Consider the following 57,078-nt stretch of genomic DNA (forward strand, 5'->3'; position numbering starts at 1 on the left):
TGCTTTAAGTTTTTAGATGTCGACTGAGATCAATCATTATTAATACCATTTTATATTTGAAATTTCCTCTAAATTACTCAACCCCTGCAGGGCTATAACATCACTAAATACTTGTTCATAGGGGTTCACACGACCCTATTGACATTTAACTCCTTCGGGGTTTATGAAGGTAAATTCAAAAAGAAAACAGTATAATCAGCACTCATATAATTTATGAATTTTTATTATCTATATTTATTCTAAATTAATATATTTGCAACATGAATATGATTGTCCCTTTCAAAGTTCCGGCTTTGACGCCTGCTTTTTCTGTGAATACTGAAGAAATGTATTGTGGTGATAAAAAATCCTGCTGCAAAAAATTCAAAAAAGGAAAAAGATGTAAAAAATGTCCGGGAGCAAAAAAAATATCCTAACTGTTATAGCTTTTTACCAGAAAATAAATCGCCAACATCAACAATAAAATACCAACTATAATTCTTGTAATTTTTGGCTGACCCTTCGGATTACCGACTGTTCTCGGTTGTGATTTGAATAATTCTTCCGCTTTATCTCGGAATTTTTCGCCTTCAGATTCAAAAACTTCTGTTATGGTAATTCCCTGAACGACTGTTTTGTGCAACAAAGAGTTGGTTGCATGAAGTAAAATCTGAAATTTTCCGTCTCTGAATTCTGTTATTTTAAAAGTCCTTTCACCATAAGGTTTTTCCAATCCGAAAGGCAATACTTTTACCACATCAGCATTTTGCGTTTGCCAGCTGATGATGATCTCCTCCCCTTTTTTTGCATGAATTTTATTGGCTGTAAAAGTCTTTATCGAAGGCGGAATATTATACCTGAAACTTTTCTGATGACTTTCTAGATTCTGATCATAAGAATGTCTTCTGCTTTTGTCACTCAATGTTTCATACGCTTCCTGAATTTCCCTGAAACGATCGGCAAAGAAATCGTCGTTTTCATTTTTATCAGGATGATATTTTAAAGATAATTTTCTATAGGCTTTTTTGATGTCTTCATCTGAAGCATCGTGAGAAATCCCGAGAAAATAGTAGTAATCTTTCATTAAGCTATGCAAAAATAAGGATTTTATTTTCTTTTTTAAACGCAAATGACACGAATAATATCACAAATAACATCAATAAAATGGTTTATAAATATTCGTGAAAATACTTGTGCAATTGGTCTTTTATTTTTCACACAAAGCTTATTTAAATGGTTGAGGATATTTTTTGTTCGCAAAGGCGTTTGACTGCGTCGAAATATCATTCATCGACTGAAAGGAGATAATCTTCGATTTCACCTAGCAAGGGGTGCAAGCTTTAGGCCTATATTTGATAATAAAGTTATAAACCCTATAAAAGTTGTGAAAATTCCCATTCCATGAAGGGGTGGATTTTTGTGAAACAAAAAGACGGGGTAGTTGAATTTGACAGTGGCAACGCATAAAATTCCTAAAAAGTTAAACCACCCCGTAAAAAAAATCTTTGAATTTTCGCCATCCCTCCATTGGAGGGAAATTTGTGAATGTTGATGATGATGTCTAAAAAAGATTCAGGTCGGGAAGCTTCGCTTCCCCACCTGAATCAAACAATTTCAATTTAGTTACTTTCTATTTATGCTTCGCAAGATGAGTTTTTACCGCAACATCTTGATGCAAATTCTTTTTTAAACTTTCCTTTAAGCTCCTGATATTGCTCTTCATTCATTTCTCTGATTTTATCTGCCAATCCGAAAGGAGATTTTTCTTTGATATCGTATTCTTCGAAAATACCTTTTACAAATCTTTTTCTTTCGATAGCTTTTTTAGCGATCATTGCAACTCCGGCAACGGCTAATGCTCCCAGAGCTCCTTTTAATACTGAATTTTTCATTTTTTCAAAATTTTAAATTTTACTACTTTACTTTTTTATATAGACGAATGAATCTTAATTTTACTTTACTACTTCTAAAATTTAATTATTCGTTTGTTCTTTTATTTCTGTTGAAAAATCCGCTTTCGCATCGGTTTCTCCAGACTTCCTTGAATTTTTCTCTTTCTTCAGGAGATAGATTCATCATTTTTTCTCTCATTTTTCTCTCCTTGAAATCCTTCATCCCTTTCCCGAAATGGAAGCCTCCGAAAAGAATTTTACAAAGGATCAAAATTCCCATCGCCTGCCAGTAGGTTACCGATTTTACTCCTAAAATTTCAGGAAGAAGACAGTTCCAAAGCGACATGACGATCCATGTAACGCCCAGAAAGATCAGTGGCGGACAAAGAAATAAGAAAATCCAGCCTTTTTTATGTTTATAATCCATGATATATTTTTAACTATTTAAATCTTCGTATAATTTTCTCAATCGGTTTCTCAAATGCTTGACCGCATAGTTTTTTCGACTGATAATCGTTTTAATGTTTTCGCCCTGCTCATCAGCGATTTCCTGGAGGGTTTTATCGTTGAGCTCATTTTCCACATAAACCAGCCTTTGCTTTTCAGGCAGCTCGTCTAATGCTTCAAAAAGTTTTTTCCAGATTTCATCCTGAAACATTTTCACTTCAGGTCCTGCACTTTCATCCAACAGCAGAATATCTTTGATGGAAAAGCTTCCGTCTTCATCTTCATACACGAAATCTTCCAGGTTTTCGGTTTTCTTTTTCCGGTATTTGTCGGTGATCTTGTTCGCCGTCACCCTATAGAGCCAGCCCCCCACATTCACAATCTCAGAAAGATTGGTAAGACTACTGAACTGATACCACACCTCCTGCAGAATATCTTCCGCATCTTCCGTATTTTTCACTTTCGGGCGAATGTACGACATCAGCTTTCCTCCGTACTTTGAAACGGTTTGTGAGATGATATTTTCTTTCTCCTTCTGTGGCATTGTTATTTTTTCGACAACCTCCATATTGCTATGACGATTGAAATTTTTGTTTTACTTTAATAAATTTAAAATATTTTTTCGAAATTTTGAGTTTTCTTTTATTCATCGCATTTGTAACCTATTGAAAATTTATTTTCAGGAGCTTTTTCCTGCTATCCACTTTATCTTTTTTATTGCGGTCTCCGCTCTGCTTCGTCCGCAACAAAAAAGGATGCCGTTTCTATCAGGGCTATGATTGTGGCCTTTCATTTCAAAGATAGTCAGCCCTATTTAAAACCTCGAAAAATTCCCCTCCAATGGAGGAGTGGCGAAAATTCGAAAGAATTTTTGACGGGGTAGTTTTATAAAATTAGTATCATAATTTCTGTTTATATTATAAATAAACTACCCCGTCTTTTTGCTTAGCAAAAATCCACCCCCTTCACAGAAGAGGAATTATGATGTTATTATCATTCTGAACAAAAAAACGGAAAACAATTCTGCTTTCCGTTGGTTAATTATAAAAATTATCGATTTATTTATTAAAGTTTTCTGCGAAAAACCCTAACATCGATTTATAAAATTCGATACGGTTCGGTTCTTTACCAAATCCGTGTCCCTCATCATACTTTACCATATAAGGAACCTCGAAGCCTTTTGCTCTCAGTCCTTTTACAATCTGATCAGATTCATTGATGTTTACTCTCGGGTCATTCGCCCCCTGAACGACAAATAATGGTTTTTTTATTTTATCGATCTGAAAAACCGGAGAAACTTCCTTCGCAATTTTAGCTTCTTCAGGATTATCCAAGTCATACCAGATCTGTTTCACCATTTCTTTATACGGCTTCCAGTATTCAGGAAATGAGTCAAAAAAGGTGAAAATATTGGAAACGCCAACATAATCGACTCCACATGAATAAAGATCCGGAGTCTTTATTAATCCCATCAATGTTGCATAACCACCATGACTTCCGCCATAGATCGCTACTTTATCTTTATCAATCCAGCCTTGGGCAATCGCATATTTTACGCCATCTTCTACATCATCCATCGCTTTTCTGCCGATCTGTTTATAGCCGGAGGTCTGGAATTCTTTACCGTAACCTCCTGAAATTCTGAAATTCACCTGCAATGTCGCATATCCTCTGCTTGCAAACAATTGAGTTTCCGGATTAAAGCCCCAATCATCACGAATTCCCTGAGGCCCCCCGTGAGGATTCACAACTAAAGGAACTTTTTGTCCTTCCAAAGCCGCTTTGGGCAACGTAATATAGCCATGAATCGTTATCCCGTCTCTGCTTTTAAATTCAATAGGGCGCATCTCTGCCATATCCTCTTCTTTCAGCTGAGGCATTAAATCAAAAAGAAGTTTAGCCGTTTTGGTTTTTGTATCGTATTCATAATATTTTCCGTACAGCTTATCACTGTCAACCACCACCAGTAGTTTGGTTTCGTTATCATCTGAGGAAACTACATAAAACTGCTTATCCCCAAACTCCGTAGCCAGTTGATCATGAATTTCCTTATAAAACGGACTTACAGGAATCGTTTCATTCTTAATTCCGGTATAACTGATATAATCCAGATCATAATTCCTCTTTTTCCCTGATACACTAATTGAACTTACATCAAAAGTCGGATTGGAATATACCTCTCTGATAACAGCATTTTTCTTGAGGTCATAGAGTACAATCCTCGCTTTATCACTATCGAGATTGGTCACAACATACGCCTCATCTTTATTTTTAGAATTATCATTAAAACGGATCACATTGAAATTGTCTTTCCAGTCTGTGGATTTTATCAGATTGAATTTTCCCGTAGCCAGATCTTTGTAATAAAGCTTGGTCGTCAATCCGTTTTCAAGAATACTGTAGCCTCTCAAATTACCATCTTTATCAAACAGGTAATCATCAATAGGGCTTTTAGTATCCTTATTTTCAAACAGCTGGGTCATCTCTCCGGTAATGAAATTGATTTTATACGGTTCGAATATCTGTTTATTATTTTTGTTCAGCGTAACTACGGCAAAATCGGTATCTTTTATAATCGATACAAATCCTATTTTCACCCCTTCAAAAGGAGTAAGATCTTTCAGATTTTTACCGTCTATATCTGCTGCATATAAATGAAGGTTTTCATTTCCCCCTTTATCCTGAGTATAAAACAATCGTTTTTTATTCAGCCAGCCATAACTTCTGATTAAATCATCTTTTTCAACCAAAGCTCTGGTAATTTTTCCTGATTTAAGGTCTTTCACATACACATGATTTTTGCTGTCCTTATCTTTTTCTTTATAGGAAAGATACTGTCCGTCAGGAGAAAGCTTAAACTGAGAAGCTTTGGGACGCGCAAAATAATCTTCAACTTTATATTTAAAATTACCTTTGTCGTAATTAATAAGTTTTTCAATGGTTGCCTTGTCCGAAACCAGAGTGGGATCGCCGGGCAATTTAGTCGTCGTAGTTTGTGCGTTCATCATAATGGCGGATATTACCACCTGTGTAATTCCGAAAATTTTAGAAGGTGTATTCATATTTCATGGTTTGGTTAAACGAACTGATTCTTTTAATAAGACATTTTTTCCAACGAAAATGTTACATCATTCTTATAGTTTGTGATTTTTTTAACATAAAAAAAGGAAAGCGTTTGCTTTCCAATATATTTTAATTCAAATAAATTCCAAAAAACCAGGTCCATGCAATTAAGATCATCTGCATCGGAAGTCTTTCTTTATAAAGATACTTCATTCCCGGCCCCGAATCATCTGCTTTGAAAATATTTACTTTTTTCTTTGATGAATTAATATTCGCTACAAAAACTAAAACATAGAAAATAATTAACAAAACCGCTGTAATTTCTCTTATTGAGGGAAACATCAAGCCAATTCCTGCTCCAATTTCAATGATTCCTGTAAAATATACCCAAAACATTTTAGCAGGAATAAAATCAGGCATCATCATCGCCATACCTTTTTGAAATTTGAAATGCGCAAGCCCAGTGAAGATAATGAAAACCGTCATTCCCAAGTTTCCGGAAAACAGAAAATTCCAGGTTCCCTGAAAAATTTTCGTTCCTAATAAAGCGAGAATAAAGGTTACAAAAAGAATGGTTAATAATTTCATACTTGATTTTTGTCTTTAATGATTACATCTGATTTTCAGCAAGATCTTTTACAATTTCCAAACCTTTTGTAAAACCTGTATTCATATGATCCTGCCACTCTTTTTCCACCTGAACCTCAGCGTGAAGCTTTGTTTTTCCATCAAAATCAATCAAGATATATTTTTCAAAACAACCACTCCATTGTTTGACTTCCATGCTTTCCGTATCTTCATTTCCTTCCTTATCAATCATTCCTAAATGTTTAAAAATGATTTGATTGGGTTCTTCAAGACTGTCAATTGTAGAAACCATCCCTTCACCATCTGCATTGGTAAAGTATGTTTTACCGCCAACTTTCCAATCGGTCTTCATAAAAGAATGAGAAGCTGGATTGAAAAATTTCGTCCATTGAACATAGGTTTTCTCATTCCAAAGCACATCCCAGACTTTCTGCTGAGAGGCATTGATTACTATTTCGTAAGATAGAGTTTCCATACTTTTACTTTTATTGGATTGATGTTTTTGACTAATAAAATTAATTAGAGTTGATTTTCAGAAAGATGCTTTACATTCGATAATGCGAGTGGAAGTTTATCGTTAAAAACTTCTTTAAATTCATCAGAAGTATTAATAATAATTTTTAATAAAACGCCTTCTTCCTTCTCTTCCAAGATGTAAGTTTCTGTCGCATCTCCCCATTCCTGAGCCGTTTCTACACCTTCGTAAATTTCACCCAAGTGTAAGAATTTCATTTCTTCATTAGGAATATTTTTCACGACCCTGCTATACATTCCGTTATTATGAGGATCAAGGAATTTTACGATACTTCCTTCCTCTAGCGTTCCTTCATAGAAGGAACCTTTCGTAAAAGCCGAAGTCCATTGTCTGAAAGAAATATCTGCCCAGAGCACACTCCAAACTTTTTCGGGTGATGCATTGATTTCGATTTCAAAATTTAAAATTTCCATTATTAATATTTAAAATTAGCTGTGATTAAAAATTGTATTATTTTGATTTATAAACTGTAATTATCCTCCGACAAAATCACCTCCGTTAATATGAATGATCTCGCCGGTGATAAAACTGGAATCTTCCGAAGCCAGAAAAACATAGGCCGGGGCTACTTCCGATGGCTGACCTGCACGTTTTAACGGATTATCTTTTCCAAATGTTGAAAGATCGTCAAACGTTTCTTTTACAAGAGGCGTCCAAACCGGACCAGGCGCAACTCCATTTACCAAAATCCCTTTATCTGCAATATTTACAGCTAAAGATCTTATGAAAGTAGCGATGGATCCTTTGGTAGCCGAATAATCGATCAGGTGATCACTTCCGCGGTAGGCTGTGACAGAAGTCGTGCATATTATCCTTGAGCCCTTGTTCATTAAATTCAGAAAATCTCTGGTTAAGGCAATCATTGAAATAATATTGGTTTCAAATGTTTGTCGGATCTGATCATCCGAAATATTTTCTATATCGTTTTTAGGAAATTGAATTCCAGCATTATTAACTAAAATATCAAGATTTTTCCAATCTTTTTTAATCTTTTCTAAGCATCTTGTTCTGAAAGCTTTTTTGGTTAAATCACCTTTGATTAAAGTGCATTTCCTACCTTCTTTCTCAATCAATTTCTTGGTTTCCTTAGCATCTTTGTCGCTTTCTTTATAAATAATCGCAACATCGGCTCCTTCTCTCGCAAAATGAACAGCTACCGCTTGTCCGATTCCGCTGTCACCGCCTGTAATAACAGCTTTTTTGTTAAATAATTTTTTGCTTCCCAGATAATTTTTACGAATAATTTCGGGATATAACCCTTCTTTCGGAACTTTCGATCTAGATTTTGACTTGTTCTGTGTTTTCATATGCAAATCTTTTTCTAAAACATATCAAACAGCAAGCCGAAGAAGAAAGTTGGGAGGCTAGATGATGGAAGCTGGAAGTTTTTAACGTCAAAAGACAAACATCCAACATCCTGCTTCCATCTTCTAGCCTATATCTTAAGAATGATAAGCATTTTCTAAATCCTGTATAATAATTTTCTGCATCTTCATCATTGCCTGAACTACTTTCTGAGCTTTCTCCTGATCCTGATCGCTCATCAGTTGAATCAATCTTTTCGGGACAATTTGCCAGCTAAAACCATACTTATCTTTCAACCAACCGCACATGCTTTCTCTTCCGCCATCAGAAGTCAGAGTATTCCAATATTTATCGGTTTCTTCCTGATCATTGGTCATTATCACCATTGAAATCCCTTCATTAAAATCAAATTGGTGGTCATAAGAATTATCCATGCAGAAGAAACTATAACTATCAATTTCAAAATGCGCATGTTGAATATTTTCGGCTGGTTCCGGATTTGAATGACCTTCGCTTCCGTCTCCATATCTTAAAATATTTCCGATTTTAGAATTTGGGAAAGTGTTTGTATACAATTCCATGGCTTCCATTGCTTTTCCATTATTTTCATGGATAAACATTAAAGTCGGAATTATCTTTTGTTCAATCTGTTTTTCCCCTAAGAAAATCTGCCAGCTTACGCCATATTTATCGCGAACCCAACCATATTTTTTGCTCCAGGAATAAGAATCCAGATCCATTAAAACCATTCCTTCATCAGAAAGCTGATCCCAGTAATTCTGAACCTCATCTTCCGTTTCACAAATGACCATAAACGAAACAGAAGCGTTTTTCTTAAAATGAGGACCACCGTTCAACAGCATTAATTTCTGACCGAAAATATCAATATTCATGACTACAGGCGTATCTGCTGTAATTTTCCCGTCAAACACTTTGCAGTAAAACGCTGCAGATTCTTTTGCATCCCCGTCGTACCAAAGACATGGGAAAATATCGTTATTCATAATTTTAAATTTTATTTTTTTGTTGGTTTAAACAATAATAGACACAAATATTTTCACAAATTTCCACGAATATTTCATTGTGTTATTTGTGAAAAACATTAGTGTTATTTGTGTTTAAATATCAATTTTTAAAATAAAAATGATTTTCTTTCATGTGATTTTTCAGTTTTAACATCGCATTTTTACCAAAACCATGCAACTGCATAATTTCTTTCTCGGAATAATCTGACAATTTTTCCAAAGAATCTATCTTTTCTCTTTCCAAAGCTTTTCTTGCAGGCATTGCAATAATTCCCTGCAAAAACAAGCTCCCTCCAACAACATGATTCACAGCGCAAATGGAGCTTAAACACTTTGCCATTATTACTAAATTGATCATGATCCTGAAAAAGATTTTTATTAATGAGTTTCTACATATTTATGGAAATTATTCAGAATAGCGTACCAGCCGTCTCTCTGCATCTCCACTGAATTTTGCTTTTCAGGATCAAAACTGATTTTCACATTCGTTGTATTTTCATCAACTTTATCAAAAACGATGTCAACATTTCTGCCATCTTCAATATGGTATTTTATTCTTTCATTTGGAAGAACTTCATCATAAATTCCTTCAAAATCAAATCCAAAACTTCCGTCTTTCGCTTCCATTCTGTTTTTAAATTTTCCGCCAACTTTTAAGTCGTTTTCAGAACTTGGACACTGCCATGACTCGTGAGCGAAGTTCCATTTTGTGATATGTTTCGGATCGTTATAATAATCCCAAACCTTTTGTACAGGGGCTAAAATCGTAATATCAATTTTAATAGGTTCCATAATTGTATTTTTTAAATGATATGAAAAGGGCAACTAAAAATCAGTTACCCTTTGTATAATTTAGTTTAAAGATAAGATTATTTTGCGTATTCTTCATTATAGTTCACCATCCAATGAACACCATATTTATCCTGAAAACTTCCAAAATAATCGCCCCAAAACTGGTCTTCAATCGGCATTTCAACATTTCCACCTTCAGAAAGTCCTTTGAAAAGTCTGTCGGCTTCTTCTTTAGACTCTGGGAAAATAGAAACGTAATTGTTATTTCCAACATTCAGATTTTGTCCGAAACTTGGAACAATGTCTGATGCCATCAACAAATCTCCACCAATCGGAAGCGCAATGTGCATCACCCTGTTTTTCTCTTCGTCAGATAAGTTTTCAGTTCCGGGAGCATTTCCCATTTTGTGAATTTCACCTAAAAACTCACCGCCAAAAACGGATTTATAGAAATTAAAAGCTTCTTCTGCTTTGCCATCAAAATTTAGGTACGGATTTAATTTAGCCATGATCTTTGATTTAAAAATTGTTTTTCTTTGATTAAAAATTTCACTCTTATTTCACAATTTCTGCATTATGTAGCCGGAATTTGGGAAGAATCTGCAAAAATGACATTCCAACCGTGCCCGTTGATGTCCCAGAAAGAATTCTGATACATCCAGCCATGATCCTGTGCTTCTTCATGCTGGTAGGCTCCGTTGTCAAGAGCTGCATTCACGATCTAGTCAACTTCTTCACGGCTGTCTAAGCCAATAGCCACCAAAACCTGTGTGGTATCCCCTTTGGGAACCGGTCTTTCAGAGAAGGTCTGAAAAAACTCTTCCTCCAGAAACATGACCTGAATATTATCACTCATCATAACGCAGACGGCTTTTTCATCCGTGATCTGTTCGTTGATCGAAAATCCAATATTTGTCCAGAATTCTTTCGTTTTCTGAATATCTTTTACCGGAAGATTGACATAGATTTGATTGATTTTCATTTTGTTATTTTTAGTGTTGAACTTTTAATCAAAATTACCGAACCCTATTGAAAACCAGCTTGCCATAAGACAAGATTTCCTATTTCCTTGGATGTGAAACCAGTTCTTTTCTGATTCTGCTCAGCGAAGTATCTGTAACGCCTAAATAGGAAGCGATCTGCTTTAACGGAGCGAATTGAATGACATGAGGCTGTTGTTCAAGCAAATTCAGATAGCGTTTTGTAGCGGAAAGGGTAAACATCTCCACAGAACGCTGTTTATAGATAAAAAGTTGCTGCGACATCCAAGCTCTGCCCCATTCCCGGAGATTAGGAATCTTATGAAATAATTCCTGAAACGTTTCGAAATCCAGTTTCCAGCATTCGCAATCGGTTATACAGACTATATTTTCCTGAGTCGGAATTCTTTGAAAAATAGAGGAAACTTCAATAACAATCTCATTTTCCACAAAAAAATGGGTAGTGACTTCATTTCCGTTAAAATCATGGACATAGGAGCGTACCAAACCTTTCTCCAAAATATAGTATTCATTAGCCGTTTTTCCCTCTTCAAGGATAAAATCTCCCTTCCTGAAAACTTTTTTTTCATGAGCCTGAAATATTTCATCAAGCTCTTCTCTAAGGAAAAACGGGAAATCATAGCAGACTTCTAAAGATGTATTACTCATCAAGTCAATGTTTTTAGAATTTTAAAATTAAAATTTTTATTGTAATTGATGAAGAAATTATTAAACAAAAACCGTATTTATTGAAATCATTTTTTGTGTAATCCTTTACATAGCATTACCAGAAGCTCTCTTTTAAGGATCAGTATCAAAACTTGGGGAGAAATTGTTTAGATGTATTTTTTGCCACAAATGCACGACTATTTTTTATTTGCCGTAGAAAATGCTTTTTTATTGGTTTTTCGCAAAGCCGCAAAGGTATATTTTTCAACACTTTATGTTTTCAAGGCGCAAGGATTTTATCAAAGAGAAAATTGAGGGCTGCATATTATAGCTGCGGATACACAATTTTTTATTTCCCGCAGATTTCGCAGATTGAGAACCCATCAGTAAAAAATCAAAGATTTTCAAAAAACTTAAGTGTGCTTCTATGCAGTTTAATTTTAAGCTTTACTAGCTAAAGTGTTAAAAAAATTTTGTGGTTAAATTTTTGCCACGAATGCACGAATATTTTATGTCCCAAAGATGGTGCAGATTACAGATGTTATCGTTGATTTTCTTTGCTTAACCTTCCCGGTCTTTTATGTGTAGAACGGCCTGGTGAAACTTAAAACGGGAGTTGTCAAAAAACCTGGGGTGACTTCATGCTCAATATATAAAGTGTAAGGAAAAGAATCTGCATCATTTGCAAAATCTGCGAGAGAAAAAAACTTCACCTTACATGATCTAAACTTTTTGCCTAGTCCCCAACTTTTGTACCTGATCCTCTTTTAATCTGCACAAATTATTAAACGCAAATCTTTGTATAGATTACTCAGGATGAAAGACTCAATGGTTACGGCGTAGAAAATTTAAAACAGAGAAAGCTGAATTGCTTTTGGAGGAGAGGGTTTCTGAGCATCTCCAAAAACGGTTTTACCGCCGAAACGCCAGGAATTTTGCCTTTCCTCTTCAATCACCTGCTGAATATCAAAATCAGGCGTAAAATCTTTTTCGGTGGCTTCTATAATTTGATGAAGTTTATTTATTGTTCTTAATTTATCCGAATTTCCAAGCTTTGATTTTTCGATTCCCGTTTTGAGAATCTGAATACTTTCATCATAAATTTTGGTCGGAACCGGAAAAGGATGACCGTCCTTTCCGCCATGAGCAAAGGAAAATCTGGCAGGATCTTTAAATCTTGAAGGTGCACCGTGAATCACCTCGCTCACCAAAGCTAAAGACTGCATTGTTCGAGGACCGACACCTTCCAGCATCAATAAATCTTCGAAATTCTGCGGTTGCTGTTCGCGAGTGACATATAAAAGGGCTCCCAATCGTTTCAAATCTACATCAGAAGCCTGCACATCGTGATGATTGGGAAGAATTAATCTTGCAAAATCACTCATAATTTCTGCAGAATCGGTGTGAGAAATATCTAAAATTCCTTTCCTGTTTTCAGAAGCTTCGGAATCGGTAAGGTTTAAAATCTGACCTCTCGAAATTCCATTAATTCCCGTATGAGGCTCTTCAATAAAGGATTTTATATTTTCGGAATGCCAATGGTAGCGTCTTGCTGTGCCATCAGATTCGTGCATTCCCTGTTGGACAACGCTCCAGTTTCCATTATCCGATACAATAAAATTATGCAGGTATAATTGATATCCATCCTGAATTGCCGTATTATCAACCTTCGCAGAAAGCTTGCTGGCTTTCACCAATTCTGTTCCGTTTAAACCGGTTTTGTCGGCGATCTGAAGTAATTCAGAAGGAGTTTCTCGGGAAAACTTTCCTTTTCCACCACAAATATACAAGCCTAAAGCCTGAGAATTGGGATTGATGGAACGTTTCAAGGCACCCATGACAGACGTTGTTATTCCTGAAGAATGCCAATCCATTCCCATTACCGCTCCAAAGCTCTGGAACCAAAACGGATTTGCCAATCGGCGAAGAACTTCGTCTTTCCCGTAATCCATCAGGATCACCTCAACAATAGAAAGCCCGAGAATTGACATACGCTCATAGAGCCAAGGTGGTACTTTGCCATAGTGAAGGGGTAAATCTGCGGTTCCGGAACGTTTCATTTTTATTGTTTTTTTGTAAAGACACTAAGTTTTCTATGCGAATGTTTTAAGACACAATGGTTTTATCGAAGATAAAATTTTGAAGTGTAAAGTTAGGAGTATTGTTTTTATTTTTTAGTGAGTTGAGTCAGTTTTTGTTTTAAACACGAATGGCACTAATACTTACACGAATTTCACGAATGGTTTCAGATTTTTTCTTTGTATTGAAAAGATAATTTTCATACAAACTCTCATTCTCTGATTTCACTTACTTTCACCTATTTTGGTGATTATTTGTGGAAACATTTGTGTTATTAATGTTTAAAAAAATTCAATTAAAAAAGCCATGCGAACATCTTCACAAGGCTTTTTATAGAAAATTATTATTTCTAAATTATTTTAAAGCATTCAAAGCTGCTTCGTAGTTCGGTTCGTCTGCAATTTCAGAAACCTGCTCCGTGTAAACCACTTTGTTATCCGCATCTGTTACGATAACCGCACGGCTCAACAAACCTTTCAAAGGAGAATCTGTAATCGTTACCTCGTTATCATCACCAAAGCTGCTTCTGAAATCTGAAAGCGTTTCCACATTTGATAATCCCTCAGCCGCACAGAATCTTCCCAATGCGAAAGGCAAATCTTTAGAAACATTTATTACCACAGTGTTTTCTAATGCAGAAGCTTCTTCGTTAAATTTTCTTGCAGAAGATGCGCAAGTTGGCGTATCGATACTTGGGAAAATGTTGAATACTTTTTTCTTTCCTTCGAAAGTTTCCAATGTTTTTACGTTTAATCCTGAATCTACCAAAGCAAAATCTCTAATTGTTGTTCCCACTGATGGTAAAGTTCCTATTGTATTTACTTCGTTTCCTTTTAAAGTGATCGTTGACATAATTTATTTTTTAAGTTTTTCAAATTTAATCAAAAAAGAAAATTTTTTCCGTCAAATTATGGTTAAATTAATCTTAAAGTGAAAATAAAAATTCTTTAATCTAAGAATCAATTTTTTAACTGAAAATTTATCTATATTGGCAATCCTTAAAAATCATAACAATGCGAAAAAAAATTACTCTTTTATTATTCGGAGTGCCCGTTTTTGGTTTTGCCCAATCTGCGATTGGAAATATCAATTCAGGAGCAGTTTCCGGAGAAAATTTCACACATTCTGTTGGAGAAATCTATGTAATCCCAACCGATCCTGAACAGGCAAATTCTGGAACAATGGGAATGCTTTATCAAACTGTTTTACAGGTTTTAGGTGTTACTGAACTTCAAAAAGACAATGTTAAAATCTACCCGAATCCTACCACAGATTTTGTATATGTAAAGCTTGATTCTAAAACAAAAATTGAAGAAGCGGAAGTGTACGATACTGCCGGAAGACTTGTTTTTAAAGCAAAACTTGAATCTGGCAAGCTTGATCTTCGCACTTTACAATCGGGAATTTATATGTTATCATTTAAAAACCCGGAAATCAAACCTATTAAAATTATCAAAAAACCTTAAAAAAACTCTTTAAACATGAAAAAAATTTACGCTACCATAGGATTATTTCTTGCAACATTATTAAGCGCGCAGGTTCCGCAGGCTTTCAGCTATCAGACGATTGCTTTCAATGCTTCCGGAGCGCCTATTTCAAACGGAAATGTATCTTTAAAAATAAGCATCTTAGACAATACAGCAACTGGAAACGTTCTTTATACGGAAACTCATGCAAAAACTACCAATTCTAAAGGTTTGGTGAATCTAAATATTGGTCAGGGAACACCCACAACAGGAAATTTCGGAGGAATTAACTGGGGAACAAATCCTAAATTTATAAAAGTGGAACTTGATCCTCAAGGTGGTTCTAATTACACTAACGTTGGGGTGAATCAATTGATGAGTGTTCCTTATGCTCAGGTAAGTAAAACGGTTGTGACAGGTGCCGGGCAGGGAATTACATTTACTTCTCCGAATGGAACAGCTTATACTTTGAATGTGAATGATAGCGGAGCTTTGAGCTTGCCAACAACTTCAGGATCTAATTCTTCTATTCCTGCCAATTTGTATTTATATGGCTCATATAATGGTTTTAATCCTGCTGATGCTGAATTATTAAGAAATGTTGACGGTGTAAATAAAAGGATAGGATACAAATACTTTTCTTCAAATACACAGCTGAAATTTATTGCATCTCCAGGTAACGGTTCACAAGTTTACGGTGTTGATTCTCAAGGTAACCTAGCTCCTGGTGGGAGTTTTGTAAACATTTCATCAAATGGCTTCTATCGAGTTTTCACTACATTATACACTGTAAATAATACCTATTTAATATTTACAGAAAATATTAGTCCGGAAATAGAACTTTATAACTCTTCTCTTTCCGCTTCTCCAGTAACCTATAATTCTTCTACAAATAAATTTTCTTTTACGATAAATGGTGTCACATCCTCAAACTTCTCAGGATTCAAAATTTATTTACCTTCTACAACTACAACTTTTTTAAATCCTGAATATTTAGGCGATAATTTAAACGATGGAAATTTTGATGTAGGAGGAAGCCAGATTATAATTCCTAACTTAACAACTTCACCAAAAAACTTTAAAATAGAATTCAATATCAATTTTAACGGAACGGGATCTTATACCATTACCCAAATATAAATTTAAAGAGGCAACAGCCTCTTTTTTTATGCAAAATAAGTTGAAAAAAGAATCATAATCACTAAATTTGTGAGTCTTAAAAAATCAAATAATAAATTACACTATAATGTCAGACAAATCAAAAATCTATTACACACTTACGGATGAGGCTCCAATGTTGGCAACACACTCGTTTTTACCGATTGTAAAAGCTTTTACACAATCAGCAAATATCGAGATTGCAGTTCCGGATATTTCTTTGGCAGGAAGAATTTTAGCAAACTTCCCTGAATTTTTGAAAGATGACCAAAAAATCGGTGATGCATTGGCAGAATTAGGTCAATTGGCTACTCAACCTGATGCAAACATTATTAAATTACCAAATATTTCGGCTTCGGCGCCGCAATTAGATGCTGCTATCGCTGAATTACAAGCTAAAGGATTTGCAGTTCCAAATTATCCTGCAGAACCTAAAAATGACGAAGAAAAAGCTATTAAAGCTAAATATGCTAAAGTTTTAGGAAGTGCAGTAAACCCTGTGTTAAGAGAAGGAAATTCTGACAGACGTGCTCCAAAAGCGGTTAAAAATTACGCAAAAGCAAACCCTCACAGAATGGGTAATTGGGCTTCTGACAGTAAAACTGACGTTGCTCACATGAACAGCGGAGATTTCTACGGTACAGAAACTTCTACCACTCTTGAGAATGCTACAAAATATAAAATCGTTTTCAAAGGAAATGACGGTTCTGAAACTCAATTAAAAGATTTCGCAGCTCTTCAGGCTGGAGAAGTAATTGATTCTTCTGTAATGAATTTAAATTCATTGAAAGCTTTCGTTCAGCAGGCAATTGATGAGGCTAAAAACAGAAATGTACTTCTTTCTGCTCACCTTAAAGCTACGATGATGAAAATCTCTGATCCAATCATTTTCGGGGCTATCGTAGAAACTTTCTTCAAAGAGGTTTTCACAAAGTATGCTGGAACGTTCAGGTCCTTAGATATTAATCCAAACAACGGCCTTGCTGATCTTTTCGATAAAATCAAAGGAAACGCTCAGGAAGCTGAAATTAAAGCTGATATTGAAACTGCTTTGGCAAACGGACCGAGAGTGGCAATGGTAAATTCTGATAAAGGAATTACGAATTTCCACGTTCCTTCAGACATCATCGTTGATGCTTCTATGGCTGCTTTAGTAAGAGGCGGAGGAAAAATGTGGAACAAAGACGGAAACGAAGAAGATACCGTTTGTATTATTCCAGACCGTTCTTATGCAGGTTTCTATCAATCAGTTATCGATGATATGAAAGCGCATGGAAAATTAGATCCTACAACAATGGGTTCTGTTCCAAACGTTGGTTTGATGGCTCAAAAAGCTGAAGAATACGGTTCTCACGATAAAACTTTCCAGGCTTCTGCGGAAGGAACAGTTGAAGTTCAGGACGAAAACGGAAATGTTCTTCTTTCTCAGAAAGTTGAAGCTGGAGATATTTTCAGAATGTGTCAGACTAAAGACGCTCCAATTCAGGACTGGGTAAAACTAGCGGTAAACAGAGCGAGATTATCTGATACACCTGCGATTTTCTGGTTAGACAAAGGAAGAGCACACGACAGAGAAATGATCAAAAAAGTTGAAAAATATTTAGCTGATCACGATACAAACGGTCTTGACATTAAGATTCTTGATGTAAAAGATGCCATGACTGAAACGTTGCAGAGAGCTAGAGAAGGAAAAGATACAATTTCTGTTTCAGGAAATGTATTGAGAGATTATCTTACTGACCTTTTCCCAATCCTTGAACTTGGAACTTCTGCTAAAATGCTTTCTATCGTTCCATTGATGAATGGTGGTGGTTTATTCGAAACTGGTGCTGGAGGTTCTGCTCCAAAACACGTTGAGCAGTTCATCGAAGAAGGTTATTTGAGATGGGATTCTCTAGGTGAATTCTTAGCTCTTCAGGCTTCTTTAGAACATTTAGCACAAACTCAAGGGAACACAAAATCTCAGGTTTTAGCTGATGCACTGGATGAAGCTAATGCTAAATTCTTGGCTACAGACAAGTCTCCTGCTAGAAAAGTTGGACAAATCGATAACAGAGGTTCTCACTTCTATTTGGCAATGTATTGGGCTGAAGCGTTAGCAAACCAAACTACTGATGCTGATTTGGCTAAACAATTCGCTCCTGTTGCGGAAGCAATGCAGGAAAACGAAGAAGTTATCAATGCTGAATTAATTGGTGCTCAAGGAAAACCTCAACAAATTGACGGTTACTTCAAAACGGATACTTACAAAACGTATGCAGCTATGAGACCAAGTACAGTTTTAAACGAAATCATCGACGGAATTTAATTTTCGATCTTGATATAAATTGAAAGCTCCTTTTTTAAGGGGCTTTTTTGTTTTTCTTAAACACTACTTGCACAAATACTTTTCACGAATACCACAAACAAAATACTCCTATTTTTTAAACAGTCACAAATTCCCCTCCACCGGAGGGGTGGCGAAAATTCAAAGAATTTTTGACGGGGTGGTTTATTTTATTGTTAAACTACCCCGTCTTTTTGCTTTGCAAAAATCCACCCCTTCATGGAAGGGGAATTCTCGCATGTCTAATAAATTGTGATATTCGTGAAAAATATTTGTGCTATTAGTGTTTAAAACCATCCTCTACAATCACTTTTCGATGTTCCCTACCCCAACTGATCATTTCACTGATAATATTTCCAAATGTTCTGCAGTATTCGGTAGGCTCATATTCAATTAAAACCGGAGTTTCTGGATAAACATTTCGTTTCACCAGCTTATTCAGTTCCATATCTTTCAATTCTTTAGAGAGCATTCTAGTGGTAATCCCCGGAATACTTCTTTCAATTTCTCGGAAACGTCTGTTGCCGTTGCAAAGGGAGTTAATGACAGGAATTCTCCACTTTCCGCCAATGAAATAAAGCGTGTCCTGTAACGCTCTAAGTTCCTCGTTTTGATCTCTTTCCATGATTGCAAAGTTAAATGATATAATTGATGATACTGATATACTCTGTGATACTGGTTACAAAAGTATATCAATTTGAAATAACTTTGTCAAAAATTTTAAAACAATGAATAAATTTAATAACAAATTAGCCATCGTAACAGGCGGAAACAGCGGAATCGGATATGCAACCGCAAAAGAATTAATTGCAAATGGAGCAAAAGTAATCATCACAGGAAGACGAATAGAAGCTATTGAAAAAGCTGGGGAAGAATTGGGAGCCATTCCTTTTGTGGCAGATCAGGGAAAACTGGAAGATATTGAAACGTTAAAAACTGATGTTGAAAAACAATTTGGGAAAGTAGATATTCTGTTTATTAATGCGGGAATTACCGGAACTTTAGGCTCTATCGAAAATATGAGTTCGGAAAATTTCGACAATGTGATGGATATCAATTTCAGAGGATCTTATTTTACTTTGAGTAAATTTATTCCTCTATTGAACGATGGTGCTTCAGTAGTGTTCCTTTCATCCAACGTTGCAACGACATCCAAACCGAACAGTTCGATTTATCAGGCAAGTAAAGCAGCCTTAAATTCTATTGCAAAAACGGCTGCCGCTGAATTGGCTCCAAGAAAAATAAGAGTCAATATGGTAAGTCCGGGACCTACAAAAACAGAAATCATGACAAAAGCCGGATTGGACGAAAAAACTATGGAAGGTCTTGATGAATGGTTAATCAGCGGAATTCCTTTACAAAAAATGGGAACTGCAGAGGATGTCGCCAAAGCTGTTGTTTACTTATCAGACAATTCTGTGGCGAGCTTTATGACAGGGACTGAAATCCTGATCGATGGCGGAATGATTCTATAGGTTTGAAGAAAAGGAGCTGGAGGCTTGAAGTTAAAACGTACGCATAAAACTTCCAGCTTCCTTCTTCCCCAACTTCCATCAAAAATATTCACCGCTATAAATTCTAATTTCACGTTTCTATTTGTCCGGTTTACCTTTCTTTTCATTTTAAAACGTTCTTTCTAAAACTACTTTTGATCCATAAAAATTAAAAAAACAAATTATTATGGATACCGTTAAAAAGAAAAAAAATCCCATTGCCATTGCTTTTCTGGCAGTTTTGGGAATGTTTGGAGGATTGCAATTTTTCAATCAGCCTTTGGAAGGAAAAACAGTGACAAAACACATTGAAGCGCCGCGAGAAGTCATTTCCATTTTGGAAAATTCTTGTTTTAATTGTCATTCTAATCAACAAAATTTAAGTTGGTACGACAAGATTGCTCCAATTTCATGGGCGGTGAACAAAGATGTGAAAAGAGCGAGAGAAGTCCTCAATTTTTCAGAATATAATTTTTCTAAAGGTGAACATCTTGGTAATATGTACGCCATTCTCAACATGATGCAAAGTGGAAAAATGCCCCTACACAACTACACGCTTCTTCATCCTTCTGCAAAAATTTCACAAAAAGATATTGATGTCATTAAAAAATATACGCTTTCTTTAGCAGACGTTAATTCAGCTAAAAAGGAAAAGAAAAACATTCATCAAAATATCGAATCACTAAAAAATACCACACCTTCAAAATTTCCTGTTTCGCCAAACGGAGTAAAATACAGCGATGATTATAAAAACTGGAAAGTGATCAGTATGAGTACTCTTTTTGATAATTCAGTGAGAGTAATTTACGGAAATGACATTGCAGTAAAAGCCCTTGAAACAGAAAATCTAAAACCTTGGCCAGATGGAAGTATCGTCGTAAAGTCAGTTTGGAAACAGGAAAAACTTGCCGATGGAGAAGTAAGAGCCGGAGAATTTGTGAATGCACAATTTATGGTTAAAGATTCTAAAAAATATACAGATACTGAAGGTTGGGGATTTGCCAAGTTTTCAGGAAAAGATCTTCATCCCAGCGGAAAAACAGCATCGTTTGCGAAAGAATCCTGCATAGCCTGTCACCGACAATTAGCCGAAAAAACGGGATACCTTTTTGATGTTCCCATGAAAGTAAAAACAGAAAGATTAATTAAAAACCTTCAGAAATAATGAAAAAAATAGTATTCATCACCATGTCCGTTTGCGCTTTATTTACAGCATGCAAAATCGACGAACCGGATAAAGATTTACATCGCGTAGTTTTCGATCCCGGAAATTTGAAATTCATTTCAACCTCTTTAAATACAATAAAAGAAACCTCATCCGCATTGTATGGAAATCAGGAAGCACTGCAATCTTTATCAAATGAAAATCATCAACCAATAAAAGGTTCTGTATTGAAATTAGTCACCTGGAAATATCATGAAAATCCACAATACACCGGAGGAACGATCACAGGAGAATTAGTAAGTGTAGAAGCACTCCAAACCGATAGAAACGGAAATACTTCTTATCAGTTTAAAAACAATTCTAAAACAGAAAAAAATCCTAAAAATAAAGAAGAAAGGATAAAATACATCATGAGTTACCAACCCGTAACCAGACCATAATAATAGTAAAAGTGAAATGTGATGAATCTGGAGTTGAGAAATCGGCTCCGGATTATCTTTTAGTGAATTGTGAATTTTGCTTCGCAAGTCAATTGTCAATTTAATAAGCTTTATTAAAATTCATAAGCAAAGTGAATTCACTATTGACTATTCACAAAATTTTCATTGAAAAATACTACCTTAACACCTTTAAAATTCGCAGTTCGCATGCAACAGCAAAAAATAAAAATCTCGTCAGCCGTCATTTGGATAAGTTCTCTATTCTTAGGGATTTTATCTTCTGTTCCTCAGTTGGCCTCTCATGCCTTCAATTGGCAGGAAGCCGTGGTAAATTCAGCAATTACAGCCGCTTTTTCGGTCATCATGTGGTACCTCAACATCTATATGCTGAATCAAAATTCAGGAAAAAGACGACAGAATATTTCCTATTCGCGATTAATGGTTATCCTCGCGTTCGGAATGGTTGTCATGTTTGGTCTAGCGTGGATTCAACAACTTATTCTATCACACATTAATTTTGGACCCACGATGTTAATGATCGAAGTTCGCGGAATTTTAATCAATCTCGTTTGCTATATGTTTTTGACTTTACTTCAAAATAATTATGCAGGTCAGCAGGTTCAGCTCGAACTGGAAAAAGTAAAGAGTGATAACCTTGGTGCTCAGTATGAATTGTTGAAACAGCAGGTAAATCCGCATTTTTTATTTAACAGTTTAAATACATTAAAATCAATGGTGGAAACTCATGATGCAGAATCTGTTGATTTCATTATGAAACTATCTGATTTTTATCGATTTACATTAGAAAGCAGAAAATTAGACTTAATTACTGTTCAGGAAGAAATGAAAATTATTGATTCGTATATTTTTCTACAAAAAGCACGTTTCGGAGAAGGAATTACATTAACGAATGAATTAAGTAATGAAGTTTCAAAAACATTAATTCCACCTTTTACCTTACAATTATTAGTTGAGAACTGTATTAAACATAATATTGTTTCACAAAGCAAACCTTTACATATCAAGATTTATAATTTTGAAAATAAATTAATCATTGAAAATCCAATCCAGAAAAAAATGACTGTGGAAGACTCTTTAGGAATTGGACTTGATAACGTAAAAATGCGCTACAAACACCTTGTAGAACAGGAAATAGAAATTAATTCAGACGAAAAAATCTTTCAAATAAAACTACCATTTATTCATGAATATCATCATTATTGAAGACGAATTCCGTGCAGCCAAATCTCTGCAAAATTTAATTTTAGACTTAAAACCAGAAGCCAAAATCATTGATGTTTTCGACAGTATTGAAACCAGCGTAGAAGCTTTATCAAAAGGAATCAAACCCGATTTGATATTCATGGATATCCATCTTTCTGACGGACTTTCTTTTGAAATTTTTAAGCAAACGGAAATTACTTGTCCGGTTGTTTTTTGCACAGCTTTCGATCAATATATGCTGGATGCTTTTAAAAGCAAAGGTGTCGATTATGTGCTGAAACCATTTTCACGTGAAGACATTGCCGAAGCTTTCAGAAAAGTAGAAGAATTAAAGAAATTTTTTCAGAAAACTGAACTTCCCGATCTTGAAGCACTTTTACAAAAAATTGCACAACCTCAAACAGCTGCAAAAAGTAGTTTTTTAGTCTTTAAAAATCAAAAATATACAACGATTGCAACAGAAAACATTGCGTATTTTTTCATTCATAATGAGATCACCCATTTAATGACTTTTGACAAACAACAATTTCAACTGACTCAAACGTTGGGACAAATAGCGGAACAGGTTTCCCAAAAACAGTTTTTCAGAGTAAACCGTCAATATATCGTCAATTTTAGCGCTATTAAAGAAATGGAACATTATTTTCAGCGTAAGATTTTAGTAAAACTTACGGTTGAAACTCCCGAGCAACTTCTGATTAATAAAGAAAAATCGCATAGTTTTTTCACCTGGCTGGAAGACCGCTAATCATGCGTATTAAGCATCAGCCGCTTACCTCAAAAATTTTAACGTTTATATAATACAGGTTCACCTTTCATTTTGTCCGGTTGAACCTTTTTTGTATTCTTTTGCGAAGGCAAGGTATCTACTTTTGAATAAAATTAAAAGAAATGATACTTAAAAATCTAATAGGAACCGCCGCTTTCGTAGCCATTATGTTCACCGTTTCAGCTTTTTCCTGCACGGATAAAACTGAAGAAATTTATCAAAATCATACTTCAAATGATCGTGGCTTTGCCGTTCTGGAACTGTTTACCTCAGAAGGCTGCTCGAGCTGTCCGCCTGCAGATCAGCTGATGGGTGAAATTGAAAAACAATATAAAGATCAACCCGTCTACATCCTCGCCTATCACGTTGATTACTGGAATAATCTGGGTTGGAAAGATAAGTTTAGCAGCATTGAAAATTCGAAACGTCAGCAACAATATGCCCAGACTTTACGATCACAGGTTTACACACCGCAATTGGTTGTAAACGGAAAAAAAGAATTCGTTGGTTCTGATCGAGATGCTGTAGAAAACGGAATTCAAACAGCTTTATTAAATTCTAACAATACTAAAATTGATTTGTCCACTAAAGTCTCTGAGAAAGAAATTACTATAAATTTTAAAACTGCGGAAAATAATTCTCAAAACAAATTATTAATCACTTTAGTTGAAAAAAAGTCTTCAACAAATGTACAAAGAGGTGAAAATGAAGGTCGTCATTTGGTGCATTGGCAGATTGTTCATCAACAAAATCAAATTTCTTTAAAAAATTCAACAGAAGGAACAACGAGTTTTAAACTTCCGGAAAACTTCAACACCAATGATTGGGAAATTATCGGAATGATTCAAAATGTAAAAACCGGAGAAATCGTGGGTTCTACAAAATCTTCTTTCTAAACACAATTATAATATTCATGGAAATTAATGAAAAACATTCGTGGAATTTGTGTTAAAATATTTCAATCAAAAAAATCAAAATAAAAATATTAACAACTTAAAACAATAAAAAAATGAAAACAAAAACAACAAAAATCATCTTTTGGTCAGGAGCAATTTTTATGTCATTATGGTTCGGGGCAAGCGGTTTTTTTGAACTCACAAAAAATCCTGTAGTATGGGATATCACAAGGCAATTAGGCTATCCACCGCATTTTATCTACATTTTAGGAGTATTCAAATTATCCGGAATTTTAGTTTTATTAGTTCCTAATCGATTACTACGACTGAAAGAATGGGTTTTCGCAGGAATGTTCTTTGATATTATCTTCGCCTTCTTTTCAAAAATTGCAGTATTGGGCTTTCCGGCAACCATTGATGCTATTGTAGCCTTCACCGTACTTTCAGTTACTTATCTTATGTTCAGAAAATTATATACTTCGGAATTAGTTTTTGGAGAAATTTAAAGTAAAAATAAAATTGGTTCGTCCATAACAAAGCACACAACTTTTCAGGCATTCCTGATATTAAAAAGATAAATCCTCTCGATAATGAGAGGATTTATTGTTTAAATAGCTTCTAGAAAATTTAACTATTAGAGCGTGTATCTTTACGCGTGAGCCTTTCTTAATTTGATCATACTTAGAATAAATAATCCTAAAACTCCCAGCACAAAATAACCTTCTGCCACTTCCAACTGAATCTGAGGTTTGATGATTGCTACAATTCCGTAGCTGATGGCTGATGTAATGATAAAGGCAATTCCGCCCGTTAAACCACCGGCAATTCCAGCAGAATTCGGGAACCTTCCGATACAATAAGAAAAGTAATTATTAAAAATAAATCCGGCCGTTACGTGAATTACAAATGCAAATGCGACCAAGCTGTAAATATTATTTGAAAAATATGATGCAATAAACATCAAAATGATTAAAAATAATTGGATAAAGTTAGCATAACGAATTTTAGGCAAAAATGCTTTATTGATTAATGCTTTTCCTAAAAATCCACCCGTCATCCAGGCAAATCCGAGAATCAAAGAAACATAGCCTGCAACCACTTCAGAATAGCCCATCTTGTGTTCAATAATGAAAGAACCGCATAGGTTAAAGAACATAATCATCGAATAACTCAATCCGCACATCACCATTCCGTAAAAGAAGTCTTTTGCCTTAAACATAGATTCATATTCTTTCAAAAGAAACTGAACATGAAAAGGATTTCTTTTTTTCAACGTTTCACCGGAAAATATAAACTCTAAAATTAAAAGCAATAAACTGTACCCCGCCAGAACATAGAAGTTTGACTGCCATCCGAAAATTTTCTGCAAATATCCACCAATAAAAGGCGCAATGATAGGTCCAACAGACCATACAATCGTCATGATACTCAAATAATGCTTCCTTTCCTCCCCTTCATATACATCTACAAAAAAAGCACGTTTTGACACTACAGCGAATCCGGATAAAATTCCCTGTAAAACACGCATCACATAAATCACGAAAATATTCTGAGTAGTGGCTGTGATTAAAAATGAAACTACAAATAACGCTAAAGAAGCCATTGAAACCCTATATCTTCCGAAAGAATCTACGATACTTCCTGCAAAAAACTGAGTCAGTCCGTAACTGATTAAAAATATGGATAATGTAAGCTGAATATTACTTTCAGGCTGATGAAGATCGGTTGCCATACTTGGCATTGATGGTAAATAGATATCTGTTGCCAAACCCGACATCGGAATCACAGCAAAAGCTAAAATGGTGGCAATAAATTGATTTTTTTCTTTAAGAGTTTTCATTTCTATTCTTAAATCTTTTCATAAAAAATTTAAATCCCTGAAAATAAATTCAGGAATCTAAATCGTATAATTTTTAATTATTTACTAATTTCATAGAACCTTCGCCGTATCTTTCGCCAACATTCGGATATTTTTGTAAGATCGTATTGATCGTTTCCAAATCAGATTGAGAAAGATCTACATTTACCGCAGCAATGTTTTCTTCCAGATATTTGATACGTTTTGTACCCGGAATCGGAATAATATCTTCACCTTGATTCAGCACCCAAGCCAATGCTAATTGAGTTCCTTTTATCCCTTTTGATTCAGCAAATTCATTAAGTTCTTTTGCTAAATTTCTGTTATTTTCCAAATATTCCTCCTGATAACGAGGAAGTAATTTTCTAAAATCTTCATCTCCAAAATTCTGAACATCATTGATATTTGAGAAAAGGCCTCTTGCTAAAGGAGAATACGGAACTAATGTAATTCCCAACTCTCTGATTGTCGGTAAAATTTTCTTTTCCACATCTTTTGTCAATAATGAATATTCTGACTGTAAAGCGGTAATCGGGTGAATTTTATTCGCTTTTCGAATTGATTCCGGAGAAGCCTCCGATAGACCTAAATATTTTACTTTTCCGGCTTTTACCAAATCTGCCATTGCTCCCACCGTTTCCTCAACTGGAATATTAGGGTCTACTCTATGCGCATAGTACAAGTCGATTTCATCAATTTTTAATCTTTGAAGACTCAAGTCAACTGCTTTTTTGATCCATTCAGGAGAACCATCAAAATAAGTTCCCGGCGCCCCGCTGTGGCTGGCTTTACCGTCTTTAAATCTGAATCCGAATTTTGTCGCAATAAAAATCTTGTCGCGATTCGGAACCAATACTTTGGATATCAATTTTTCATTCTCCCCATTACCATACATATCAGCAGTATCGAGAAAATTCACACCTAAATCCAGTGCCTTATGTAAGGTACTGATACTTTCCTGTTCGTCTGTCGGGCCATACGCAAAGCTCATCCCCATACATCCTAATCCAATAGCAGATAGCTGCTCTCCCGTGTTTCCTAATTTTCTAAATTTCATGATAGCTTGTGATTTAAAATTTATAGAGCAAAATTATAACTGAAACGCAACGATTGCAATATAGAAATCAAACGAAGAATTATAAAAATCAAACAACAGCTGTTCGAACAGCATTCGGAGTCATTCCTGTTTGCTTTTTAAAATAATTGGTGAAATAAGCAGGTTCTTCAAACCCCAATCCGTAGGCGATTTCCGAGACGTTCCAATCCGTATGCTTTAATAAAGCATTTGCTTCCTGAATAATTCTTGAAGTAATCTGCTGGCTGGTTGTTCTTCCGGTAATTTCTTTTACTGAGCGGTTGAGAGAATTCACATGAATAGATAAATTCTCGGCATAATCCACAGGACTTTTTAATCTTAAAAAACGTTCCGGACTGTCGATGGGAAACTGTCTTTCAAGCAATTCCATGAATAACGAAGCCACTCGCTGTGAAGCATTTTGATAGGGTTCAAAATTTTCTGCAGGCTGCATTTTCACCGTTTCATGAATCAGAAGATGAAGATAAGCGCGCAGCATATCATATTTATGCAGATAATCCGATTGAATTTCGGTCATCATTTTAATAAAAATATCTGAAACAGTTTTCTGTTGATCCTCATCAATAAAGAAGATCGGAGTTCCGCCAATTCTGAAAAGCGGTGAATCCTGAAGCATTCCCAAACGGTTTCCATCATGTAAAAAATGATCAGTAAAAAGGCAGAAAAAACCTTTCTGATCATCGTCGTCAGCTTCCCAAGAATACGGAATTACAGGATTTGAAAACAGTAAGGCAGGTCGATCAACATGAATCCATTTGTCCGCATAATGAAGCTTTCCCTTTCCTATAATCAATGAAATTTTATAGTAATCTCTTCGGCTATAAGGCGTAATGGATGAACAATGTTCACGCGAAAATACATTGAAATGCCCAACTCCCGGCGTTTTAATACATTGCAAACCTTGATTCTGAGCATTTCGCTCATAAAAACCTTTTATTGTTTCTCTGGATTCCATGGAGCAAAATTATAAAATTCAAACAGAAGTTAAAGAGGAAAATAATCTTAATTGATAAAATTATTAATAGGCTCGAAGATGGAGATTTATACTATTTCGGATACGAAACTTCACCTTCGTTGAAACTAAAGACTAGATTAAATAAAAAACAAACGGCTGATCGAATGACCTGTCGTTTGAAAATTGAATGTATAGTTGATAGTTGAATTAATCGTGATGATGACCTTTGCCATGCTTTTCTTTATGGACATAAATCTTCTTGTCAATATGTTTATATTTTTTGCCGTTATTTTTATTTCGGCTATAAATAACCACCGGATTTTGACCTTTGTAATATTTATTTTTGAATTTTAAGAGCCTGTTTAAAATTTTACCGTTTTATTTATTATCCTTAATGAAGTTGATCTTTGCTCAATTTTGATGCTCTTTTGAGCGTATTTTTCACTTCCTATTTTTGATTGAGCCCGCTAAATCTGCAAACACGAAGCAAAAAATCCATCTCAAAATAGCTATAAAAATTTTTGGCAATAAAATTTAAACAGCCTCTAAATATTTTTCGCGCACCACAAAAGCTTTAGAAAGTATTTTTTAAAATAAAACAACTGATTATCAACAATATAATTAATTACCAATATAAAAAATCCCTAAAAGTAGAATTAAATCATTTTTTTTTGTAATTTGGTTATACCAATACAGTCTATGAGAATTTTTTTTAACTTAATCATATTTACTTTATATTTTGCTCCAATAATGATTTTAGCTGAAAATAATACATCAATTGTATATCAAATTATTAATATAAAAAACTTTCAAGGAAAGAAATTTACTTATACTTCAAAAGCATTTATTGAAAGAAATAACAATAATGCGGGGGCTATTCCTATTGTATTCAGTTTAAAAGACGGAAAAATACTGGGTAAACCAATAATGGATATGCAACAGATGTCTGACTCCTTCAAGCCGAATGAGTGGTTTGATTATACCATTTCAGGCAGCATAGACAAAGAAGCTGAATCTCTTGCTTTTGGTTTTTATTTCTCCGGCAAAGCGAAATTTTATTTTAATGACATTGTCCTTAATATTAAAAACAATCATTCCCAGGAGCCTATTTATCAATCTGATTTTAAAGATAAGCAAGTCAACAATTGGTATTTTAGTGAACCCAATTCAATCGCGAAGCTAAGCATCTCTGAAGATAAAAAATATGCGAAAAAGCCTTCTTTTTTTATTGACAACAGCCAGGCAGGCTCAGATTATATTCTTGGAGACAATCCAGACAAAGGAAAGTATGAAGAGATCAACGGAGTGCGGCTTTATTATGAAGTATACGGAACAGGTCCTGATCTTATTTTGCTTCATGGAAATAACGAATCTATTTTTTCCTTTAATATGCAGGTTGAAGAATTAGCCAAACATTTTCGTGTCATCGCAATAGACACACGATGTCAAGGAAAATCGACCTGTAACGATGAAAAATTAACCTATGAACTTTTTGCGGAGGATGTACATTCCTTGATGGAAAAACTTAACCTAAAAAAAGCAAATATTTTAGGATGGAGTGACGGAGCCAATACTGGTATCATACTCGCAGAGAAATATCCTGCACAAGTGGCAAAACTTGCAATTCTCTCAGCTGTATTGTTTAATTCTGATGAATCTGTTGACAAAAGAATTAACCGTTTATTGCAAAAAAGAATAGATCATTTTAAAGTTGAAGGCATGAAGGCAGATGATGTACAATATCGACTAACCCATCTATTACTGACTGAGCCTCACCTAAAATTCAATGATTTACACGAAATAAAAATCCCAGTTTTAGTAATGTCCGGGCAAAACGATTTTATAAAACAATCGCACACTGAGCTTATTGCCAAAACTATTAAAAATTCTTCATTAAAAATATTTAAAGATTCTGGCCATGAGGTTCCTAAAGAAAAACCACAGGAATTTAATACAACTGTGATCGAATTTTTTAATAAAAAATAATCCATTTTAAAACGAAATAATAACCACTTAACTCAACGACATGCCAACCTATAAAGCATTTGATAAATTTATAATCCGAACCCCATTATTGCCTTTTAATTCAAAATCTGAGGAATTTACCTATAAAAATAATCTTTTCAGAGAAGGCATCTATATTGCTTCAAGAACGCTTTATGAAGAAATGCTTAAATACGAAGAAAACGACTTAAAAAATGGAAAAGATAGAAAAAGGATAGAAAATACGCTGAAAAAATACTGGATGCGCATGCAAACCCGTACTACTCCATTTGGATTATTTTCCGGAATTTCGATTGGTGAAACTACACAGGATGATTCAGAGATCACTTTCAACAATAAAATAAGCAGAAAAGCAAGACTGGATATGGCCGTGGTATGCAGAATTGTAGAACTTCTTGAAAAAGACCCCGTGATCAGCAATGAAATTTTATATTATCCAAATGACAGCATGTATGCCATCGACGATAAAATAAGATATCTGGAAAATAAACTTAATGAGAATCGATATATTCTTGAGGTTTCATCTGTTGATAAATCCTTTTACCTTTATAAAATACTTACAAAAAGCAAGAACGGAATATCAAAAAAAGAATTGGTAGAATATATACTTTCCCTGGACAGCGATTTATCTTTTGAGGATGTTTTCGATTTTATCACGGAATGTATAGAATCCCGTTTGATATTAAGCGAGCTAACCCCTTCGCTTACAGAACCCGACAACACCCTTGCCATTTATAAAATTTTGAATGCACGCGTTCCTGAATCTGAAATCACTAAAGTTTTAGAGACCATTTGCGGGGATATTGAAAAAATTAATGCCAGCGATATCGAAGAAAGTGCAATTCCTCTTTATGAATCAATCATAGAAAATCTAAAAAGTTTAGACATCAACTTCGACTACAACAAAATATTTCAGGTTGATAGTTTTACGCATTTTAACACGGCAAAATTAAGCAAAAACATTATCAACGACGTCATGGATGCCGTTAATTTCTGCATCAACATAAGCCCTCCTACCCAATCCCACACCAGCATAACTGAGTTTAAAACAAAATTTTACGAAAGATATGAAGACCGGGAAGTCGATCTTATCAAGGTCATGGACAATGATATTGGGATTGGTTATCCGTTAAAACATGACGACTATACGAATAGTCTGATAAAAGGATTTTATCTTCCGGTTCAGAATAATCAGCAAAGCTTTAAGTCTTGGAATACCAAATATGAGGGCATTCTGCTTAATAAAATTCTGCATGCGGTAAACAGAGGTCAAAAAGAAGTTATTTTGACTAAAGATGATTTTGATCTGGAAGAAGGCAATAATTTACATACCACCGCTTCTTGCTTTTTTGAAATTTTAAACGATGAACATTTGATTTCCCTGAATTTCTTTGGTGATAATTCAGGAGCCAAAATGATGTCCCGATTTTCACATTTACATCAGGATATTGATCATCTGGTAAAAAACATTTCTCTTTATGAAGAGCAGGTGAACAATCATCTGTTAAATGCCGAACTTTATTACCTTCCTAATCCACGAACGGGTAATGTAATGATTCGCCCACAGAATATGAGAAAATATGAAATCACTTGTCTGAGCAAGTCGTCTCAGAGGGATGAGTATAAAATTCCAATATCAGATCTTACGATTCGTATAAAAAACAGCAGAATTGTCATACAGTCAAAAAAACTGAAAAAAGAGATTAAAGTTTTCCATACCAATGCTTATAACTATTCTCTTTCCGATCTTCCTATTTTTAAATTTTTAGGAGATTTGCAGTATCAGGATAAATTGATGACTGCATTTCAAATTCCGGATTTCGATTTAGATTTCTTACCCCGTATCCGATACAAAAATGTGATTTTATCATTAGCCAAGTGGAATATAAATGTTCAGAAATTTAAAAAAGAAAATCCGAATCTGAAAATAGAGAATGTTCTGAGTACGTTTAAAACCTATTATAATCTCCCGGACGAAATAGTACAGGCTTATGGAGACAATGAACTTTATATTCATTTGCTTCAGGATGATTATTCTCAAATTCTTTGGGATCTTATTGATAAAAATAATTCTTTTGTCATTAAAGAATTTGTATTTGATGGCAATTGTAATGCTGTAAAGGACGTCAATAAAAACATCTATAGAAATCAATTCAATTTATCATTATATAAAGGCTAAAAACATGAACTCAATTCAAACAAATTTTCCTCCAGGCTCATCTTGGTTATACTATAAACTCTATATAAGTTCTTCTCATGCCGACCAGTTTTTGGTAAAAAAGCTGCTTCCCTTTGTGAAAAGGCTGCTTTCAAAAAAGGAAATCAATAAATTTTTCTTTATTCGATATAATGATCCCAGTTTCCATCTGAGAATCAGATTCCATATTTCAGATCGGGAAGTTATAGAAAAAATCAGTGATTTCTTCTATAAAAACACAGAAAAACTCATCGCTAATGATATTGTTTGGAAATATGAGATATCCACCTACACAAGGGAAATGGAAAGATACAATCCTATTCTGATTGATGATGTGGAAGACCTGTTCCAGACAGACAGTTTAAACTGTCTTTCCATTCTTAAAGAAGTTTCAGAACTTCCGGATAAAGAGGAAGCTACATGGAAGCTGGCCTTGAAAAATATAGATTATTATTTAAATACATTCCTTAACAATCAGCTTGAAATGAAAGAATTTGTCATCACTCAGATGAGCGAATCTTTTAAAGCTGAATTTGGTTTTACTGAGTTTAATTCTAAACAGCTCAATAGTATTTATCGGGATAACCGAAAAATTATAGATCAAATCATCTCCGAAAATGAGACTGAAGATCATGTCGGTCTATTTTATAATTCAATAAAGAAGCAGCATCCGAACTTTTTGAAGACAGCCAATGCCTTACTGGAAAAATGCAACCAGCATCAGATTTCAATACACCTTTATTTATCAAGTTATATTCACATGATGATGAACAGAATTTTTCCTTCAAAGAACAGATTATTTGAGTTGATGCTTTATTTTTTACTTTCTAAACATTATAAAGGAATGATTTCTCAACAAAAATACAACAGCACAAGTAAGGAAAAGCAGTCTTAGAGGCTGTTTAAATTTTATTGCCAAAAATTTTTACAGCTATTTTGAGATGGATTTTTTGCTTCGTGTTTGCAAATTTAGCGGGCTAAATCAAAAATAGGAAGTGAGAAATACGCTCAAAAGAGCATCAAAATGGAGCAAAGATCAACTTCAATACGAATAATAAATAAAACGGTAAAATTTTAAACAGGCTCTTAAAGCTATAAATATAATAGACGGATAGATGATAGACCGATAGAAAAATAGACAATAATACTATTTTCTTTTTGAATTTACCTTAATAACCCCCTGAAGGGATTAAATGTAAATAGCGCCGGGTGAAACCCTATGAATAAGTACTCCATGATATTATAACCCACAGGGGTTGAATAATTTAAAGGGAATTTCAAAGATAAAATGGTATAAGAAATCTTATAAAGAGAAAAATTCTACCATCTATTCGTCTATTATCCATCAGTCTATCATCTATCCGTCTATTAAATAAAAAACTCCTAAACATTATCAACTTTAATTTATTAATTATGAAAAAAAAACTAAAACTAAACAAGAAAAGCATTACCAAATTATCGAACGACAACATGAAAGGTATTAAGGGAGGTAAAGAAGCATTCCTAAGTATTTTTAATTGTCAGTCTAAAAAGTGTGAGACTATAGTAGATGTACCGACTCCGGATTACACCTTCCAGTATTGCCCGGGTCCTACGACAATTACCTTAACATGTATTTAATCGGACGAACCCATTGAAAATAGGAAAGCTTCCTTTGAAGCCCAATGAAGCTTTCTTACTTTTATTATTTTAAATATCAAGCTGCTCCTCATCAATTCAGCAATTTTTACCTTCAAGTTATAATGCAAAAAAATTTAACAGAAAAGTTTGAAAAGGTTCATGAAATTATTGAATCATCAACATCCAAATACGACTGCCTACTGCACGGAAATTCGGCTATTGCTTACTATTATGCCACACTTTATAAAACATTAAAAGAAGAAAAATATAAAGATAAAGCCATTGAAATATTATCCGATATTTTTGACAGAATGAATAATAGCGAGGCCGTATTCGTAGGAAATGCCTATGGAAGCGGGCTGGCAAGCTTCACCTACCTTGTAAATGCGGTAAATCCTATCTTAGATCTTGATTTCGATGTTGAAGAAGAGTTCGAAGAGATTGATTTGCATCTGTTCGAATATGCGATGGAGGAAATTCAAAAAAATAAAATTGATTGTCTACACGGTGCATTGGGAATCATTCACTACTTTAATTCTCGAGGAAACAGTGGTTTTTTAGATGATTTAATTTTAGCCATTTCTGAAAAAGCAAAAATATCAGAAGATGGAATTTGGTTTGAAAACTTTGTGGAAAGCGAAGAAAAAGATTCACAAGTAGCCAATTTAAGCCTTTCTCATGGATTAACCGGAATTCTTCTTATCCTTTTTGAAAGTATTTCAATTACAAAACACAAAGAAATTGTAGAAAATACAATAAAAAAAGGCGTAGAATTTTTACTGAGCAACAGCACCTATACTCTGCAAAACGAAAATTTAGGAGGAGCCTTTTATTCTGTTGTGAACTTTAATGAAGATAAAAAAGAAATTTATCCCAGATTGGCGTGGTGTTATGGAGACTTAGGACCTCTGGTATTAGTTTATAAAGCGGCTGAATATTTTAACAAAGAGGAATGGAAAATCTTTGCTGATAAAGTCGGCATAAAAACTACTGATAAATTAACCGAAGAAACGTCCATGGTGAGTGATCCCTATTTCTGCCACGGATCGAGCGGCGTTTCGATGATGTATAAAAAATTATACACGTACAGTCCGATCCCTGAATATAAAACAGCTCAGAAATTTTGGGCAAAAAAAACAGTGGAATATTTAGACTATCCGGGTTTCACCAATGAATTCATTGAAAAAAAACACAGCATTATTGATGGTCTCATTGGAATTAATCTCGCATTATTATCTAATGATATGACAACAGATGATGAATGGTTAGAATTATTCTTCATTAAATAACAACTCACAGAAGCGAAATGAAAATAAAAACAACAAAAATTGAAATTTTTCATAAAAAAATAAAATAAATCATTTTTATATGAAATATTTTTCATATCTTCATACTGTGAAAAATTAATAATTAACATTTTACAATTAACTACTATGAAAAACAAAAAACTTTCTTTAAACAAGAAAAGCATTACGAAACTAACTAATGACGAAATGAATGGAATCAACGGAGGAAAAGAGATGTTTACGAGCATCTTCAACTGTAGCAAAACAGGATGGACTTGTGCCGATACTTGTACTGCAACAGCAACCACCAATCTGACAAACAGTTGTCCAATCACAAGTAGTGGGCCTCAGGTTCCATCTCCATCTCCATCTCCTTCACCAGGTCTTGAAAATGGAATTTTCTAAATTTAAATAATTTTCACATAGAGCTGCCGCATGTTGATGCGGCAGCTTTTTTAACTATACACCAAGATAAAACGAATACCAACACTGAATACGGATCAAGTACAAAAGTTGGATCAAGTACAAAAGTTGGGGACTAGGCAAAAAAGTTCAGATCATGTAAGATGAAATTTTTTGCTCTCGCAGATTTTGCAATTGATGCAGATTCTTTTCCTTACACTTTACATATTGAACACGAAGCCAACCCAAGTTTTTTGACAATTCCCGTTTTAAGTCTCACCAAACCGTTCTACCTATAAAAGACCGCAAAGGTTAAACAAAGAAAATCAACGATATCATCCGTGGTAAATCTGTGCTATCCGTGGGAAATAAAAATATTCGCGCATTCGTGGCAAAAAAATATCTAAAGAATTTCTCCCCAAGTTTTGAAACTGATCCATTTTATCTTTGATAAAATCCTTGCGTCTTAAAAACATAAAGTATTAAAAAATATCTTTGCGCCTTTGCGAAAAACCAACAAATAGAGCAGGATCTGTGGGGAATAAAAATATTCGAGCATTCGTGGCGATAATATGCAGCGCTCAATTTTATCTTTGATAAAATCCTTGCGTCTTAAAAACATAAAGTATTAAAAAATATCTTTGCGCCTTTGCGAAAAACCAACAGAAACAGCAGCATCTGTGAAAATCTTTGCGATCTGGGCGAAATAAAAATATTCGTGCATTCGTGGCGATTATTTTTCAGCCATCCATTTTATCTTTGATAAAATCCTTGCGTTTTAAAAACATAAAGTATTAAAAAATATCTTTGCGGCTTTGCGAAAAACCAACAAATAGAGCAGGATCTGTGGGGAATATAAAAATATTCGTGCATTCGTGACAAAAAATACATCTAAACAATTTCTCCCCAAGTTTTGAAACTGATCCCAAAAGTTGGGGACTAGGCAAAAAAGCATAGATCATGTAGGATGAAATTTTTTGCTATCGCAGATTTTGCAAATGATACAGATTCTTTTCCTTATACTTTACATATTGAACACGAAGCCACCCCGAATTTTTTTGACAACTCCCGGTTTAAGTCTCAGCAAGCCGTTCACAAAGGTCAAGCAATAAAAAATCAATAGTAGGATCTGAAAATCTATAGGAGATCTGTGGGAAATAAGAATATTGGTGCATTCGTGGCTAATCATTATTTTTAACGCCAGGGTCGCTAGGATTTAATTACTTTAATGCTGATTATTTTCCGGTCGCTACGGCGTTCTACTCAGCAAATGATAGTCTTGTTAAATTCGTTCATATCTGAACAAAAAGAGCACGAAGTTGTTGTACAACTGACCGCTTTAAGACTCACCAAGCCGTTCTACCTATAAAAGACCGGAAAGGTTAAGCAAAAAAATATCAGCAGCAGCTGTGAAAATTCACGCCATCTGTAGGAAACAAAAAAATATTAGTGCATTCGTGGCATAAAAACAAATAATTAAACACTACAATTGCTTTCGCATTTTTATATCTTATTCAAAAATTTTTCGGTACAAACTCCTGGCTTATAGAATTAAAATGTGTAATTTTAAAGTAGAGAACAATTCTCAAAACCAAAGTTTAATTAACCAAATCTCAATATTATGGAAAATATAAAGTTTGAAATATCTCCATATCAAGATGAATTGCAGATATTAATTGATGAAAAGAAAGCCGGATATATGTCTATTGAAATTGACGGCAAGCTGCTGATCGTTTACTACACAAAACTCAATGAGGAGCATGAAGGCCAAGGCTATGCCAAAATGCTTCTTGACGAATTGGTTCGATATGTTGAAGAAAAAGATCTGATGGTGGATCCGGAATGCGATTTCGTGAGACAACAATTTGAAAATCATCCGAAAAGGTATAATGAAATATGGCACTCCTAGATTAATTTTCCCACCAAGCTTTGAACGTATTGTCTGATTTATTCAGGTCAACGTTTTCACCGATCATTGGTGTTAAAATATTCAGATTATGATCTTTTCCAAGAGTCGTTACCTTTTTTAACGGCTCGTTCCATGCATGAAGAGCCAGCGCAAACTTGGAAGAGTGAACCGGAATAATATTTTTTGCTTTCAAATCTATACAAGCCTGGATTACATCTTCGGGAAGACCGTGAATGTATTTCCAGGCTTCATTGTACTGTCCGTTCTCAATAAAAATATAATCGAAAGGGCCATATGTTTCACCAATCATTTTAAAATGGGTATCGTAGCCGCTGTCTCCACCTAAGAATAATTTTTTCGTAGGCGTTTCCAACACATAGGAAGTCCAAAGTGTGACATTTCTTTTCATTTTTCTACCGGAAAAATGTCTTGCCGGCGTAAAGGTAATCTTCAGACTATTCTTTAAAATAGCTTCACCACCCCATTCTTCTTCGATCAATTGCTCAGGTTTATAACCCCATCTTTCTAAATGCGCACCAACTCCCAAAGGCACAATTACCTTTCCTACTCTATCCTTTATGGCTTTCACCGTTGGATAATCCAAATGGTCGTAATGATCGTGTGTAATAACCAAATAATCTATGCTCGGGATATCTTCAGGCTTAAAAATATCAGCTCCTGAGAACGCTTTATTGAAAAATTTAAACGGGGAGCCATACAGACTCAGCACGGGATCAATTAAAAATGAAACTCCATCCGTTTGAATATAGTATGAAGAATGCCCCAACCAGATAAACACATCCTGATCTTTGGAAAAGCTTCCTAAATCTGTATGAATAGACGGAATATTATGCAAAGGTTTTAATAATGGATCTTTCTTTTTCACCATAAAATCAAACATCACTTTCGGCATGCTGTAGCCTTCTGCAATAGACGGTGTATGGCTTAAATTCTGAAACTGACTATTTTTATAATGCTTCGATTTGCGCATTCTTTCCAACCTTTTCCCATTCGCTTCTGCACCAAAAACCTGTTGTCCTGTAATGATAAAATATAGTAAGACAATAGCAACAATGGTAATAATTAAGTAGATCATTTTCTTTAATTAAACATCAAATGTATGACATTATCGTATATGACGAGCCGGAATAAAAATACCTTTAATTTTAACTAAAATTATAAAAATTGAGAATATTTTATTTCTTAAAATTCAAGTTATAATGATAAACTTTTTTATATTAGCAACACAAAAAAAACAAGACTTGAAAAATTATTATCTCCTGATATTGTACGCATTATCGCTCGCTTCCTGCGTGTCGATAAAAAAACATAATGAACAGACGGCTTCCCAAATATCACCTGAAAAACTTAAAGAGGATGTAGATTATGCCTATTTAAAATTACAGCAACTTCATCCCCAATTGTACTGGTATATTTCAAAAAAAGATCTCGATTTCAAATTTGACAGCCTTAAGCAAACCATTGATCAGCCTTTAACGCCTATTCAGTTTTATTTTAAATTACAGCCTGTGATTGCTCAAGTTCGTGAAGGGCATCTTTCATTAAGAATTCCGAGGAGAAAATTTACCAAAAAGGAAATTAAGGTTCTGGAAACTAAGAAACCCATGTTCAGCCGATTCGAATATTATGTAAAAGGCGAGCATTTGTACATCATTAAAAATAAAGATTCTGTAGAAAATATTAAACCAGGAACTGAAATAATAGCGATCAATAATATTCCGGTAGCTGATTTTATGAAAAAATATAAAAGCCTGATAAGCAGTGACGGCTTTAATGATACTTTTCAGCCTTACTTTTTAAAAGACGTTTTTTTTAATTTTTATACCGCTGAAAATGGTTTTGAAGACAAAGCAACCATAGAAACCCTTTATAATGGAGAAAAAAAAACATACACTTTAAAAAGAGAATTAAAATCTAAAACAGACCTTGAAAAAGATAAACAACAGGAAAAAAGAACTCAGGAGAAAAAAGTAAATGATTATGTAGCTTTTGATAATTCTTATAACAGAAATTTTAAATTTTTAGATAAAGATAGTTCAATCGCCTACATAAAAGTGAAAAGTTTTTCAAGAGAATATTCTGATAAATTTTATAAAACCAGCTTTGAAAATATCAAAAAATCAAGTGCTAAATACCTCATTATTGATGTAAGAAATAATTACGGAGGTTCTTTGGATGAAATTAATAATTTATATTCCTATCTCGCTCCCGAACCTTATGTTTTAATCAAACCCTCTCAGGTAACTTCCAAAATTACCCCTTTGAAAACGAGCTATTTCAGAAAGAGTAAACTTTTTCAATATGCTTTAAAAGGTATTTTTTATCCGAGTTTTTTTTTCAGTCAGGCTTTCAGCACATATAAAAAAGACGGAAAAGTTTATTATAAAATGAAAGCAGATAAATCAACAAAACCTAATAAAAATGCTTTTTACGGTAAAGTTTTCGTTTTGATTAATGGTGGTAGTTTTTCTGCTTCGTCTATTATCACTTCAAAATTAAAAAATGATAAGCGAATTGTTTTGGTGGGTGAAGAAACGGGCGGCGCAAACGACGGAACGGTTGCCGGATTTTATTCTTATCAAAAACTTCCCAATTCTAAAATTGATTTACCAATCGGATTACTTCTGGTACAGCCCAATATCGAATTTACCCATACTAAAAAAGGAGTTACGCCTGATGTTACGGTGACAGAAACGATGGAAGATATTATTGAAAAGAAAGATCCTCAGCTTGAATGGGTGAAAAATGAAATTACAAAGGAGAAAGAAAACACGACAAAATAGCATCATCATTCAATGATAAAAACATTCATTAAAATTGTAAAAATAATTTTCTGTGGATTGCTGTTATGGTTTGTGATTCATTCTACTTATATCACGATTGACGGATTGAGTGATGAAGGTAAAAAAGCCGATATAGCCGTTATTTTAGGCAATAAAGTAAACGAAGACGGAACGTTGTCTACCCGATTGGAAAAGAGACTCGAAAGCGGACTTGAATTGTACAAAAATCATCGGGTCAAAAAAATTCTCGTAAGCGGAGGATTGGGAAAAGAAGGTTTTTATGAAGGTGATAAAATGAAGGAATTTCTTGTATCAAAGGGAGTTCCCAATTCATTGATTATGGTTGATAATTTTGGAAATAATACAAGAGCTACCGTTGAAAACACCATGCAGTTGAAGAAAAAATTACAGTTTAAAAGTCTTATTGTCATCTCCCAATATTTTCATGTCACACGAACAAAGAAACTTTTTGAGGATAAAGGTTTTTTGGAAGTTAGCAGTGCGAGTCCGAAATATTTTGAATGGCGTGATCTGTATGCTATACTTAGAGAATTTCCTGCTTATTATACGCAATAAATAACTTGGGCAGGCTATCAGCCCACCCAAACTTTATTTCTTTAACTCCAGCAATAAATTTTCAATCTGCTTAATGTATTTCCCATAAAAGGCCTTAAACCAATATTTTCCCATTAAAAATAACAGTGGCATTACAATGACCATTGTTCCGACCAGAATGCTTGCAATTTTAAGATCCGACAAAGGAACCGGTCGCGGAATAAACTCCAGTACAATAATGATCTCACACACCAAAAATGGAACAAATGACAGATAAAACGAAAGATAATACTGCTTATTCAGATCAAACTGATGCAGCAGATCCTGCAGGCTGTCATACGTTTTCATCATCGTGTCGGTCATGTTTTTATACAGTTTAAAAAACTGACTGTAAAAGAAAAACGTCACAAACACCATCGATGCTACGAGAATAGTAATGTAAAATTTAAACTTAAAAGGACCCTGAGACAATGCTATCAAAGCAAAAGCAAAGACAAAAATCCCCACAGTCGACCAGAATTCCATCCGCATATTTTTTCGTATTTTTTCGAGCGGAAGATGGATCTTTTTTTTATGCTCCATGCTGATTTCGGGAGTTTCTTCAAGAGAATCGTCCTCATTCCATGTATTTTTTAGGTCATCAATATTCATTGTTGTTGATTTAATAAGTTACTATAGAAATTCAGATTAATAAAATTCTGAATTTTCTTATTTTGAGTTTAAGATATCTTTCAGTTTATTTTTGGCGCGATTCATTTTCACCCGCACATTTCCTTCTGAGATTCCCATCTGCTCTGCGATTTCCCTTCCCGAAAAATCTTCGAGATAGTAAAAGATAAAAGCTTTGTCAATGGGGTTCAGCTGATGAATAGCATCATACATTTTGCTCAGTCGCTCCTCTTTTTCAGAATCATAATCCTCCTGTACAATTTTGTAATTGGTAAAATCTTCATTTCCGATAAAACTTCTTTTTTTCTCAGATTTAAGGAAAATAATAGCTGTATTTAATGCCACTCTGTATAACCATGTAGAAAATTCACTTTCACCTTTAAAATTCGGATAAGCTTTCCACACCTGAAACGTGATCTCCTGAAAAAGATCATCTCGGTCGTCTTTATCATCCATGTACATTTTGGAAATCTTAAAAATGATTCCTTTATGCTTTTCAATTTTAGCGAGAAATTCTTGTTCTAAAGTCATGGTTGCTTACTCTGAAGAGTTAGTTGCTATTAAATGTAAATGTTACAGATTAATGATAAAAATTATTTTTTTTTGGAGCTATTTCCCGCTTTCCCTCATACTCCTCACCCCAGGCGCTCCACCATCCCCCATCCCCTAAGCCCTCCCACTCTCAAACTCTCCCACCCAGTTGCGGGGTATCCGGTCAATCGGGGCTAGGGATTTGTGCTTCGATTTAAAGACAAGTGATACAATCAACCGTCTTAAAAATTTTCATCCCATGGAAGATTTTTAATAAGTAGGTTTAACCTAATTTCAAATGTAACCCCAAAAGGCTCAAAAAGACTTTATTGGATTTAGCGATCAAACTTAAAGATAACAAAAGTGTAAAATCCTTTACTCCTTTTGTGATAAAAAATTTTTACAAACTGAATACTAAAAGTTAATTACGAATCAAGAGAAATAAATACCACACTTTTATTTTTAACAGAATTCTTAGTTTTCATGGCTCAGAATTTGTGTTTAACCTATCACACCAAAAAATATAAATATGCCTTACATTACAAAACAGAGCGACAAAAATTTTCAATTATATTATGAAGATTTCGGTTCCGGACAACCTATTATTTTAATTCACGGCTGGCCTTTAAGCGGAAAATCCTGGGAAATGCAGATTCCTGTGCTCCTTAATCTTGGATACAGGGTTATTTCGTACGACAGAAGAGGATTCGGGAAATCTTCACCATCCACAGAGGGTTATGATTATGATGGATTAACAACCGATCTTTACGAACTAATCATCCAATTAGAATTGAAAAACGTTATTCTTTTCGGCTTTTCAATGGGAGGCGGCGAAGTGGTTCGTTATCTTACCAATTACGGTTCCGAAAATGTAGATAAAATCGCTTTAATTTCATCCATTATTCCTTTAGTTAAACAAAAAGAAGACAATCCTGACGGTGTTCCGCAAGAAAAACTGAATGAGATTATGCAAAATCTGAAAACCGACAGAATTACATTCCTAGAATCTTTTCACAAAGACTTTTACAATTACGGACTGCTTTCTCAATCAGTCAGCCAGAAACAGCTGGATTATGACTGGACGATCGCCGCATTTGCCAACCCGATTGCCACCATAAAATGTGCAGAAAGCTGGGCGAATACAGACTTCCGTCCTGAGCTTCCGAATGTAAACGTGAAAACATTGATCGTACATGGTGATGCCGATAAAATAGTTCCAATAGAAACCGCAGGAAAGCAGGCGGCTGAAGGAATTGCAGATAACGATTTTGTAATTATTGACGGTGCTCCACATGGCTTAAATGTCACGCATGCCGACGATTTGAATAGCGTTTTAAGTCGGTTTTTAACCACAAAGTAACTTTTCTTTCAATAAAAACGATTCTTTAGAATCAAAAAAAATCCGCAATATACTCTATTGCGGATTTTGATTTATAATGATAAAATATTTCTGAGTTTCAATAATAAACAAGAAAACTAATACACTCCCATTCTAAAACTCTCAAACACTAAAACTTTCTAGAAAATATAATCCGTGCTCAAAAAATTAGAATCATGATCTCTCACAATGGTATTCAATAATTCCTTGTTAGAATCTGTAATTTTTGCGGCTACCAAAGAACGAATTGAGAACGAACGAAGCGCATCAAAAACAGAAAGCGTACCTTCTGCACTATCTTTTCTTCCGGTAAAAGGGAAAACATCCGGACCTCGTTGAGCCTGACAATTAATGTTCACACGACTTACCAGATTCACAAAAGGATCAATCAATTTTGAAACCTCCAAAGGATCTTCACTAAAGATACTCACCTGCATTCCGTGGTCTGCATTCACCTGATAGTCGATCGGCTCTTCGATATCATCAAAAGGAACCACAGGAATTACCGGACCGAATTGTTCTTCATGATACAATTTCATTTCGCTGTTTACCGGATAAACAACCGCCGGAAAAACAAAAGATTCTTCTGTAAACCCACCATTTTCATTCAAAACTTTCGCTCCTTTTGCTAATGCATCATCAATACATTCTTTTAAATAGGGAGGTTTGTTTACTTCCGGAAGCGGTGTAATTTTCACCTCTTTTTCCCAAGGTAAACCAGGTTTTAAAGCAGAAACCGCTGCCGTTAATTTCTGAGTAAACTCTTCAGCAACCTCTTTCTGAACGAAAATAAGCTTTAACGCCGTACATCTTTGTCCATTGAAAGACAATGAACCCAAAATACATTCACTTACCGCAACATCAAGATTGGCATTTTTAGTTACAATCGCAGCATTTTTTGCATCTAAACTTAAGATCGCACGTAAACGATTAACCTTCGGATGCAGTTTTTTCAGACCATTCGCCACTTTACTTGAACCAATAAATGCCAGAACATTCACTTTTCCGCTTTCCATAATCGGAGTGATGATCTCTGAACCTTTTCCGTATAATGTATTTACGGTTCCTTCCGGGAAAGCTTCTTTGAAGGCATTTAACAAAGGATAATGTGCTAAAACACCATGTTTAGGAAGTTTAAACAAGATCGTGTTTCCCATAATTAAAGCGGGAATCAGCGTGGTGAAGATTTCGTTTAAAGGATAATTAAAAGGTCCCATGCTTAAAACAACACCAAGCGGAGCTCTACGGATTTGCGCAATCGTTCCCTCAGCCTGCTGAAAACGGGAAGATTCTCTGTCCAGATCTTTCAGCGCATCGATGGTTTGATTGATATAATCTACGGTTCTGTCGAATTCTTTTGTAGAATCGGCCAATGTTTTTCCGATTTCCCACATCAGTAATCTAATGACCAAATCTCTCTGCTGAATCATCAAATAGACAAACTTCTGCATACATTTTATTCTGCCTTCCACAGACATTGTCGGCCACTCTCCCAGTCCGTTATTGTACGCTTTTACTGAAGCTTCCAAAACTTCCATCGCTTCTTTAGGACCGATATTCGGGATGCTTCCAAGCAATTTTCTTTCCAGTCCGTTTTCAGTTTGAATACAAACCGGGGAATAGATATTTTGAACTTCCCCATTCCATTCCACCAGTTCTCCATTTAAGAGATAAACTTTCTGATGAATTTCGGGAACTTTATATTCTTCGGGAATTTCGTTTTCTGATTTAAATATTTCATGAAATAACGGTGTCTTTACTGAATCCATAAATTTTTAATGTTTAATAGTGTGTAAAATTTGAATAGAATAAAGGTAGATGGAAAATTTGATTTTAAAAATAGCTGTTTAATAGATTTGTTCTATTTACTAGGTTTTTGAATTAAAATTAATATTAAAGGATAATCCTACGGGAACCCACATTTTCTTTTTGTCACACCTTTTTATCTTTGAAAAAATAAGATTTAGCCATGAATAAAAAGATCCTTTATTATTTACTCACCACTTCAGTTTTAATTTCTTGTAAAAAAACCTATAAATATGTTGAAAAAAATGAAAAAGAAGCAATATCTGGAGGAATCGAGATTGTAGAAGAAGAGAAAGAAATTAAAGCAGAAAATGATACTATCGCATATATTGAGGCATTTAAGAAATTTATTGTTTCTGAAAAAGTTAGTAATCAAATGAGAAAATCTAATATTAGATTTACCTCTATTCCTTTAAGTTTTAAAGTATATGATGAAAATGGTAATGATATAACGAATATTTCTTTTAAGAGCAGAGAGAAGCGTGAAATAGAATTAACTAACCTAGTATTAGAAAGTTCCAGTTATAAATCCGAAAAAATAGATACTAATAAAATCGACAGTTCTAAAATTAAAAATCTTCAAGAGTATTTTTCAAAGAAAAAAGATGAATTTTCTACAGAAGATAAAGTTTGGTATCAACCTAAATCTGCACCGAAGTATACTAATCAGAATGGTATATATTGTTACTTTCAAACATTAAATAATGTTCCAAGTAATTTACGGTTTAGGGTACAATATTATTCTGACGAATGGTTATTCATTAAAAAAATACAATTTTCAATCGACGGAAAAGCTTATGAGTATATTCCTTTAGACCTTGAAACGGATTCAGGAGATGGCGGATATATATGGGAGTGGTTTGATGAGAGCATTTCTGATCCTGATAAAGAATTAATTAAAGCTCTTGCGCATGCTAAAAATGCTAAAATTAAATTTATAGGAAGACAATATTATGACACTAAAATATTGACTAAAAGCCAAATCGAAGGAATTCGCCGGACAATTGAGTTATACAAAGCGATGGGAGGTAATTTTTAAGATCTGACTGTGAAATTAGAAATAGATTAAATCTATTTGAATTTTAAATTGACAATTGAAAAAAGAATAATTTTGTTTTAAAATAAATTCATGGTTTCAAAATTCGTTTTCAGTGCGTTATTGCTATTTTCAGTATACACATTGGCACAAAACGCTAAAACAGCAAATAAGGTTTTAATGGGAGGAAAACCGGTACACACCTACGCAAAATTACCGATGGTAAACAAAACTGCTCCAAAATTCACGCTTACCGACGTCACAATGAAAGATAAGACGCTGGAATCTTACAAAGGAAAATATATGATTTTGAATATTTTCCCGAGCGTAGATACAGGCGTTTGCTCGGCTTCTGTTCGTCATTTCAATGAAGATGTGGCTAATCTTCCGAACACCGTGGTGCTTTGTATTTCTAAAGATCTTCCTTTTGCCCAGAAAAGATTTTGTGGTGCTGAAGGAATAAAAAATGTTGAAATGCTTTCTGATTTCCGTTCCGATTTCGGGAAAACTTACGGTGTAGAAATTACAGATTCTGTGATGAAAGGGTTGTTAAGCAGAGCCGTTGTTGTGATTGATCCTTCAGGAAAAATCGTTTATGAAGAGCAGGTTGCGGATATTTCGCATGAACCGAATTATGAAGCAGCGATTAAAGCTGTTAAAAATTAGGATTTTGCTTTAAAATATTTTATAACCTCTGAAATTCTCAGAGGTTTTATTTTTAATCTCCACCACCAGTTGTATTAAAATCGTTATCGGAATGAAATAGAAAGAAAAGCACCAATAAATCATTTACATCATCAATTTCAAGATAATAAATAGGATCTTTGAACCATTTTTTCACTCTTTGAATTTCAATAACGGGTTTTCCCTTGTGAAAAAGCCTATTTTTCTTTCCAAATTTATATGTGTAAATTTTCGTTTCGCCGGATTCAATGATTCTACACTTTCCAAAATCTGTAAAATAAACTACTTTATTCAAATCAAACAGTTCCAAATTACTGTTCAAAAACCCGACTGTTTTTATCTCATACTTTTTGGATAATAATAAAATGTAAAAATTAAAAGAATAAAATTTACTATCATTTACAATTCTTCCCACTTCCAGATTATCTTCTCCGAATAAAATAAATTGTTTGTTTGAATGCTTACCTGTATACTTTTTCAAATGTGTTGTCGATTATTTTTTCTTTGTCGTCACCAAAATCACTCCATTTTTCCCGTCTTCACCATATAAAACTTTTGCTTTCTTATCCTTTAAAACCGTAAGAGTTTCTATTGACTGAGTATCAATTTTCCTAAATTCTTCAAGGCTAATCATTTTTCCGTCTAAAACAACAATCGGTTTTTGATCTTCCTTTAAAGAACTAGATGCTCCTCCAATTCTTATCTTCTGCGTTTCAATACTATTTTTCAGTTGAGAACTAATCACTTTACCTTTTTTTCCACTTTGAACTTGTTGAGACTTGACCAAAGAACTGTCTGAAATTATATAAGGCTTACCGGTAACCATTGAATGTGTTGTTTTTTTAAACCCTGCAATAACCACCTCTTCTAATTTCTCAGCCTGTAAAGTATCATTAATTTTATTTTCCTGTGCATTTACCGAAACAAAACCTCCCGCAGTCAACATAAAACCTACCGCAAACTTTATGAAAAGTGAGTTGATATGGGAATATTGTAAATCCCTGTCCAATTGAGATTCATCAAAATATCCACAGATATTTTTCTCTGAAGGATTTGCAAAAGCATTAATTATTTCATCGTCTGTAGCGACCGTGAAATCTCTCACTGTTTTTGAACACACCGAACAAAATCTTCCTTTCTCTTCCTTAGTCATTGCATCCCAATTTTCGTGACATGGTTTTGGTATCGTGATTTTCATATTGTCTTTTTATATTAAAGATGCTGGAAATGGGAAAAAGGTTGGAAAAGGATTCAAATTATTTCATTATGAGCTTGATCTTCTCTCTAAATCTATAAACAATTAAACCTGCAAACAACAATGTGAAAATAGAAATCAAAGTTGCTATCAGTTGAGGAACTTTTGGTTCTCTGGTATTAAATCTTATTACTTTTTCAATTTTACCTCCTGCGTTTAGTCTTTTTATTGTTGAACAAAGATGTATTCTTTCTTCTAAAATTGGATTACTGAAACCGTATTTTGCAGCAAGTTTATAATCTTCAAATGCATCATTTTTTTCATCTAATAAATAGGCAATATTTCCCAAATCAAATAACAGATTAGCAATAATTTGATCTTCAGGTTTTACAAAAGATGTTCTCTCATTCAGTTGATAATAGATCTGTTTTTTAAGAACATAAAGCTCGTCTTTATTTAAATCAGATGTAGGAGACTTCTCATTTCCGAAATCATGACCAATCAAAAACTTTGAATTTATAAACTGCGCTCCTTTAATTTTAGCTTTTAAAATATTAATGTGAATCCATTCAGAATTAAAATGAGAATTTTTATTGATTTTGACTGCTTTCTCCATCCATTTCAAAGCTTCTGTATTATTTCCAATCAGCTCATAAGCCGTCCCTATATTGGAAGCCGTAGAATACCTGTTCGGCTCTAAAGACTCAATTTTCTTATAAAGGCTGATCGCTTCCTCATACTTTCCTAAAATAATCAAAACAAATCCTTTATCAGATAGAAAATCAAGATCTTTTGTTTCTTGGTAACCTTTTTCTAATGATACTAAAAAAACTTTCAGGCTTTCTTTATCTGCAAAATCATGACCATAAGGAACTTCACTTTCGTAATCGCTATACAACATTTTTTGGTTCGCTAAAATCATTTCTTCACCATTCAGACAGGCAAAGACAGGAATCGAAAAGAGTACTCCGAAGATAAAGCTGAAAAGATATTTTCTCATGAATAATAAATTCTATTTCTAGGTTATTGTTGATTTAAAAATAAAAAACTTTGTTGTAAAGCAGCACTTATCATTCTAAAAATTCAGGTTATTTATTAAATCCTTCGGCTGCTTCACGCTCAGGATGATAAACTTCGTAATCGCATTGCTAACCATGTCCCCGCAGGATACTCAAACAAAAAACGATTAAGATATTTGTTTTCATCAAGTAAAGTGATATTATCTCACCATTTGCTCTAAAACATTATCCTTATGAAAAGATTTCCTGTTATTGTATATCTGTTTGTATCGGGCTTTATAAGCCAACATTTGTCTGCTCAACAAACCTATACGCCATTGGCAAAAGATACAGTTTGGGCAAAACAGTTTCTGCCGATTAGCGGTCCTGGAAAGAAAGTTTCAGGAGACGGACATGGCGGTTGGCGAAGCGGAACAGACGGAGTGCGTTATAAAGGAGATCATCCGCGCCCTGAGTACAACCTCAACTTTGAAGGCTTAACGAAAGGAACTGCTGTAGAAAAAGGATTGCTTCCACCCGTAAAACCCGCACTCGAATTGCATTTGCGAGATGGCGTGATTACTCTTGGAGGAGACGGCAACTATTACCTTACAGGTTCTTCAGGTGACAATATCTGGGCATACACCGCAGGCGTGGAACTTTGGAAATCTAAAGATCTGGAAAACTGGGATTATGTAGGATTGGTATGGGATATTAACAAAGATGCGGAAGATTGGGTGAAAGAATGGCGCGAACATCCTAAACGAGCCGTAAGAGCTGTTTGGGCTCCTGAAATTCATTATATTAAAAACAATTATTATATCTGTTTCAGTATGTGCCCGAATGGTATCGGGATTCTGAAAAGTGCTTCCGGGAAACCTGAAGGTCCTTATATAAATGCTTTCGAGAAAAAAGGATCTATTGCCGATGGCATAGACCCTACTCTATTTCAGGATGAAGACGGGAAAGTATATTTCACCTATGGAGCTGCCAAGGAAATTGTACAGCTCAAAGATGATCTCAGTGGTTTTGCAGGGCCTTTCAAAAAGGTAGATTTTACGGATTATGATACGGATCCCTCTCATCATGCCCCAAAATGTGAAGCCAGAGGCATGCACGATCTCGGTCATGAAGGTGCTGTACTTTTCAAAAGAAACGGAAAATATTATTTGGGAGCTGCAGATAATTATGAAGAAAGATATTCTACCTGTTTAGCAGTTTCGGATAACCTGTACGGACCGTACGAACATCGTCATGAATCGGTTCCTTCTGCAGGCGGAACAGGCTTTTTCAAAGATAAAAAAGGAAATTGGTGGAGCACTTATTTTGGAAATGACTCCCAAACCCATTTCAGAGAGAAAGTAGGTTTAATAAAAATAGACTTTACGTCCTCAGGCAAAGTAATTCCTGCTAAAAAACAACCTTTTGTCAATAAAAAAGATGAAAAATCCTGGAAACAAAAGTGGGAGAAGGTCTGGAAAAATGTAAATTAAAGGTATTTGTCATTCTGAGGAAGGAAGAATCTCAACATATAGTATTAAAGATTCCTCAATAGGCTTTGCTACTTTCAGAATGACAAATACTACCCTTTTTTAAAGATGAAAATACCTCGGATCAGGATATTGAAATTCAAAATCCAGTTCTGAAATTAATTTCGCTGGGGAAATCAATCTTCCTTTTGTTGTTCGCTCTCCCGAATACGGTAAATCTTTCTGGGCATTGATGATCTCTTCTTTATTCGGATGAATAGGCGCGACCACATTATACACTTTAGACTCCGATTGATTGTCCAGCATTTTGTCAACCACCGAAACAATATCTGCATAGTGAATATGATTCACCAACTGATCCAGTCGGGAGATATTATAATTCTTCAACAATCGTTGATCTCCCATTAATCCCGCTAATCTTAAAATATTGGCGTTAGGGAACTTCGCTAAAATAAAATTCTCGCTTTCTACATTTTCCACAGGCTGATCTTCTTCAGTAAATTCTATTTCTTCTGTTTGAGGATAAACGCCTGTAGAGCTCATCAAAAACAACTGACCTTTATAATCTCCAAGAAATTGTAACAGGTTGTTATATCTTTCTTTCATCGAAATCTGTGCGCCTCTGATTCCCGAAATCGGAACCGTAATGATAATCGCGTCTAATTCTGAAGCGACTTCCCATTCATTTATTTCAGAAGCAGCATCCGGAAAATCTACCAATGTGGGGTGATATCCTTTTGAAGAAAACTCTTCTATTTTAGATTCGGAGGTTGTCGTAGCGAATATTTTGTAGCGGTCTGCCACTCGTTCTGCAATATGCGTTCCCAACCAACCGCAGCCGATAATTCCTAGTTTTTTCATTAGTTTAGTTCGTTATTTTAATCGTATTATTTTAGTGATTCGTAATTGTCTTCTGGGTTTTGGAAATTTTGAAGAACACGAACAATGTAAATGACATTATTCTCAATTTTATAAATTAAAGTATTATGCTTTGTTAAAAGATATTTCCTGAATTCTGTCTATTCATAACTTGAAAATAATACTTTCCCTGATGATAAAATATCTAATGCTCTGTCATACTTTTCATAAAAATCTAATAAAACTTCATATGACCATTTATTCAGAAGATAATCTTCTATATTTTTCAAGTCCAAATCAGCACTAGATAATACCTCTATCTGCATCACTTTTGTACTTTTTTAAACGTTCATCTCTTTCTGATTTCCATGTTTCGAACGGTATTGTTCTCCCATTTTTAATATCTTCTTCTGCCCTTTTTAAAGACTCCAAAATCTCTTCCTTAGTTTCATTACGCCATTCTTTAATCTCTATCGTTTTAGAAATAACCAAAAGCTCTTCCGGTGTAAATCTTTTCTCCTTTAATTTTTTGAAAAAAGTAGGCTTCTTAATTCCGGACTTCTCAATAATATAAGACATTTTAAAAGGAGAATTTTTCAGAATCTCATCTATATTATTTTGAATTTCTATATATTTTTCTATTTCTGCTGTCATGATGGTCGGTATTTAAAAATTCTCTGTTTTATTATATTTAATAGTCTGTCCTACTATTTTAATGATTCGTAATTGTCTTCGGGTTTTTGGAAATTTTGAAGGATTCTGTGAATGTACAATACTTCATCTCCATAACTATAAATAATGGAATTATGTTTTGTAAGAAGATACTTATGAAAATAGGTGTCCTCATATTTTTGAAAGAGAACTTTCTTTTCCAACAATATTTTTACGGTTTCCTGAAATTTCTCAAAAAAGTCTTCCAAGACAGATACATCCCATTTTTCTAAAAGGTACGTTTCAATATTAAAAAGGTCTTGTTGTGCTTTATCAGATATTTCGTAACGCATCAGATTTATAATTTTCTATACGTTTTTTCATATTTGCCAAAACCACTTCACCCGGAATACCTTTTCCATTTTTAAAATCTTCCTCGCTCTGTTTTAAAGATGCTAAAATTTCCTCTTTCGTTTCGTTGCGCCACTGCTTGGGTTCAATCGTTTTAGAAATAACCAAAAGCTCTTCCGCCGTAAATCTTTTCTCCTTTAATTTCTTAAAAAATGTAGGGGTCTTAATTCCTGATTTCTCAATAATATAAGACATTTTGAAAGGAGAATTTTTCAGAATCTCATCCATATTATCTCGGATTTCGATGAATTTTTCTATTTCTGCTATCATTATTTTATGTTTTTAAATATCAATATTATATACAAATATAATCAATTCCGTTATTAAAGTAAAAAATAAAACCCGCATAAAGCAGGTTTTGAATGACTTATTTCTTACCGGAACTGTTGTTGCGGTCTCTCCTGTTGATATCAGAATTTCTTGCGGCTTTCACCAGCTCATTGGTGTCGCTGTAGAACAGTTTCCAGCCCGACACTTCTTTCATGACCGTTACAAGATGAATATACGCCTTCAGTGTTTTCTCCAGATCCTTTCGAATGGCCGATGCGCTGGTCATCTGCCGAAGATCAGCATTTGCTTCCGCCTGTTCTGCAAACATAGATTCAAAAGATTCATGCCTGTTTTTCATTTCCGCAAAAGCGGTCTCCAGAGAAAGAGCCTTTATCTTCTTTCGGTTTTCAGGCGTTTCTAATGCTTCAATCAGCTTTTTGATCTGAGCCGTCTGCGAAGAATAACTTAAACGATCCAGGTTCAGTCCAAACGTTTTAAATACGCTATACAAATCCCTAGCCGACTGATAATTCGGAACAGAACTCAGCATTCCATAGCCATAAAGAAATCCTTTGAAATTGGTGTATGCCAAATCTCTTTCACGATCTGCCGTAGCCACATCCGTTCCTTTTCCGCTATAGACCTGCTTCGTATACACCTTGTCGTATTCGGTATAAGAAGCTTCTAAAGCCGTTACAAGTGGATGATTGGTAATAACAGGATATTTTCCCGATTGAGAATTTGAAATAATTCTTTGTGCTAAAGTCGCAAGGTCTTTAGTACTTAGCCTAGCTAATGTAATTTTCATATTAAAATTGTGTTTTTATTATTAATTATGGCAAAATCATCATGAAACAAATATAAAAATTTAGTATTTAATTCCAAACAATATGTTGGAAATAAAGTACAGTTGTATTTTGTTACAAACAACCTTGTTTTAAATAAATGTAAAATGTATTTGATTACAAACAAGGTTGTTTTAGATAAATGTAATTTGTATTTGATGTAAAACAGAGGTGTTTGTAATGTTTGTAAAAAGTTTTTGGGTGGAAATAAAGATTGGGAATTGAAATAATTTTCCGTAGAAATACTTAAATTAATATAACACTAGTTTTATATATTTGAAGAAATCAAATATTATTAATTCTAAATTATACTAAAATATGACAATTGATTTTTATAATGAACTGCAAACCTTGTATGTAGCATTAACCAAGTATCCAAGCTATAGCGATTATTATTATAATGAAAATTATAAATGCTTTAATAATAATTATTTTTTTCTCAGAGGAGAAAGAACTGAATTTTTAGAAAAATTATCTGAAATTTCAATTATTGATATTTATTCAGATACATATAAGAAAGAAATGTTTTTTTCAGAAAAATACTTAAACCAGAAACTTATAACTTTCGATAAAGATCGTATTTGTATAATTGATGGTTTAGGTCAAATAATTTATTATTATATACTTCATATACTTAAAATCGAATTAGAAGAATTTATACAAGAATTAGAATCATCAAAAACAGATTTAAGAGGTTATGTAATATTTGATGATATTTATTTAAAATTTAATTATGTTGACTTTTTTGAACATTGGATAAAAAGATTCGAAGAAAATGAAAAAATGAAAATGTTAATTCATCTTTTCACTAAAACAAAGTCTAATGTTATTACATTAAATATTTCTGGAGAAATTGAAATAAATGAAAAAAAGATAAAAAAGTATTTAGATACTCTTAAAATATTCAATTATGATAAATTTTAATTTAACCCGCTAGCGCTAGCTTCCAAGCTCTTGCATCCATAAATAAGATGCTCGCACCAGCGTAAAAACAAATATTTTTCAATAGTTTAAAATAAAGAAACCTGCCTAAAAGCAGGTTTTACTCTTCGCAATAACAAATATTTAGGATATTTGCCTATAATTAGAAATCTGATTTTTTGGATTGCAATCCGTAAGCAAACATTAGCAGTAAAATCCATATATTTCATTTTAGAATTTTTAACAGCGTATGAATAAAAAGAGACTTTTAAAAATTATTGGGATTGTTTTTATACTATTTGCACTCTTCAGAATAATTAATCCTAATTACACGAAGAAAATTATTGTTCTTGATTGTTCAGAAGAGTATGAAATATCCGTGTTCGGTAGAGAGCATGAAGGATTTAGCTATCATAATTCTAAAATGGATGTTGCGAAATGCCTCTGTGGAAAATACATGATGACTAAAGAAAAGAAATATGAATCTGAAATCCGAAAAATTATTAACGAGTTTGATCTTGAAGACTCTGTATACAATAAGACAATTGAAAGGATTTGTGCCGACAGAGAGGAAGTATTCTTTTATTGGTATTATGAGTAGAAGCTTTATAACTACAAATCACCACTTCCAAAAATAAAAAACCTTCGAAGTAGGTTTTGTCCAATACTATCTTTTGATTTTATGAGCATGAATTCTCTTTAATATCATAAACTACATGATTGGTTTCCCTTTTATAATTAGGCTATATTTGCTAGTAATACATGAATTGTAATTTAAAATATTAAAAAAACTATAATTAACCATTGACTATGGAAAGACATACCATCAAGGAAGTTCATTTTTCAACATTAACCTGGGCAGGCGACTATCTGATAGACTGGGCACATTCAGGAACGATATTTTTACCCGATGGGCAGATTAAAAAGCTTGGAAATTATTATTTGGCATTCTCATTTGACAGTGCGATCAACTCTTCAGATGGCGTGTATTCAGTTGTTTATAAAAGACTTGGTACAAAAGGTCTTTTATTGAAGAATGGAGAAATCCTAAGGGAAATCAACAGATCTTATTATCATGCAGAAGTTTACGAATATCCTGTAGCATTTGCTAAACTTAATGACGGAAGAGATATTCTGATCCATTGCCCGAATGAATATAACAGATTGGAATTTGAAGAAGTTGAGACGGGATTGATATTGACCAACCATATTGATAGAGATCCCTCAGATTTTTTTCATTCGCGACTGGAAGTAAGTCCGGATAATAAGACTCTTTTAAGCAAAGGTTGGGCTTGGCATCCGTTTGATTATGTAGAAGTTTTTGATATTGAAGAATGTATTGAAAATCCCAAGGCTTTAGATCAAAGTAAACTTAACCCTGAAGTTAATACCGAAATAAGCACGGCAAGTTTTATTAATAATGAACTTGTACTCATCGGTGCCTCTAATGACATGGAACCCTTCGATGATAATTCCCCCGACCAACTTCAAAATGGGCAAATCGGTATATGGAATCTTACAACAAATACTGTCTCAGATATTATTAATCCTGAATGTGTTATCGGAGGAAACTTGATGATTATAGATGATACTTTCGCTTGGACTTTCTATGAACATCCAAAAATCATCAATTTTAGAACCGGAGAAATAGTTGATGAAATCAAAGAAATCTGGTCAGGTAAACAGGTTTCTTCTATCATTCATACTACCAAAGATTTACCTTTAATTTCATTAAACCCTAAGACCAGACAAATTGCCATCGGTAGAGATGACACTATTGAATTCCTTGCTAAATCGATATGAAAAAGTTTTAAAACAAACGCTCATCCACAAAATTCGGAAGCATTACTTTCAGATTGGGTTCTGCTTCCATGGCCCTTTTGATGGCAAAAACAGCGCCTTCATTTCTTGCCCAGCTTCGTCGAGAGATTTCACTTGAACGTGCAGAAATTCCCCTCCTTTGGAGGGGTGGATTCGACCAAAGAGAGAAGACGGGGTGGTCTGTACGGAAACTAAATAAAGTAGTGATAAACCACCCCGTCAAAAATTCTTCGAATTTATGCCACCCCTCCAATGGAGGGGAATTTTTATTTAAAACAAACGCTCATTCACAAAATTCGGAAGTGTAACTTTCAGATTGGGTTCTGCTTCCATGGCTCTTTTGATGGCGAAAACAGCGCCTTCATTTCTTGCCCAGCTTCGTCGAGAGATTTCACTTGAACCTGCAGAAATTACCCTCCTTTGGAGGGGTGGATTCGACCAAAGGGAGAAGACGGGGTGGTCTGTACGAAAACTAAATAAAGTAGTGATAAACCACCCCGTCAAAAATTCTTCGAATTTATGCCACCCCTCCAATGG

The 57,078-nt window shown here is 34.3% G+C and carries 62 protein-coding genes (1 of these 62 cut by a window edge); 28 read left to right on the top strand and 34 right to left on the bottom strand.

The annotated features are described in order from the left end of the window. Positions 1-16: the 3' portion of a DcaP family trimeric outer membrane transporter gene (locus VUJ46_RS05830; RefSeq protein WP_326984062.1), read on the top strand. The gene continues 1,142 nt to the left of window position 1, outside the view; the window shows 16 of its 1,158 coding nt (coding positions 1,143-1,158); its start codon lies beyond the left edge, outside the window; its stop codon occupies positions 14-16. A 244-nt stretch (positions 17-260) separates the two neighbouring features. Continuing rightward, entirely contained in the window at positions 261-416 is a 156-nt protein-coding gene (locus VUJ46_RS05835) for a hypothetical protein (protein WP_326984063.1), read from the top strand. Here VUJ46_RS05835 and VUJ46_RS05840 read toward each other — a convergent pair. The 18 genes from VUJ46_RS05840 to tpx (VUJ46_RS05925) all read right to left on the bottom strand — a co-directional run bounded on the left by VUJ46_RS05840 (position 413) and on the right by tpx (VUJ46_RS05925) (position 14,206). Next, positions 413-1,063 carry a J domain-containing protein gene (locus VUJ46_RS05840; protein ID WP_326984064.1) on the bottom strand — a complete coding sequence of 217 codons (651 nt, stop codon included), beginning with the start codon at positions 1,061-1,063 and terminating at the stop codon, positions 413-415. The two genes, VUJ46_RS05835 and VUJ46_RS05840, sit on opposite strands and share 4 nt — an antisense overlap. Positions 1,064-1,613: 550 nt before the next feature. Further along, positions 1,614-1,871: a hypothetical protein gene (locus VUJ46_RS05845; RefSeq protein ID WP_326984065.1), complete on the bottom strand. Its 258-nt coding sequence runs from the start codon at positions 1,869-1,871 to the stop codon at positions 1,614-1,616. Between the two features lie 85 nt (positions 1,872-1,956). Continuing rightward, on the bottom strand, positions 1,957-2,298 hold the full coding sequence (locus tag VUJ46_RS05850; protein ID WP_326984066.1) for a hypothetical protein: 342 nt from the start codon (positions 2,296-2,298) through the stop codon (positions 1,957-1,959). Positions 2,299-2,307: 9 nt separating this feature from the next. After that, entirely contained in the window at positions 2,308-2,886 is a 579-nt protein-coding gene (locus VUJ46_RS05855; RefSeq protein WP_326984067.1) for an RNA polymerase sigma factor, read from the bottom strand. A gap of 490 nt (positions 2,887-3,376) precedes the next feature. After that, positions 3,377-5,380, bottom strand: a complete 2,004-nt coding sequence (locus tag VUJ46_RS05860) for a S9 family peptidase (protein ID WP_326984068.1) — start codon at positions 5,378-5,380, stop codon at positions 3,377-3,379. Between the two features lie 130 nt (positions 5,381-5,510). Beyond that, entirely contained in the window at positions 5,511-5,969 is a 459-nt protein-coding gene (locus VUJ46_RS05865; protein ID WP_326984069.1) for a DoxX family protein, read from the bottom strand. Between the two features lie 22 nt (positions 5,970-5,991). Then, complete coding sequence (locus VUJ46_RS05870; RefSeq protein ID WP_326984070.1) at positions 5,992-6,444, bottom strand: SRPBCC family protein; 453 nt, start codon at positions 6,442-6,444, stop codon at positions 5,992-5,994. Positions 6,445-6,488: 44 nt separating this feature from the next. Continuing rightward, on the bottom strand, positions 6,489-6,917 hold the full coding sequence (locus VUJ46_RS05875; RefSeq protein ID WP_326984071.1) for an SRPBCC domain-containing protein: 429 nt from the start codon (positions 6,915-6,917) through the stop codon (positions 6,489-6,491). Between the two features lie 60 nt (positions 6,918-6,977). Then, the gene (locus tag VUJ46_RS05880) at positions 6,978-7,811 is read right to left on the bottom strand and encodes an SDR family oxidoreductase (protein ID WP_326984072.1); all 834 of its coding nucleotides are present in this window, start codon (positions 7,809-7,811) and stop codon (positions 6,978-6,980) included. 135 nt (positions 7,812-7,946) lie between these two features. Beyond that, complete coding sequence (locus VUJ46_RS05885) at positions 7,947-8,813, bottom strand: VOC family protein (protein ID WP_326984073.1); 867 nt, start codon at positions 8,811-8,813, stop codon at positions 7,947-7,949. A gap of 121 nt (positions 8,814-8,934) precedes the next feature. Next, positions 8,935-9,192 carry a hypothetical protein gene (locus VUJ46_RS05890; protein WP_326984074.1) on the bottom strand — a complete coding sequence of 86 codons (258 nt, stop codon included), beginning with the start codon at positions 9,190-9,192 and terminating at the stop codon, positions 8,935-8,937. A gap of 20 nt (positions 9,193-9,212) precedes the next feature. Further along, on the bottom strand, positions 9,213-9,626 hold the full coding sequence (locus VUJ46_RS05895; RefSeq protein ID WP_326984075.1) for an SRPBCC family protein: 414 nt from the start codon (positions 9,624-9,626) through the stop codon (positions 9,213-9,215). A gap of 77 nt (positions 9,627-9,703) precedes the next feature. Further along, the gene (locus tag VUJ46_RS05900; RefSeq protein ID WP_326984076.1) at positions 9,704-10,135 is read right to left on the bottom strand and encodes a VOC family protein; all 432 of its coding nucleotides are present in this window, start codon (positions 10,133-10,135) and stop codon (positions 9,704-9,706) included. A 65-nt stretch (positions 10,136-10,200) separates the two neighbouring features. Continuing rightward, positions 10,201-10,344: a hypothetical protein gene (locus tag VUJ46_RS05905; protein WP_326984077.1), complete on the bottom strand. Its 144-nt coding sequence runs from the start codon at positions 10,342-10,344 to the stop codon at positions 10,201-10,203. Positions 10,345-10,347: 3 nt separating this feature from the next. Beyond that, positions 10,348-10,608: a VOC family protein gene (locus VUJ46_RS05910; RefSeq protein WP_326984078.1), complete on the bottom strand. Its 261-nt coding sequence runs from the start codon at positions 10,606-10,608 to the stop codon at positions 10,348-10,350. A gap of 79 nt (positions 10,609-10,687) precedes the next feature. After that, the gene (locus VUJ46_RS05915) at positions 10,688-11,275 is read right to left on the bottom strand and encodes a Crp/Fnr family transcriptional regulator (RefSeq protein ID WP_326984079.1); all 588 of its coding nucleotides are present in this window, start codon (positions 11,273-11,275) and stop codon (positions 10,688-10,690) included. Between the two features lie 848 nt (positions 11,276-12,123). Beyond that, complete coding sequence (locus VUJ46_RS05920) at positions 12,124-13,335, bottom strand: DUF763 domain-containing protein (RefSeq protein ID WP_326984080.1); 1,212 nt, start codon at positions 13,333-13,335, stop codon at positions 12,124-12,126. A 373-nt stretch (positions 13,336-13,708) separates the two neighbouring features. After that, complete coding sequence (gene tpx, locus VUJ46_RS05925) at positions 13,709-14,206, bottom strand: thiol peroxidase (RefSeq protein WP_326984081.1); 498 nt, start codon at positions 14,204-14,206, stop codon at positions 13,709-13,711. A gap of 161 nt (positions 14,207-14,367) precedes the next feature. Between tpx (VUJ46_RS05925) and VUJ46_RS05930 the strand changes: the two genes are divergently transcribed. From VUJ46_RS05930 to VUJ46_RS05940, 3 genes are all read left to right on the top strand, one after another. Beyond that, a complete protein-coding gene (locus tag VUJ46_RS05930) occupies positions 14,368-14,820 on the top strand; it encodes a T9SS type A sorting domain-containing protein (protein ID WP_326984082.1) in 453 nt (150 codons plus the stop codon). 15 nt (positions 14,821-14,835) lie between these two features. Then, the gene (locus tag VUJ46_RS05935; RefSeq protein ID WP_326984083.1) at positions 14,836-15,960 is read left to right on the top strand and encodes a hypothetical protein; all 1,125 of its coding nucleotides are present in this window, start codon (positions 14,836-14,838) and stop codon (positions 15,958-15,960) included. Between the two features lie 106 nt (positions 15,961-16,066). Further along, the gene (locus tag VUJ46_RS05940; protein WP_326984084.1) at positions 16,067-18,286 is read left to right on the top strand and encodes an NADP-dependent isocitrate dehydrogenase; all 2,220 of its coding nucleotides are present in this window, start codon (positions 16,067-16,069) and stop codon (positions 18,284-18,286) included. A gap of 298 nt (positions 18,287-18,584) precedes the next feature. Here VUJ46_RS05940 and VUJ46_RS05945 read toward each other — a convergent pair whose 3' ends face one another. After that, positions 18,585-18,929, bottom strand: coding sequence for a winged helix-turn-helix transcriptional regulator (locus VUJ46_RS05945; RefSeq protein ID WP_326984085.1), 345 nt, complete (start codon positions 18,927-18,929; stop codon positions 18,585-18,587). Positions 18,930-19,032: 103 nt separating this feature from the next. On the opposite strand from VUJ46_RS05945, the gene VUJ46_RS05950 reads away from it, so the two are divergent. The 7 genes from VUJ46_RS05950 (at position 19,033) to VUJ46_RS05980 (ending at position 24,797) form a co-directional block, all read left to right on the top strand. Then, complete coding sequence (locus VUJ46_RS05950; protein ID WP_326984086.1) at positions 19,033-19,779, top strand: SDR family oxidoreductase; 747 nt, start codon at positions 19,033-19,035, stop codon at positions 19,777-19,779. Positions 19,780-19,984: 205 nt separating this feature from the next. Then, positions 19,985-20,962, top strand: coding sequence for a heme-binding domain-containing protein (locus tag VUJ46_RS05955; protein WP_326984087.1), 978 nt, complete (start codon positions 19,985-19,987; stop codon positions 20,960-20,962). Beyond that, complete coding sequence (locus tag VUJ46_RS05960) at positions 20,962-21,402, top strand: hypothetical protein (protein WP_326984088.1); 441 nt, start codon at positions 20,962-20,964, stop codon at positions 21,400-21,402. Before VUJ46_RS05955 ends, VUJ46_RS05960 begins: the two co-directional genes overlap by 1 nt. Before the next feature lie 207 nt (positions 21,403-21,609). After that, entirely contained in the window at positions 21,610-22,626 is a 1,017-nt protein-coding gene (locus VUJ46_RS05965) for a sensor histidine kinase (RefSeq protein WP_326984089.1), read from the top strand. Continuing rightward, complete coding sequence (locus tag VUJ46_RS05970; protein WP_326984090.1) at positions 22,607-23,374, top strand: LytR/AlgR family response regulator transcription factor; 768 nt, start codon at positions 22,607-22,609, stop codon at positions 23,372-23,374. The genes VUJ46_RS05965 and VUJ46_RS05970 overlap by 20 nt, the downstream gene beginning before the upstream one ends. Positions 23,375-23,517: 143 nt before the next feature. After that, positions 23,518-24,291 (top strand): DUF1223 domain-containing protein, encoded by a 774-nt coding sequence (locus tag VUJ46_RS05975; protein WP_326984091.1) that lies wholly within the window; start codon positions 23,518-23,520, stop codon positions 24,289-24,291. A 113-nt stretch (positions 24,292-24,404) separates the two neighbouring features. Further along, positions 24,405-24,797, top strand: coding sequence for a DoxX family protein (locus VUJ46_RS05980; RefSeq protein WP_326984092.1), 393 nt, complete (start codon positions 24,405-24,407; stop codon positions 24,795-24,797). Positions 24,798-24,940: 143 nt separating this feature from the next. Here the strand turns inward: VUJ46_RS05980 and VUJ46_RS05985 are convergent, their stop codons facing one another. The 3 genes from VUJ46_RS05985 to VUJ46_RS05995 form a co-directional block, all read right to left on the bottom strand. Beyond that, the gene (locus VUJ46_RS05985; RefSeq protein ID WP_326984093.1) at positions 24,941-26,131 is read right to left on the bottom strand and encodes an MFS transporter; all 1,191 of its coding nucleotides are present in this window, start codon (positions 26,129-26,131) and stop codon (positions 24,941-24,943) included. 73 nt (positions 26,132-26,204) lie between these two features. Further along, positions 26,205-27,206: an aldo/keto reductase gene (locus VUJ46_RS05990; RefSeq protein WP_326984094.1), complete on the bottom strand. Its 1,002-nt coding sequence runs from the start codon at positions 27,204-27,206 to the stop codon at positions 26,205-26,207. 88 nt (positions 27,207-27,294) lie between these two features. After that, on the bottom strand, positions 27,295-28,200 hold the full coding sequence (locus tag VUJ46_RS05995; RefSeq protein ID WP_326984095.1) for a helix-turn-helix domain-containing protein: 906 nt from the start codon (positions 28,198-28,200) through the stop codon (positions 27,295-27,297). A 750-nt stretch (positions 28,201-28,950) separates the two neighbouring features. Here VUJ46_RS05995 and VUJ46_RS06000 point away from each other — a divergent pair. From VUJ46_RS06000 to VUJ46_RS06030, 7 genes are all read left to right on the top strand, one after another. Next, positions 28,951-30,186, top strand: coding sequence for an alpha/beta fold hydrolase (locus tag VUJ46_RS06000; RefSeq protein ID WP_326984096.1), 1,236 nt, complete (start codon positions 28,951-28,953; stop codon positions 30,184-30,186). A 40-nt stretch (positions 30,187-30,226) separates the two neighbouring features. Continuing rightward, positions 30,227-32,383 (top strand): lantibiotic dehydratase family protein, encoded by a 2,157-nt coding sequence (locus tag VUJ46_RS06005; RefSeq protein ID WP_326984097.1) that lies wholly within the window; start codon positions 30,227-30,229, stop codon positions 32,381-32,383. A gap of 4 nt (positions 32,384-32,387) precedes the next feature. Next, positions 32,388-33,296, top strand: coding sequence for a thiopeptide-type bacteriocin biosynthesis protein (locus VUJ46_RS06010; RefSeq protein ID WP_326984098.1), 909 nt, complete (start codon positions 32,388-32,390; stop codon positions 33,294-33,296). Between the two features lie 518 nt (positions 33,297-33,814). Beyond that, the gene (locus VUJ46_RS06015; protein ID WP_326984099.1) at positions 33,815-34,021 is read left to right on the top strand and encodes a class I lanthipeptide; all 207 of its coding nucleotides are present in this window, start codon (positions 33,815-33,817) and stop codon (positions 34,019-34,021) included. Positions 34,022-34,143: 122 nt separating this feature from the next. After that, a complete protein-coding gene (locus VUJ46_RS06020) occupies positions 34,144-35,310 on the top strand; it encodes a lanthionine synthetase LanC family protein (RefSeq protein WP_326984100.1) in 1,167 nt (388 codons plus the stop codon). A gap of 144 nt (positions 35,311-35,454) precedes the next feature. Continuing rightward, complete coding sequence (locus VUJ46_RS06025; RefSeq protein ID WP_326984101.1) at positions 35,455-35,712, top strand: class I lanthipeptide; 258 nt, start codon at positions 35,455-35,457, stop codon at positions 35,710-35,712. Positions 35,713-37,330: 1,618 nt separating this feature from the next. Further along, a complete protein-coding gene (locus VUJ46_RS06030) occupies positions 37,331-37,618 on the top strand; it encodes a GNAT family N-acetyltransferase (protein WP_326984102.1) in 288 nt (95 codons plus the stop codon). A gap of 1 nt (position 37,619) precedes the next feature. On the opposite strand, the gene VUJ46_RS06035 is transcribed toward VUJ46_RS06030, so the two are convergent. Beyond that, on the bottom strand, positions 37,620-38,714 hold the full coding sequence (locus tag VUJ46_RS06035) for an MBL fold metallo-hydrolase (protein ID WP_326984103.1): 1,095 nt from the start codon (positions 38,712-38,714) through the stop codon (positions 37,620-37,622). A 166-nt stretch (positions 38,715-38,880) separates the two neighbouring features. On the opposite strand from VUJ46_RS06035, the gene VUJ46_RS06040 reads away from it, so the two are divergent. After that, on the top strand, positions 38,881-40,422 hold the full coding sequence (locus tag VUJ46_RS06040) for a S41 family peptidase (RefSeq protein ID WP_326984104.1): 1,542 nt from the start codon (positions 38,881-38,883) through the stop codon (positions 40,420-40,422). 12 nt (positions 40,423-40,434) lie between these two features. Continuing rightward, positions 40,435-40,998: a YdcF family protein gene (locus VUJ46_RS06045; protein ID WP_326984105.1), complete on the top strand. Its 564-nt coding sequence runs from the start codon at positions 40,435-40,437 to the stop codon at positions 40,996-40,998. Positions 40,999-41,031: 33 nt separating this feature from the next. On the opposite strand, the gene VUJ46_RS06050 is transcribed toward VUJ46_RS06045, so the two are convergent. Then, positions 41,032-41,628 (bottom strand): hypothetical protein, encoded by a 597-nt coding sequence (locus tag VUJ46_RS06050; protein ID WP_326984106.1) that lies wholly within the window; start codon positions 41,626-41,628, stop codon positions 41,032-41,034. A 57-nt stretch (positions 41,629-41,685) separates the two neighbouring features. Continuing rightward, entirely contained in the window at positions 41,686-42,177 is a 492-nt protein-coding gene (locus tag VUJ46_RS06055; RefSeq protein ID WP_326984107.1) for an RNA polymerase sigma factor, read from the bottom strand. 529 nt (positions 42,178-42,706) lie between these two features. Between VUJ46_RS06055 and VUJ46_RS06060 the strand changes: the two genes are divergently transcribed. Further along, on the top strand, positions 42,707-43,537 hold the full coding sequence (locus tag VUJ46_RS06060) for an alpha/beta fold hydrolase (RefSeq protein WP_326984108.1): 831 nt from the start codon (positions 42,707-42,709) through the stop codon (positions 43,535-43,537). Positions 43,538-43,695: 158 nt separating this feature from the next. On the opposite strand, the gene VUJ46_RS06065 is transcribed toward VUJ46_RS06060, so the two are convergent. Further along, positions 43,696-45,324, bottom strand: coding sequence for an NADP-dependent glyceraldehyde-3-phosphate dehydrogenase (locus VUJ46_RS06065; RefSeq protein ID WP_326984109.1), 1,629 nt, complete (start codon positions 45,322-45,324; stop codon positions 43,696-43,698). A gap of 200 nt (positions 45,325-45,524) precedes the next feature. On the opposite strand from VUJ46_RS06065, the gene VUJ46_RS06070 reads away from it, so the two are divergent. Together VUJ46_RS06070 and tpx (VUJ46_RS06075) are read left to right on the top strand one after the other, a co-directional pair. Continuing rightward, entirely contained in the window at positions 45,525-46,400 is an 876-nt protein-coding gene (locus VUJ46_RS06070) for a hypothetical protein (RefSeq protein ID WP_326984110.1), read from the top strand. Between the two features lie 90 nt (positions 46,401-46,490). Continuing rightward, positions 46,491-47,063 (top strand): thiol peroxidase, encoded by a 573-nt coding sequence (gene tpx / locus VUJ46_RS06075; protein WP_326984111.1) that lies wholly within the window; start codon positions 46,491-46,493, stop codon positions 47,061-47,063. A 52-nt stretch (positions 47,064-47,115) separates the two neighbouring features. Here the strand turns inward: tpx (VUJ46_RS06075) and VUJ46_RS06080 are convergent, their stop codons facing one another. The 3 genes from VUJ46_RS06080 to VUJ46_RS06090 are packed head-to-tail and all read right to left on the bottom strand — an operon-like array spanning position 47,116 to position 49,276. Further along, a complete protein-coding gene (locus VUJ46_RS06080; RefSeq protein ID WP_326984112.1) occupies positions 47,116-47,562 on the bottom strand; it encodes a hypothetical protein in 447 nt (148 codons plus the stop codon). 12 nt (positions 47,563-47,574) lie between these two features. After that, the gene (locus tag VUJ46_RS06085) at positions 47,575-48,279 is read right to left on the bottom strand and encodes a hypothetical protein (protein WP_326984113.1); all 705 of its coding nucleotides are present in this window, start codon (positions 48,277-48,279) and stop codon (positions 47,575-47,577) included. A gap of 58 nt (positions 48,280-48,337) precedes the next feature. Further along, positions 48,338-49,276 carry a tetratricopeptide repeat protein gene (locus tag VUJ46_RS06090; RefSeq protein ID WP_326984114.1) on the bottom strand — a complete coding sequence of 313 codons (939 nt, stop codon included), beginning with the start codon at positions 49,274-49,276 and terminating at the stop codon, positions 48,338-48,340. A gap of 252 nt (positions 49,277-49,528) precedes the next feature. On the opposite strand from VUJ46_RS06090, the gene VUJ46_RS06095 reads away from it, so the two are divergent. Then, a complete protein-coding gene (locus tag VUJ46_RS06095) occupies positions 49,529-50,767 on the top strand; it encodes a family 43 glycosylhydrolase (RefSeq protein WP_326984115.1) in 1,239 nt (412 codons plus the stop codon). A gap of 99 nt (positions 50,768-50,866) precedes the next feature. Here the strand turns inward: VUJ46_RS06095 and VUJ46_RS06100 are convergent, their stop codons facing one another. The 5 genes from VUJ46_RS06100 to VUJ46_RS06120 form a co-directional block, all read right to left on the bottom strand. Further along, complete coding sequence (locus tag VUJ46_RS06100) at positions 50,867-51,625, bottom strand: hypothetical protein (RefSeq protein WP_326984116.1); 759 nt, start codon at positions 51,623-51,625, stop codon at positions 50,867-50,869. A gap of 300 nt (positions 51,626-51,925) precedes the next feature. Next, positions 51,926-52,276 carry a hypothetical protein gene (locus VUJ46_RS06105; protein WP_326984117.1) on the bottom strand — a complete coding sequence of 117 codons (351 nt, stop codon included), beginning with the start codon at positions 52,274-52,276 and terminating at the stop codon, positions 51,926-51,928. Between the two features lie 53 nt (positions 52,277-52,329). Then, positions 52,330-52,626 carry a type II toxin-antitoxin system RelE/ParE family toxin gene (locus tag VUJ46_RS06110; protein ID WP_326984118.1) on the bottom strand — a complete coding sequence of 99 codons (297 nt, stop codon included), beginning with the start codon at positions 52,624-52,626 and terminating at the stop codon, positions 52,330-52,332. Continuing rightward, on the bottom strand, positions 52,607-52,954 hold the full coding sequence (locus VUJ46_RS06115) for a hypothetical protein (RefSeq protein WP_326984119.1): 348 nt from the start codon (positions 52,952-52,954) through the stop codon (positions 52,607-52,609). The genes VUJ46_RS06110 and VUJ46_RS06115 overlap by 20 nt, the downstream gene beginning before the upstream one ends. A 97-nt stretch (positions 52,955-53,051) precedes the next feature. Beyond that, entirely contained in the window at positions 53,052-53,762 is a 711-nt protein-coding gene (locus tag VUJ46_RS06120; RefSeq protein WP_326984120.1) for a DUF6261 family protein, read from the bottom strand. Between the two features lie 355 nt (positions 53,763-54,117). Between VUJ46_RS06120 and VUJ46_RS06125 the strand changes: the two genes are divergently transcribed. From VUJ46_RS06125 to VUJ46_RS06135, 3 genes are all read left to right on the top strand, one after another. Next, the gene (locus VUJ46_RS06125; protein WP_326984121.1) at positions 54,118-54,723 is read left to right on the top strand and encodes a hypothetical protein; all 606 of its coding nucleotides are present in this window, start codon (positions 54,118-54,120) and stop codon (positions 54,721-54,723) included. A gap of 247 nt (positions 54,724-54,970) precedes the next feature. After that, positions 54,971-55,321, top strand: a complete 351-nt coding sequence (locus tag VUJ46_RS06130) for a hypothetical protein (protein ID WP_326984122.1) — start codon at positions 54,971-54,973, stop codon at positions 55,319-55,321. A 209-nt stretch (positions 55,322-55,530) separates the two neighbouring features. Next, complete coding sequence (locus tag VUJ46_RS06135) at positions 55,531-56,523, top strand: hypothetical protein (RefSeq protein ID WP_326984123.1); 993 nt, start codon at positions 55,531-55,533, stop codon at positions 56,521-56,523. Positions 56,524-57,078 lie beyond the last annotated feature (555 nt).

Source organism: Chryseobacterium sp. MYb264, assembly GCF_035974275.1.
Lineage (GTDB): Bacteria > Bacteroidota > Bacteroidia > Flavobacteriales > Weeksellaceae > Chryseobacterium.

Bases quoted from the DNA above. Each gene is read 5' to 3' on its own strand.
- VUJ46_RS06115 (WP_326984119.1), bottom strand. From the start codon at position 52,954: ATGATAGCAGAAATAGAAAAATTCATCGAAATCCGAGATAATATGGAT.
- VUJ46_RS05980 (WP_326984092.1), top strand. From the start codon at position 24,405: ATGAAAACAAAAACAACAAAAATCATCTTTTGGTCAGGAGCAATTTTT.
- VUJ46_RS06020 (WP_326984100.1), top strand. From the start codon at position 34,144: ATGCAAAAAAATTTAACAGAAAAGTTTGAAAAGGTTCATGAAATTATT.
- VUJ46_RS05915 (WP_326984079.1), bottom strand. From the start codon at position 11,275: ATGAGTAATACATCTTTAGAAGTCTGCTATGATTTCCCGTTTTTCCTT.
- VUJ46_RS06085 (WP_326984113.1), bottom strand. From the start codon at position 48,279: ATGAAAATCACGATACCAAAACCATGTCACGAAAATTGGGATGCAATG.
- tpx (WP_326984111.1), top strand. From the start codon at position 46,491: ATGGTTTCAAAATTCGTTTTCAGTGCGTTATTGCTATTTTCAGTATAC.
- VUJ46_RS05875 (WP_326984071.1), bottom strand. From the start codon at position 6,917: ATGGAAATTTTAAATTTTGAAATCGAAATCAATGCATCACCCGAAAAA.
- VUJ46_RS06060 (WP_326984108.1), top strand. From the start codon at position 42,707: ATGCCTTACATTACAAAACAGAGCGACAAAAATTTTCAATTATATTAT.
- VUJ46_RS06135 (WP_326984123.1), top strand. From the start codon at position 55,531: ATGGAAAGACATACCATCAAGGAAGTTCATTTTTCAACATTAACCTGG.
- VUJ46_RS05975 (WP_326984091.1), top strand. From the start codon at position 23,518: ATGATACTTAAAAATCTAATAGGAACCGCCGCTTTCGTAGCCATTATG.
- VUJ46_RS05845 (WP_326984065.1), bottom strand. From the start codon at position 1,871: ATGAAAAATTCAGTATTAAAAGGAGCTCTGGGAGCATTAGCCGTTGCC.
- VUJ46_RS05870 (WP_326984070.1), bottom strand. From the start codon at position 6,444: ATGGAAACTCTATCTTACGAAATAGTAATCAATGCCTCTCAGCAGAAA.
- VUJ46_RS06050 (WP_326984106.1), bottom strand. From the start codon at position 41,628: ATGAATATTGATGACCTAAAAAATACATGGAATGAGGACGATTCTCTT.
- VUJ46_RS05885 (WP_326984073.1), bottom strand. From the start codon at position 8,813: ATGAATAACGATATTTTCCCATGTCTTTGGTACGACGGGGATGCAAAA.
- VUJ46_RS05930 (WP_326984082.1), top strand. From the start codon at position 14,368: ATGCGAAAAAAAATTACTCTTTTATTATTCGGAGTGCCCGTTTTTGGT.
- VUJ46_RS05835 (WP_326984063.1), top strand. From the start codon at position 261: ATGAATATGATTGTCCCTTTCAAAGTTCCGGCTTTGACGCCTGCTTTT.
- VUJ46_RS05935 (WP_326984083.1), top strand. From the start codon at position 14,836: ATGAAAAAAATTTACGCTACCATAGGATTATTTCTTGCAACATTATTA.
- VUJ46_RS06000 (WP_326984096.1), top strand. From the start codon at position 28,951: ATGATTTTAGCTGAAAATAATACATCAATTGTATATCAAATTATTAAT.
- VUJ46_RS05990 (WP_326984094.1), bottom strand. From the start codon at position 27,206: ATGAAATTTAGAAAATTAGGAAACACGGGAGAGCAGCTATCTGCTATT.
- VUJ46_RS06100 (WP_326984116.1), bottom strand. From the start codon at position 51,625: ATGAAAAAACTAGGAATTATCGGCTGCGGTTGGTTGGGAACGCATATT.
- VUJ46_RS05955 (WP_326984087.1), top strand. From the start codon at position 19,985: ATGGATACCGTTAAAAAGAAAAAAAATCCCATTGCCATTGCTTTTCTG.
- VUJ46_RS05945 (WP_326984085.1), bottom strand. From the start codon at position 18,929: ATGGAAAGAGATCAAAACGAGGAACTTAGAGCGTTACAGGACACGCTT.
- VUJ46_RS05910 (WP_326984078.1), bottom strand. From the start codon at position 10,608: ATGAAAATCAATCAAATCTATGTCAATCTTCCGGTAAAAGATATTCAG.
- VUJ46_RS05890 (WP_326984074.1), bottom strand. From the start codon at position 9,192: ATGATCAATTTAGTAATAATGGCAAAGTGTTTAAGCTCCATTTGCGCT.
- VUJ46_RS06010 (WP_326984098.1), top strand. From the start codon at position 32,388: ATGAACTCAATTCAAACAAATTTTCCTCCAGGCTCATCTTGGTTATAC.
- VUJ46_RS06090 (WP_326984114.1), bottom strand. From the start codon at position 49,276: ATGAGAAAATATCTTTTCAGCTTTATCTTCGGAGTACTCTTTTCGATT.
- VUJ46_RS05865 (WP_326984069.1), bottom strand. From the start codon at position 5,969: ATGAAATTATTAACCATTCTTTTTGTAACCTTTATTCTCGCTTTATTA.
- VUJ46_RS06015 (WP_326984099.1), top strand. From the start codon at position 33,815: ATGAAAAAAAAACTAAAACTAAACAAGAAAAGCATTACCAAATTATCG.
- VUJ46_RS06005 (WP_326984097.1), top strand. From the start codon at position 30,227: ATGCCAACCTATAAAGCATTTGATAAATTTATAATCCGAACCCCATTA.
- VUJ46_RS06070 (WP_326984110.1), top strand. From the start codon at position 45,525: ATGAATAAAAAGATCCTTTATTATTTACTCACCACTTCAGTTTTAATT.
- VUJ46_RS05950 (WP_326984086.1), top strand. From the start codon at position 19,033: ATGAATAAATTTAATAACAAATTAGCCATCGTAACAGGCGGAAACAGC.
- VUJ46_RS06045 (WP_326984105.1), top strand. From the start codon at position 40,435: ATGATAAAAACATTCATTAAAATTGTAAAAATAATTTTCTGTGGATTG.
- VUJ46_RS05970 (WP_326984090.1), top strand. From the start codon at position 22,607: ATGAATATCATCATTATTGAAGACGAATTCCGTGCAGCCAAATCTCTG.
- VUJ46_RS05960 (WP_326984088.1), top strand. From the start codon at position 20,962: ATGAAAAAAATAGTATTCATCACCATGTCCGTTTGCGCTTTATTTACA.
- VUJ46_RS05985 (WP_326984093.1), bottom strand. From the start codon at position 26,131: ATGAAAACTCTTAAAGAAAAAAATCAATTTATTGCCACCATTTTAGCT.
- VUJ46_RS06065 (WP_326984109.1), bottom strand. From the start codon at position 45,324: ATGGATTCAGTAAAGACACCGTTATTTCATGAAATATTTAAATCAGAA.
- VUJ46_RS05840 (WP_326984064.1), bottom strand. From the start codon at position 1,063: ATGAAAGATTACTACTATTTTCTCGGGATTTCTCACGATGCTTCAGAT.
- VUJ46_RS06025 (WP_326984101.1), top strand. From the start codon at position 35,455: ATGAAAAACAAAAAACTTTCTTTAAACAAGAAAAGCATTACGAAACTA.
- VUJ46_RS06055 (WP_326984107.1), bottom strand. From the start codon at position 42,177: ATGACTTTAGAACAAGAATTTCTCGCTAAAATTGAAAAGCATAAAGGA.
- VUJ46_RS05995 (WP_326984095.1), bottom strand. From the start codon at position 28,200: ATGGAATCCAGAGAAACAATAAAAGGTTTTTATGAGCGAAATGCTCAG.
- VUJ46_RS05860 (WP_326984068.1), bottom strand. From the start codon at position 5,380: ATGAATACACCTTCTAAAATTTTCGGAATTACACAGGTGGTAATATCC.
- VUJ46_RS05895 (WP_326984075.1), bottom strand. From the start codon at position 9,626: ATGGAACCTATTAAAATTGATATTACGATTTTAGCCCCTGTACAAAAG.
- VUJ46_RS06110 (WP_326984118.1), bottom strand. From the start codon at position 52,626: ATGCGTTACGAAATATCTGATAAAGCACAACAAGACCTTTTTAATATT.
- VUJ46_RS05855 (WP_326984067.1), bottom strand. From the start codon at position 2,886: ATGGAGGTTGTCGAAAAAATAACAATGCCACAGAAGGAGAAAGAAAAT.
- VUJ46_RS06095 (WP_326984115.1), top strand. From the start codon at position 49,529: ATGAAAAGATTTCCTGTTATTGTATATCTGTTTGTATCGGGCTTTATA.
- VUJ46_RS06120 (WP_326984120.1), bottom strand. From the start codon at position 53,762: ATGAAAATTACATTAGCTAGGCTAAGTACTAAAGACCTTGCGACTTTA.
- VUJ46_RS06030 (WP_326984102.1), top strand. From the start codon at position 37,331: ATGGAAAATATAAAGTTTGAAATATCTCCATATCAAGATGAATTGCAG.
- VUJ46_RS06035 (WP_326984103.1), bottom strand. From the start codon at position 38,714: ATGATCTACTTAATTATTACCATTGTTGCTATTGTCTTACTATATTTT.
- VUJ46_RS05900 (WP_326984076.1), bottom strand. From the start codon at position 10,135: ATGGCTAAATTAAATCCGTACCTAAATTTTGATGGCAAAGCAGAAGAA.
- tpx (WP_326984081.1), bottom strand. From the start codon at position 14,206: ATGTCAACGATCACTTTAAAAGGAAACGAAGTAAATACAATAGGAACT.
- VUJ46_RS06105 (WP_326984117.1), bottom strand. From the start codon at position 52,276: ATGACAGCAGAAATAGAAAAATATATAGAAATTCAAAATAATATAGAT.
- VUJ46_RS05940 (WP_326984084.1), top strand. From the start codon at position 16,067: ATGTCAGACAAATCAAAAATCTATTACACACTTACGGATGAGGCTCCA.
- VUJ46_RS06125 (WP_326984121.1), top strand. From the start codon at position 54,118: ATGACAATTGATTTTTATAATGAACTGCAAACCTTGTATGTAGCATTA.
- VUJ46_RS05850 (WP_326984066.1), bottom strand. From the start codon at position 2,298: ATGGATTATAAACATAAAAAAGGCTGGATTTTCTTATTTCTTTGTCCG.
- VUJ46_RS05965 (WP_326984089.1), top strand. From the start codon at position 21,610: ATGCAACAGCAAAAAATAAAAATCTCGTCAGCCGTCATTTGGATAAGT.
- VUJ46_RS06130 (WP_326984122.1), top strand. From the start codon at position 54,971: ATGAATAAAAAGAGACTTTTAAAAATTATTGGGATTGTTTTTATACTA.
- VUJ46_RS05880 (WP_326984072.1), bottom strand. From the start codon at position 7,811: ATGAAAACACAGAACAAGTCAAAATCTAGATCGAAAGTTCCGAAAGAA.
- VUJ46_RS05920 (WP_326984080.1), bottom strand. From the start codon at position 13,335: ATGAAACGTTCCGGAACCGCAGATTTACCCCTTCACTATGGCAAAGTA.